Annotated in this window: 56 protein-coding genes and 1 riboswitch (2 of these 57 running past the window's edge); of the genes, 21 read left to right on the top strand and 35 right to left on the bottom strand. The window is 67.5% G+C overall.

Going from position 1 to position 53,849, the window contains the following annotated elements:
• Together AC5P8C_RS14450 and AC5P8C_RS14445 are read left to right on the top strand one after the other, a co-directional pair.
• Positions 1 to 200 carry the 3' end of a GAF domain-containing protein gene (locus AC5P8C_RS14450; RefSeq protein ID WP_005407940.1) on the top strand. The gene continues 283 nt to the left of window position 1, outside the view, so 200 of the gene's 483 nt are visible here — the last part of the coding sequence; its start codon lies off the left edge, out of view; its stop codon occupies positions 198 to 200.
• On the top strand, positions 197 to 556 hold the full coding sequence (locus AC5P8C_RS14445; RefSeq protein WP_019660936.1) for a TfoX/Sxy family protein: 360 nt from the start codon (positions 197 to 199) through the stop codon (positions 554 to 556). Before AC5P8C_RS14450 ends, AC5P8C_RS14445 begins: the two co-directional genes overlap by 4 nt.
• Before the next feature lie 89 nt (positions 557 to 645).
• Here the strand turns inward: AC5P8C_RS14445 and AC5P8C_RS14440 are convergent, their stop codons facing one another.
• Positions 646 to 1,224 (bottom strand): histidine phosphatase family protein, encoded by a 579-nt coding sequence (locus AC5P8C_RS14440; protein ID WP_019660935.1) that lies wholly within the window; start codon positions 1,222 to 1,224, stop codon positions 646 to 648.
• A gap of 142 nt (positions 1,225 to 1,366) precedes the next feature.
• A riboswitch (cobalamin riboswitch) is annotated at positions 1,367 to 1,589 on the top strand.
• 115 nt (positions 1,590 to 1,704) lie between these two features.
• Here AC5P8C_RS14440 and btuB point away from each other — a divergent pair.
• Complete coding sequence (gene btuB / locus AC5P8C_RS14435; RefSeq protein WP_233653272.1) at positions 1,705 to 3,549, top strand: TonB-dependent vitamin B12 receptor; 1,845 nt, start codon at positions 1,705 to 1,707, stop codon at positions 3,547 to 3,549.
• 119 nt (positions 3,550 to 3,668) lie between these two features.
• Here btuB and gph read toward each other — a convergent pair whose 3' ends face one another.
• The 3 genes from gph to AC5P8C_RS14420 form a co-directional block, all read right to left on the bottom strand.
• The gene (gene gph / locus AC5P8C_RS14430) at positions 3,669 to 4,337 is read right to left on the bottom strand and encodes a phosphoglycolate phosphatase (protein ID WP_019660933.1); all 669 of its coding nucleotides are present in this window, start codon (positions 4,335 to 4,337) and stop codon (positions 3,669 to 3,671) included.
• Between the two features lie 63 nt (positions 4,338 to 4,400).
• The gene (locus AC5P8C_RS14425; RefSeq protein ID WP_019660932.1) at positions 4,401 to 5,192 is read right to left on the bottom strand and encodes a class I SAM-dependent methyltransferase; all 792 of its coding nucleotides are present in this window, start codon (positions 5,190 to 5,192) and stop codon (positions 4,401 to 4,403) included.
• Positions 5,189 to 6,118, bottom strand: coding sequence for a LysR family transcriptional regulator (locus tag AC5P8C_RS14420; RefSeq protein WP_019660931.1), 930 nt, complete (start codon positions 6,116 to 6,118; stop codon positions 5,189 to 5,191). The genes AC5P8C_RS14425 and AC5P8C_RS14420 overlap by 4 nt, the downstream gene beginning before the upstream one ends.
• Positions 6,119 to 6,223: 105 nt before the next feature.
• Between AC5P8C_RS14420 and AC5P8C_RS14415 the strand changes: the two genes are divergently transcribed.
• Positions 6,224 to 6,862, top strand: coding sequence for an NAD(P)-dependent oxidoreductase (locus tag AC5P8C_RS14415; RefSeq protein WP_233653273.1), 639 nt, complete (start codon positions 6,224 to 6,226; stop codon positions 6,860 to 6,862).
• Positions 6,863 to 7,049: 187 nt separating this feature from the next.
• On the top strand, positions 7,050 to 7,961 hold the full coding sequence (locus AC5P8C_RS14410) for an MBL fold metallo-hydrolase (protein WP_019660929.1): 912 nt from the start codon (positions 7,050 to 7,052) through the stop codon (positions 7,959 to 7,961).
• 269 nt (positions 7,962 to 8,230) lie between these two features.
• Here AC5P8C_RS14410 and dinB read toward each other — a convergent pair whose 3' ends face one another.
• On the bottom strand, positions 8,231 to 9,301 hold the full coding sequence (gene dinB / locus AC5P8C_RS14405; protein WP_019660928.1) for a DNA polymerase IV: 1,071 nt from the start codon (positions 9,299 to 9,301) through the stop codon (positions 8,231 to 8,233).
• A 1-nt stretch (position 9,302) separates the two neighbouring features.
• Entirely contained in the window at positions 9,303 to 9,494 is a 192-nt protein-coding gene (locus AC5P8C_RS14400; protein ID WP_140223365.1) for a hypothetical protein, read from the bottom strand.
• Between AC5P8C_RS14400 and fabA the strand changes: the two genes are divergently transcribed.
• Both fabA and fabB read left to right on the top strand, forming a co-directional pair.
• Positions 9,493 to 10,008, top strand: a complete 516-nt coding sequence (gene fabA / locus AC5P8C_RS14395) for a 3-hydroxyacyl-[acyl-carrier-protein] dehydratase FabA (RefSeq protein WP_014035851.1) — start codon at positions 9,493 to 9,495, stop codon at positions 10,006 to 10,008. The genes AC5P8C_RS14400 and fabA overlap by 2 nt on opposite strands.
• Positions 10,008 to 11,216: a beta-ketoacyl-ACP synthase I gene (gene fabB / locus AC5P8C_RS14390; protein ID WP_019660927.1), complete on the top strand. Its 1,209-nt coding sequence runs from the start codon at positions 10,008 to 10,010 to the stop codon at positions 11,214 to 11,216. The genes fabA and fabB overlap by 1 nt, the downstream gene beginning before the upstream one ends.
• Positions 11,217 to 11,277: 61 nt before the next feature.
• Here fabB and AC5P8C_RS14385 read toward each other — a convergent pair whose 3' ends face one another.
• From AC5P8C_RS14385 to AC5P8C_RS14375, 3 genes are read right to left on the bottom strand one after another with little or no spacing between them, the layout of a single operon-like run.
• Positions 11,278 to 11,961: an HAD family hydrolase gene (locus AC5P8C_RS14385; RefSeq protein WP_495218990.1), complete on the bottom strand. Its 684-nt coding sequence runs from the start codon at positions 11,959 to 11,961 to the stop codon at positions 11,278 to 11,280.
• Positions 11,958 to 12,659: a pseudouridine synthase gene (locus AC5P8C_RS14380; protein ID WP_019660925.1), complete on the bottom strand. Its 702-nt coding sequence runs from the start codon at positions 12,657 to 12,659 to the stop codon at positions 11,958 to 11,960. The genes AC5P8C_RS14385 and AC5P8C_RS14380 overlap by 4 nt, the downstream gene beginning before the upstream one ends.
• Complete coding sequence (locus AC5P8C_RS14375) at positions 12,656 to 13,720, bottom strand: class I SAM-dependent methyltransferase (RefSeq protein ID WP_019660924.1); 1,065 nt, start codon at positions 13,718 to 13,720, stop codon at positions 12,656 to 12,658. The genes AC5P8C_RS14380 and AC5P8C_RS14375 overlap by 4 nt, the downstream gene beginning before the upstream one ends.
• 156 nt (positions 13,721 to 13,876) lie before the next feature.
• Here AC5P8C_RS14375 and AC5P8C_RS14370 point away from each other — a divergent pair, with 156 nt between their 5' ends.
• Positions 13,877 to 14,140, top strand: coding sequence for a hypothetical protein (locus AC5P8C_RS14370; RefSeq protein WP_005407925.1), 264 nt, complete (start codon positions 13,877 to 13,879; stop codon positions 14,138 to 14,140).
• A gap of 70 nt (positions 14,141 to 14,210) precedes the next feature.
• Here AC5P8C_RS14370 and AC5P8C_RS14365 read toward each other — a convergent pair whose 3' ends face one another.
• Together AC5P8C_RS14365 and AC5P8C_RS14360 are read right to left on the bottom strand one after the other, a co-directional pair.
• Positions 14,211 to 14,504, bottom strand: coding sequence for a DUF3247 family protein (locus tag AC5P8C_RS14365; protein WP_019660923.1), 294 nt, complete (start codon positions 14,502 to 14,504; stop codon positions 14,211 to 14,213).
• Between the two features lie 43 nt (positions 14,505 to 14,547).
• Complete coding sequence (locus tag AC5P8C_RS14360; protein ID WP_026347121.1) at positions 14,548 to 16,536, bottom strand: hybrid sensor histidine kinase/response regulator; 1,989 nt, start codon at positions 16,534 to 16,536, stop codon at positions 14,548 to 14,550.
• A 245-nt stretch (positions 16,537 to 16,781) separates the two neighbouring features.
• Here AC5P8C_RS14360 and AC5P8C_RS14355 point away from each other — a divergent pair, with 245 nt between their 5' ends.
• A complete protein-coding gene (locus AC5P8C_RS14355; protein ID WP_019660921.1) occupies positions 16,782 to 17,345 on the top strand; it encodes a DUF3016 domain-containing protein in 564 nt (187 codons plus the stop codon).
• Between the two features lie 88 nt (positions 17,346 to 17,433).
• Here AC5P8C_RS14355 and alr read toward each other — a convergent pair whose 3' ends face one another.
• Both alr and AC5P8C_RS14345 read right to left on the bottom strand, forming a co-directional pair.
• The gene (gene alr, locus AC5P8C_RS14350; protein ID WP_019660920.1) at positions 17,434 to 18,501 is read right to left on the bottom strand and encodes an alanine racemase; all 1,068 of its coding nucleotides are present in this window, start codon (positions 18,499 to 18,501) and stop codon (positions 17,434 to 17,436) included.
• Positions 18,480 to 19,784 carry a D-amino acid dehydrogenase gene (locus AC5P8C_RS14345; protein WP_019660919.1) on the bottom strand — a complete coding sequence of 435 codons (1,305 nt, stop codon included), beginning with the start codon at positions 19,782 to 19,784 and terminating at the stop codon, positions 18,480 to 18,482. The genes alr and AC5P8C_RS14345 overlap by 22 nt, the downstream gene beginning before the upstream one ends.
• Before the next feature lie 149 nt (positions 19,785 to 19,933).
• Between AC5P8C_RS14345 and AC5P8C_RS14340 the strand changes: the two genes are divergently transcribed.
• A complete protein-coding gene (locus AC5P8C_RS14340) occupies positions 19,934 to 20,413 on the top strand; it encodes an Lrp/AsnC ligand binding domain-containing protein (RefSeq protein ID WP_019660918.1) in 480 nt (159 codons plus the stop codon).
• A 61-nt stretch (positions 20,414 to 20,474) separates the two neighbouring features.
• Here AC5P8C_RS14340 and AC5P8C_RS14335 read toward each other — a convergent pair whose 3' ends face one another.
• Together AC5P8C_RS14335 and AC5P8C_RS14330 are read right to left on the bottom strand one after the other, a co-directional pair.
• On the bottom strand, positions 20,475 to 20,654 hold the full coding sequence (locus tag AC5P8C_RS14335; RefSeq protein WP_019660917.1) for a hypothetical protein: 180 nt from the start codon (positions 20,652 to 20,654) through the stop codon (positions 20,475 to 20,477).
• Positions 20,655 to 20,797: 143 nt separating this feature from the next.
• Positions 20,798 to 21,172 carry a classical arabinogalactan protein 4 gene (locus AC5P8C_RS14330; protein ID WP_233653274.1) on the bottom strand — a complete coding sequence of 125 codons (375 nt, stop codon included), beginning with the start codon at positions 21,170 to 21,172 and terminating at the stop codon, positions 20,798 to 20,800.
• Positions 21,173 to 21,311: 139 nt separating this feature from the next.
• Between AC5P8C_RS14330 and msrB the strand changes: the two genes are divergently transcribed.
• From msrB to AC5P8C_RS14305, 5 genes are all read left to right on the top strand, one after another.
• On the top strand, positions 21,312 to 21,779 hold the full coding sequence (gene msrB, locus AC5P8C_RS14325) for a peptide-methionine (R)-S-oxide reductase MsrB (protein ID WP_019660915.1): 468 nt from the start codon (positions 21,312 to 21,314) through the stop codon (positions 21,777 to 21,779).
• Positions 21,780 to 21,870: 91 nt separating this feature from the next.
• The gene (motA, locus tag AC5P8C_RS14320; RefSeq protein WP_019660914.1) at positions 21,871 to 22,725 is read left to right on the top strand and encodes a flagellar motor stator protein MotA; all 855 of its coding nucleotides are present in this window, start codon (positions 21,871 to 21,873) and stop codon (positions 22,723 to 22,725) included.
• Between the two features lie 3 nt (positions 22,726 to 22,728).
• Positions 22,729 to 23,667: a flagellar motor protein MotB gene (gene motB, locus AC5P8C_RS14315; RefSeq protein ID WP_019660913.1), complete on the top strand. Its 939-nt coding sequence runs from the start codon at positions 22,729 to 22,731 to the stop codon at positions 23,665 to 23,667.
• A gap of 108 nt (positions 23,668 to 23,775) precedes the next feature.
• Positions 23,776 to 24,264 (top strand): hypothetical protein, encoded by a 489-nt coding sequence (locus tag AC5P8C_RS14310; protein ID WP_019660912.1) that lies wholly within the window; start codon positions 23,776 to 23,778, stop codon positions 24,262 to 24,264.
• Positions 24,265 to 24,277: 13 nt separating this feature from the next.
• On the top strand, positions 24,278 to 24,553 hold the full coding sequence (locus AC5P8C_RS14305) for a DUF4031 domain-containing protein (protein ID WP_019660911.1): 276 nt from the start codon (positions 24,278 to 24,280) through the stop codon (positions 24,551 to 24,553).
• 94 nt (positions 24,554 to 24,647) lie between these two features.
• On the opposite strand, the gene AC5P8C_RS14300 is transcribed toward AC5P8C_RS14305, so the two are convergent.
• Positions 24,648 to 25,190: a DUF6630 family protein gene (locus tag AC5P8C_RS14300; RefSeq protein WP_019660910.1), complete on the bottom strand. Its 543-nt coding sequence runs from the start codon at positions 25,188 to 25,190 to the stop codon at positions 24,648 to 24,650.
• 90 nt (positions 25,191 to 25,280) lie between these two features.
• Between AC5P8C_RS14300 and AC5P8C_RS14295 the strand changes: the two genes are divergently transcribed.
• The gene (locus AC5P8C_RS14295; RefSeq protein ID WP_026347120.1) at positions 25,281 to 25,529 is read left to right on the top strand and encodes a DUF3297 family protein; all 249 of its coding nucleotides are present in this window, start codon (positions 25,281 to 25,283) and stop codon (positions 25,527 to 25,529) included.
• A gap of 148 nt (positions 25,530 to 25,677) precedes the next feature.
• Here the strand turns inward: AC5P8C_RS14295 and AC5P8C_RS14290 are convergent, their stop codons facing one another.
• From AC5P8C_RS14290 to AC5P8C_RS14280, 3 genes are all read right to left on the bottom strand, one after another.
• On the bottom strand, positions 25,678 to 27,327 hold the full coding sequence (locus tag AC5P8C_RS14290) for a Na+/H+ antiporter (protein WP_019660908.1): 1,650 nt from the start codon (positions 27,325 to 27,327) through the stop codon (positions 25,678 to 25,680).
• A 117-nt stretch (positions 27,328 to 27,444) separates the two neighbouring features.
• A complete protein-coding gene (locus tag AC5P8C_RS14285) occupies positions 27,445 to 28,233 on the bottom strand; it encodes a dioxygenase family protein (protein WP_019660907.1) in 789 nt (262 codons plus the stop codon).
• Between the two features lie 31 nt (positions 28,234 to 28,264).
• Positions 28,265 to 28,675: a DoxX family protein gene (locus AC5P8C_RS14280; protein WP_019660906.1), complete on the bottom strand. Its 411-nt coding sequence runs from the start codon at positions 28,673 to 28,675 to the stop codon at positions 28,265 to 28,267.
• 96 nt (positions 28,676 to 28,771) lie between these two features.
• Between AC5P8C_RS14280 and AC5P8C_RS14275 the strand changes: the two genes are divergently transcribed.
• On the top strand, positions 28,772 to 29,653 hold the full coding sequence (locus AC5P8C_RS14275) for a LysR family transcriptional regulator (protein WP_019660905.1): 882 nt from the start codon (positions 28,772 to 28,774) through the stop codon (positions 29,651 to 29,653).
• 90 nt (positions 29,654 to 29,743) lie between these two features.
• On the opposite strand, the gene AC5P8C_RS14270 is transcribed toward AC5P8C_RS14275, so the two are convergent.
• On the bottom strand, positions 29,744 to 32,806 hold the full coding sequence (locus AC5P8C_RS14270; RefSeq protein WP_495219061.1) for a bifunctional diguanylate cyclase/phosphodiesterase: 3,063 nt from the start codon (positions 32,804 to 32,806) through the stop codon (positions 29,744 to 29,746).
• 176 nt (positions 32,807 to 32,982) lie between these two features.
• Here AC5P8C_RS14270 and AC5P8C_RS14265 point away from each other — a divergent pair, with 176 nt between their 5' ends.
• On the top strand, positions 32,983 to 35,094 hold the full coding sequence (locus tag AC5P8C_RS14265) for a M13 family metallopeptidase (RefSeq protein WP_019660903.1): 2,112 nt from the start codon (positions 32,983 to 32,985) through the stop codon (positions 35,092 to 35,094).
• Positions 35,095 to 35,202: 108 nt separating this feature from the next.
• On the opposite strand, the gene AC5P8C_RS14260 is transcribed toward AC5P8C_RS14265, so the two are convergent.
• Entirely contained in the window at positions 35,203 to 36,132 is a 930-nt protein-coding gene (locus tag AC5P8C_RS14260) for an oxygenase MpaB family protein (RefSeq protein ID WP_495218989.1), read from the bottom strand.
• 309 nt (positions 36,133 to 36,441) lie between these two features.
• On the opposite strand from AC5P8C_RS14260, the gene AC5P8C_RS14255 reads away from it, so the two are divergent.
• A complete protein-coding gene (locus tag AC5P8C_RS14255) occupies positions 36,442 to 37,056 on the top strand; it encodes a hypothetical protein (RefSeq protein ID WP_495218988.1) in 615 nt (204 codons plus the stop codon).
• A 39-nt stretch (positions 37,057 to 37,095) separates the two neighbouring features.
• Here the strand turns inward: AC5P8C_RS14255 and AC5P8C_RS14250 are convergent, their stop codons facing one another.
• From AC5P8C_RS14250 to AC5P8C_RS14190, 13 genes are all read right to left on the bottom strand, one after another.
• Positions 37,096 to 37,440, bottom strand: coding sequence for a hypothetical protein (locus AC5P8C_RS14250; RefSeq protein ID WP_495218987.1), 345 nt, complete (start codon positions 37,438 to 37,440; stop codon positions 37,096 to 37,098).
• Positions 37,441 to 37,458: 18 nt separating this feature from the next.
• Positions 37,459 to 38,229, bottom strand: a complete 771-nt coding sequence (locus AC5P8C_RS14245) for a LytR/AlgR family response regulator transcription factor (protein ID WP_495218986.1) — start codon at positions 38,227 to 38,229, stop codon at positions 37,459 to 37,461.
• Complete coding sequence (locus AC5P8C_RS14240; RefSeq protein WP_495218985.1) at positions 38,219 to 39,478, bottom strand: sensor histidine kinase; 1,260 nt, start codon at positions 39,476 to 39,478, stop codon at positions 38,219 to 38,221. Before AC5P8C_RS14240 ends, AC5P8C_RS14245 begins: the two co-directional genes overlap by 11 nt.
• A gap of 176 nt (positions 39,479 to 39,654) precedes the next feature.
• On the bottom strand, positions 39,655 to 41,304 hold the full coding sequence (locus AC5P8C_RS14235) for a M28 family metallopeptidase (protein WP_495218983.1): 1,650 nt from the start codon (positions 41,302 to 41,304) through the stop codon (positions 39,655 to 39,657).
• 468 nt (positions 41,305 to 41,772) lie between these two features.
• Positions 41,773 to 43,419, bottom strand: a complete 1,647-nt coding sequence (locus AC5P8C_RS14230) for a CsgG/HfaB family protein (RefSeq protein ID WP_495218982.1) — start codon at positions 43,417 to 43,419, stop codon at positions 41,773 to 41,775.
• 16 nt (positions 43,420 to 43,435) lie between these two features.
• Positions 43,436 to 44,113, bottom strand: coding sequence for a hypothetical protein (locus tag AC5P8C_RS14225; protein WP_019660899.1), 678 nt, complete (start codon positions 44,111 to 44,113; stop codon positions 43,436 to 43,438).
• A gap of 97 nt (positions 44,114 to 44,210) precedes the next feature.
• Positions 44,211 to 45,311: a hypothetical protein gene (locus AC5P8C_RS14220; RefSeq protein ID WP_495218980.1), complete on the bottom strand. Its 1,101-nt coding sequence runs from the start codon at positions 45,309 to 45,311 to the stop codon at positions 44,211 to 44,213.
• Complete coding sequence (locus AC5P8C_RS14215; RefSeq protein ID WP_019660897.1) at positions 45,302 to 46,498, bottom strand: hypothetical protein; 1,197 nt, start codon at positions 46,496 to 46,498, stop codon at positions 45,302 to 45,304. The genes AC5P8C_RS14220 and AC5P8C_RS14215 overlap by 10 nt, the downstream gene beginning before the upstream one ends.
• Positions 46,499 to 46,605: 107 nt before the next feature.
• Positions 46,606 to 47,868 (bottom strand): RNA polymerase sigma factor, encoded by a 1,263-nt coding sequence (locus AC5P8C_RS14210; RefSeq protein ID WP_010484144.1) that lies wholly within the window; start codon positions 47,866 to 47,868, stop codon positions 46,606 to 46,608.
• 45 nt (positions 47,869 to 47,913) lie between these two features.
• Positions 47,914 to 48,270: a DUF1428 domain-containing protein gene (locus tag AC5P8C_RS14205; protein WP_019660895.1), complete on the bottom strand. Its 357-nt coding sequence runs from the start codon at positions 48,268 to 48,270 to the stop codon at positions 47,914 to 47,916.
• Between the two features lie 24 nt (positions 48,271 to 48,294).
• Positions 48,295 to 48,705, bottom strand: a complete 411-nt coding sequence (locus tag AC5P8C_RS14200; protein WP_043403339.1) for a VOC family protein — start codon at positions 48,703 to 48,705, stop codon at positions 48,295 to 48,297.
• 40 nt (positions 48,706 to 48,745) lie between these two features.
• Positions 48,746 to 49,168 (bottom strand): VOC family protein, encoded by a 423-nt coding sequence (locus AC5P8C_RS14195; protein WP_005407887.1) that lies wholly within the window; start codon positions 49,166 to 49,168, stop codon positions 48,746 to 48,748.
• A gap of 67 nt (positions 49,169 to 49,235) precedes the next feature.
• Positions 49,236 to 49,649 (bottom strand): YciI family protein, encoded by a 414-nt coding sequence (locus AC5P8C_RS14190; protein WP_049480833.1) that lies wholly within the window; start codon positions 49,647 to 49,649, stop codon positions 49,236 to 49,238.
• A gap of 803 nt (positions 49,650 to 50,452) precedes the next feature.
• Between AC5P8C_RS14190 and AC5P8C_RS14185 the strand changes: the two genes are divergently transcribed.
• Positions 50,453 to 50,860: a YciI family protein gene (locus AC5P8C_RS14185; protein WP_495218978.1), complete on the top strand. Its 408-nt coding sequence runs from the start codon at positions 50,453 to 50,455 to the stop codon at positions 50,858 to 50,860.
• Here the strand turns inward: AC5P8C_RS14185 and AC5P8C_RS14180 are convergent.
• On the bottom strand, positions 50,838 to 52,919 hold the full coding sequence (locus AC5P8C_RS14180) for an NHL repeat-containing protein (RefSeq protein WP_495218977.1): 2,082 nt from the start codon (positions 52,917 to 52,919) through the stop codon (positions 50,838 to 50,840). The two genes, AC5P8C_RS14185 and AC5P8C_RS14180, sit on opposite strands and share 23 nt — an antisense overlap.
• Before the next feature lie 165 nt (positions 52,920 to 53,084).
• Here AC5P8C_RS14180 and AC5P8C_RS14175 point away from each other — a divergent pair, with 165 nt between their 5' ends.
• Positions 53,085 to 53,849: the 5' portion of a tetratricopeptide repeat protein gene (locus tag AC5P8C_RS14175; RefSeq protein WP_495218976.1), read on the top strand. It continues 756 nt past the right edge of the window; 765 of the gene's 1,521 nt are visible here — the first part of the coding sequence; it begins with the start codon at positions 53,085 to 53,087; its stop codon lies beyond the right edge, outside the window.

Below are 53,849 nucleotides of genomic sequence, written 5' to 3'. Positions count from 1 at the left end.
GCGTGGAGGATGTCGACGCCTTCCCCGGCCACATCGCCTGTGATTCGGCCTCGCGTTCGGAGCTGGTGGTGCCGCTGCTGCGCGGCGATGAACTGATCGGCGTGTTCGACATCGACAGCCCGAAGGTGGGCCGCTTCGATGCCGACGACCAGGCCGGCCTGGAAGCCATTGCGCGCGTGTTCGTCGAGGCGCTGGGATGAACGCACCCAAGCTGCGCAACATCGGCCCCAAGAGCGCGGCCTGGCTGCGCCAGGTCGGCCTGCGCAGCCGCGACGACCTGGTCGCGATCGGAGCGGTCGGTGCCTTCGTCAAGGTCAAGCGTGCCGGCTTCAAGCCCAGCCTGAACCTGCTGTACTCGCTGGAAGGTGCGTTGCTGGACTGCCACTGGCAGGAACTGAGCGAGCCGCAGCGCGATGCGCTGGTACAGGACTATGAAGCGCGCATCGCCGCGCATCCGCTGAAGGCGGCCGGCCCGGCGTCGGGCCCGGTGCATGAGCAGCGCTTCGATGCCGACGATGACGCTGACAGCGTTGCCGAGGGCGCGGACGAGGATTGAGCCGCGCCCTTCTGTAGAGCCGAGCCCACGCTCGGCTGGCTTTTCTGATCGAAGTGCAGCCGAGCATGGCTCGGCTCTACAAGAGCAGATCAGGGCTGCTGCAGCTCCAGCAATTCGCCCACCAGCCCGACCTCACCGCGCTCCAGCCACACACGCAGGCGCGTGCCATGGTCGATGCGCAGCGCCCAGCACAGCGACATCGGCAGGCCGCAGACCTTCGACAGCACCATGCGCAGCGGGCCGCCATGGCTGACCACCAGCGTCGGCACCGGATCGTCATCATCGAGCAGGCGATCCAGCGCGCGCGCGATGCGCCGCTCGAAGTGGCCCCAGCTTTCGCCGTTCGGCGGCGGGAACGCATGCGGGTCAGCATGGAAGGCAGCCAGTGCATCCTCCGGCAGGTCGAACAGCGACTGCCCGTCCCAATCGCCGAAATCCAGTTCTTCCCATTCCTCGTCCGCTTCCACGTCCAGCCCACGCGGCGTGGCCAGCGCCATTGCCGTGTGCAGCGCGCGCAGCCGCGGCGAACTGATCACCCGCTCCCAGGGCTGCGCGGCGTAGGCGTCGACCAGTTCCTGCGGCAGGCGGGCCAGCTGCGGCGGGTCGCTGCGGCCATCGAGGAACTCATCGCGACCGTTGCCGGCATGGCGGACCAGGTCGAGGATCATGCGTGCGTTCCGTACAGGCAACGCGGGGACAGCGGAAAACGGGCGGACATCGGCAACGGCACCACGGGATCGAGGGACCATTCTAAGTGACAGCAAAGGCAGTCGAGCAGGCGCGACGCAACGGGACTGCCTGCGATGCCGTAGACTGCGCGCACTTCCAGGTGACCTGCGGCCACGGCCGGCAGGTTGAAACGGGAAGCCGGTGACGCGTGATTCCACGCCAGGCCGGCGCTGCCCCCGCAACGGTAAGCACGTCAGTTCCGGGCAACACTGCCACTGTGCCTCAGGCATGGGAAGGCGCCTGGACGGTGGCCTCGCGCCGCCCGGCGGCAAGCCCGGAGACCGGCCCGGAAGCCTCAAGTCGCGATGCGGTGGGCATGGCGCTGGATGACCGTGGCGTGCGCTGCGGCATCGGCGCGCGCCTGCCTTCGCGGCTCCTCCCCTTCGCCACGCGGGCGTGCGTGGCACCTGGAGTCCCCCATGAAGCTGCAGTCCCGAATGTTGTCCCTGGCCGTGCTGGCCGCCCTGCCCGCGCTGGCCCAGGCCGCCAATGACACCACCGCGCTCGACCAGATCCTGGTCACTGCGACCCGCACCCCGATCGCCCTGCAGGACAGCATCGCGCCGGCCCAGGTGATCGACCGCGCGCAGATCGAATCCAGCCAGGCCACCTCGCTGCAGGAACTGCTGCGCGGCCGCGCCGGCATCAACCTGACCAATGCCGGCGGCTTGGGCAAGCAGAGCTCGCTGTTCCTGCGCGGCACCAACTCCGGCCACACCGTGGTGCTGGTCGATGGCGTGCGCATCAACAGCGCCGACCTCGGCCTGGCGATGTACCAGGACCTGCCGCTGGCACAGATCGAGCGCGTGGAGATCGTGCGTGGCCCGCAGTCCAGCCTGTACGGCGCGGACGCCATCGGTGGCGTGATCCAGATCTTCACCCGCCGCAGCCAGGGTGACTTCGCCCCGCATTTCCAGCTCGGTGGCGGCAGCAATGGACTGCGCGAGGCCAGTGGCGGCATCGGCGGCGGCACCGAACGCGGCTGGTTCGGCGCTGACATCGCCTACCAGCATTCCGATGGCATCGATGCCTGCCGCGGCTCCTCCTCGGTGTTCACCGCGGGCTGCTTTGCCGACGAGCATGACCGCGACGGCTACCGCAACCTGTCCAAGAGCCTGCGCGGTGGCTACACCTTCAACGACCAATGGAACGTGGAAGGCAGTGCATTGCGTGCCGACGGAAAGAACCATTACGACGGCTACTACAACTATTCGGAAACCCGCCAGCAGGTGCTGTCCGGCAAGCTGCGCTACACCCCGTCCGAACGCCTGGCGTTCACCGCCAATGTCGGCCGCAGTGACAACGAGTCGGACAACTTCGGCGACTTCGATGCCCGTGGCAGCGCCCAGACCCATCGTGACAGTGCCTCGCTGCAGGGCGACTTCGGCATGGCCGAAGGCCAGCTGCTGAGCACCGGCGTGGACTGGAGCGAAGACAACCTGGATGGCAGCAGCGCCGGGTACCTCGTCGACAGCCGTCGCAACACCGGCGTGTTCGTGCAGTACCAGGGCCGCTTCGGCCGCCACCAGCTGCAGGTCAGCGCACGCAACGACGACAACCAGCAGTTCGGCAACCACGCCACCGGCAGCGCCGGCTGGGCGATGGAACTGGGCCACGGCCTGCGCCTCAACGCCAGCTATGGCACCGCGTTCAAGGCGCCGACCTTCAGCGATCTGTACGACCCGTGGAGCGGCGTGCCGACGTTGAACCCGGAGAAGTCCAAGAGCGCCAACCTGGGCGTTTCGCAGCAGGGACAGGGCTGGCACTGGGGCCTGGACGTATATGAAACCCGCATCGATGATCTGATTACCTACGATGCGGCGACCTTCAGGATGCAGCAAGTGGAGAAGGCCCGCATCCGCGGCGCCGAACTGACCGGTGGCGTGTTGCTGGCCGGCTTCGACATCAACGCACAGCTCAGCTACACCGACCCGCGCAACCGTACCCATGGCAGCAGCCAGTTCGACAACTGGCTGCCGCGCCGCGCGCAGCAGACCGCACGCCTGGACATCGACCGCCGCTTCGGCGACTTCCGCGCCGGCCTGACGGTTCAGGGTTCAGGCAAGCGTTATGACAATGCGGCCAACACGATAAAGGTCGGCGGTTACGGTACGCTGGACCTGCGCGCCGAGTACGCGCTGACGCCGTCGTGGACGCTGCTGGCGCGTGCCGCCAATGTGTTCGATCGCCGCTACGAGACCGTGGCGTGGTTCAACCAGCCCGGCCGCGAGTACCAGCTGAGCGTGCGTTACCAGCCGAAATGAAGGCGCGCGCCGGGCATCGCCCGGCGCCTCCTGATGCCATCGACGCATGGCGTCGATCTACTGTAGAGCCGAGCCCATGCTCGGCTCACGCAATGAAGCAGCCGAGCGTGGGCTCGGCTCTACGCCCGAACGCCCGCGGCCAACCCCGGCAACTCACGCAGGTCGTCGATCACTGCCACCGCGTGCGCGCTGCCCAGGTCCAGGCCGCGCGGATAGCCGTAGCGCACCAGCGCGATCGGCATGCCCGCATCTTCGGCGGCGCGGTAGTCGGTCAACGAATCTCCCACCATCAGGCACGCCTCCACCGGCAGCGCGAAATGCGCGGCGATGTGCCGCAGCGGTTCGCCACTGGGCTTGCGCTGCGGCAGCGAATCACCGCCCAGTATCAGCGCGAACGCATCACCAATGCCCAGGTGCTGCAGCAGCGGCGGCACCAGTGCTTCGGGCTTGTTGGTGCAGATCGCCAGTGGCACGTCGCGCGCGCGCAGCTGCGCCAGTGCGTCGGCCACGCCATCGAACAGGCGCGGGCTGCGCAGCAGGCATTCACGGTAGTGAACCATGAACACCGGCATCACTTCGGCCAGGTCGACCTCGCGGCCTGCCGCATGCACGGCCTGTTCGACCAGGCGGCGCACACCGTCGCCGATCCAGCCGAGCACGGTGGCTTCCGGCACGCGTGCCATGCCTATGTCCTCCAGCGTGCGGTTCAGCGCTTCGGCGATATCAGCTGCGCTGTCGACCAGCGTGCCATCAAGGTCGAACACGACCAGTGGATAGGGATACGACAAGGAACGGCACCTGCACGACGTGGGCCCCCCATTGTACGCCGCTGGTTTCCGCGCCGATTCGCCTCAACCGATCCGGCGCGCTCGGGTGGCCAGGAAGGTGGGAAGATAACGGTCGATCAGGAAGCGCGGCCGCGGCTGCCAGTCTTCCATGAAGCGATCGATGACGAAGCCGGCATCCAGCTGGCCACCAATCAGCTCGGTCAGGCTGTGGCCAAAGGTCAATGCGTCGCCACGGGCCAGCTTCGCCTCGCGTTCGGCTTGCGGCAGGTCTTCCAGGTCCGAATAGGGAATGGCGTACTGCGGACGGATCAGGCCCTGTGCATCCAGCTGCGGATCGCGCGCACCCACGAACAGCACCGGATTGTAGAAACTGGCCATCAGCATGCCATCGCGCGCCAGCACGCGGCGGCATTCAGTCCATACCGGGCGCACGTCAGGGACGTAGAGGTTCGAGATCGGGTGGAACACCACATCGAAACTGTCATTGGCAAACACGTGCAGGTCGCGCATGTCACCCTGCACGGTGCGCAGCTGCAGGCCATCGCGCGCGGCGACCGCGCGGTCCTGTTCAAGCTGCCCGTCGGAGAGGTCGAACACGGTGACATCGGCGCCAGCGGCAGCAAGCACCGGTGCCTGTTGGCCACCACCCGAGGCCAGGCACAGGATGCGACGGCCGCGCACGTCGCCCATCCAGTCCAGCGGCAACGCGCGCGGCGTCAAGTGCACCTGCCAGCGGCCTGCGCGCGCGGCAGCAATCGTTGAGCTTTCCACCGGGCGCGACCATTCGCGCGCTTCACTGGCCTGGCGGTCCCAGGCAGCACGGTTGTGGTCGATCAAGGCCTGTCCATGGTTCATGTGTCCTCCGTGCCCGGCGGGCGCCAATCCAGATCCTGGAAGGCCGGGCCGGCGAAGCACTCGCCCAGGAAGTCCAGGAATCGCCGCATGATAGCGGGCTGCTGTCGCCGTGATGCGTACACGGCATGAATGCCGAGCTCGTCCAGACTGAATTCGGGCAGCAGTTCGACCAGTTCGCCACTGCGCAGCATCGGCGCCACCTGGTAGGTCGGCAGCATGGCGATACCGGCACCGGCCCGCACCGCCTCCAGCAGCAGCGATGCCTCGTTGGCACTGATGTTGCCGCCCACAGCCACCGACAGCGAACGGCCATCGCGGTGCAGCTGCCACAGGCTCTTGCCGACGTAGTGGTGGGTCAGGCAGTTGTGCGCGGCCAGGTGTTCGGGAGCGGTTGGCGTACCGCGCGCCTCCAGGTAGGACGGCGTCGCGCACAGCACCGAGCGGCAGGTCGCCAGCCGCCGTGCGATCAGGCTGGGATCGATCTGGCGCGCGATGCGCACGGCCAGGTCCACCCGTTCTTCCACCAGGTTCACGGTGCGGTCGACCAGCAGCAGTTCGATGCGCGCGGCAGGATGGCGCGCGACGAAACCGGCCACCGCTCGTGCCAGGTGGCTCTGCCCGAACGACACGCTGGCGGTCACCCGCAGCGTGCCGTGCGGTTCGGGATCATCGCTGGCCAGCTCGCCCTGCAGTTCCTCACTTATCGCCAGCATCTGCCGGAAGCGCGCCAGCGCCGCTTCGCCGGGGCCGGTCAGGCTGACCCGCCGTGTGGTCCGGTGCAGCAGGCGCGCGCCCAGCCAACCCTCGACCTCGGCCAGGTAACGGCTGACCATCGCCCGTGACATGTCCAGCACCTCTGCCGCTGCGGTCAGGCTGCCGCGCTCGGCCACCTCGACGAACACGGTCATGGCGGTCAATCGGTCCATATGCTCGCTCCATGCAACAAACAAGCGCGTTATACGCTGTTTTTCGAGCGACTGCAGCGGCCTACAGTGGCCGCGTCCCCCCACACCGCCCCACGGAGTCCTGCCATGAAGATCGCCCTCGTCGGTTCCACCGGCAACATCGGCCGCCAGATCGCCCGCCACGCGCTGGCGAACGGCCACGAACTCACTGTCATCGTGCGCAGCGCGCAGGATCTTCCGGCCGAACTGGCCGGCGCCCATCCGGTGGTCGCCTCGCTGAATGACCAGGACGCGCTGGTCGCCGCCATCGCCGGCCACGACGTGCTGGCCAGCGCCTACGGCCCACGCCCGGGCGATGACATCGGCCGCGTCGGCGAGGTGGCCGCACAGCTGGCCGCGGCCGCGCGCAAGGCAGGTGTACCGCGCCTGGTGGTGGTCGGCGGTGCCGGCAGCCTGGAAGTCGCACCCGGCGTGCAGCTGGTCGATACCCCCACCTTCCCGGAGGCCTACAAGCCATACGCGCTGGCCCATCGAGAAGCCTTCAATCGACTGCAGGTGGTGGACGACCTGGACTGGACCTTCTTCTCGCCGGCCGCCGAAATCGGCCCGGGCGAAGAGCGTGGCCATTACCGCGTGCAGCCCAGGGCCTTCCTGGCCGACGCCAGCGGCCACAGCCGCATCAGTTATGCCGACTACGGCGCCGCGTTCGTCGCCGAGCTGGAAGCGCACAAGTACCCGAAGCAGATCATCACGGCAGCGTATTGATCATGCCGTCCGCCGGGCATGGCCCGGCGCTACCTCCCTGTAGAGCCGAAGGCAACGGCAGGAGCCGTTGCCAACATCGCTTGCGACGGCCCGTAGGGGGCCGGGCAAGGACGCCCGGCATAGCCCGCGCTCGGCTCTACGCGAACATGCAGCCGGGCATTGGCCCGGCTCTAGACAAGGAATTCCCATGCGTACCGCTGCCCTGCTGCTTCCCCTCGCCCTGGCCGCCACTTTCACCAGTGCGCCGCTGCTGGCCGCACCGGCCACCGCGGCGCCGACCACCGCGACGAAATCCCAACTGCACCTGCAGACCTTCCATCCCGGCCCGCAGGCAATGTTCCCGGTGTCCTCGGTGCTGATCGAAGGCCGCCACGACGCGATCCTGGTCAATGCGCAGTTCGGTGCCAGCGACGCGCGCAAACTGGTCGAGCTGATCCGCGCCAGCGGCAAGCAGTTGACCACGATCTATATCAGCCACGGCGATCCGGACTACTACTTCGGCCTGGCCACGCTGCAGGATGCGTTCCCGCAGGCGCGCATCGTCGCTACCGCGCAGACCGTTGCCCACATCCAGCAGACACAGGCCGGCAAGCTGGCCTACTGGGGCCCGAAGATGGCTGCCGACGTGCCCGCGCGCATCGTGCTGCCGCAGGTGCTGGAGGGCGATGCCCTGCAACTGGAAGGCCAGCGCCTGCCGCTGATCGGCCTGGACGGACCGACCCCGGACCGCACCGTGCTGTGGGTGCCGTCGCTGCGCGCGATCGTCGGTGGCATTCCGGTGGTGGCGGGCGAGCACGTGTGGATGGCCGACACGCAGACGCCGAAGTCACATGCCGACTGGCTGCAGACCCTGCAGCAGCTGCAGGCGCTGAAGCCGAAGGTGGTGGTGCCGGGGCACTACGCGCCAGGTGCGGCGCTGGATGCCAGTGCACTGCGCTTCACTGCGGACTACATCCGCACGTTCGATATCGAAGCGGCAAAGGCGAAGGACAGTGCGGCGCTGGTGCAGGCAATGCAGTCGCGCTACCCGAAGCTGGATGGCGTCGCATCGCTGGAGCTGAGCGCGAAGGTGGCCAAGGGCGAGATGCAGTGGCCATGAGGTAGGGAGTTTTCTTTTGCAGGGCTGCGCCCTGCACCTGCTCAATGCAACGGCAACAGCCGAAGCAACAGCAACAGCTGGCTATCCGTGGGATGGCGAGGTGGGTCCGGTTGCGGGGGACGCTGCAAGTACGTCCATGTAAGCTCGGTCGCCGCATCCATGCGGCTCACGCCCCCGCAACCGGCCCCACCCCGCCTTCGACAGTTTCCTGCTGCTGATGGAACCTGCTGCTGTTGGTGGGTGCCGACCGTTGGTCGGCACGGCAATGATCAGTGCTCGAACAATTCCCCCTGCACCACCGGTTCCTTTTCGCGGAAGCCACCCAAGCCGACGCCGACCAGGCGGTAACGGGTCTCCGCCGGCAGGTCGACGCGGGCGCGCAGGGCCAGCGCGATGTCGCGCAGTTCTTCCATCGATTCCGGCGGGCGCTCCGGGGTGAAGCTGCGGGTGAGGATGCGGAACTGCGCGGTCTTCAGCTTCAGCACCACGGTGTGGCCGACGCGCTCGGTCTTGCGCGTGGCATTCCAGGTCTTCTCCGCCAGTTGCACGATCGCCTCGCCCAGGTCTTCCAGCAGCAGGTCCTCGGCAAAGGTGTCCTCCGAGGAGATCGACTGTACCTGCTGGTCCGGTTCCACCGGCCGCTCGTCGACGCCGCGTGCACGGTTGTACAGGCTGCGGCCGAAACTGCCGAACGCCTCTTCCAGGTCGACCAGGGACCACTGCCGCAGGTCGCCGCAGGTGACAATGCCACGCGCGGCAAGTTTGCCTTCCATCACCTTGCCGACGCCGGGCACCCGGTTCACCGGCAGCGGCAGCAGGAACGCGTCCACCCGCTGCGGTGGAATCACGAACTGGCCATCGGGCTTGCGCCAGTCCGAAGCGATCTTGGCCAGGAACTTGTTCGGCGCGATCCCGGCTGAAGCGGTCAGGTTCGTCTCCTCACGGATCTGCGCACGGATGGTGCGGGCGATGTCGGTGGCCAGTTCGATGCCGCTCTTCGGCTCGGTCACGTCCAGGTAGGCCTCGTCCAGCGACAACGGCTCGACCAGGTCGGTGTGGCGCAGGAAGATCTCGCGCACCTGGCGTGACACCGCCTTGTAACGTGCAAAGTCAGGCGGCACGAAGATCGCGTCCGGACACAGGCGTTCGGCGCGCAGCGCCGGCATCGCCGAACGCACGCCGAACACGCGTGCCTCGTAGGACGCCGCACACACCACCGAGCGCGCGCCGCGCCATGCCACAACCACCGGCTTGCCGCGCAGTGACGGATCGTCGCGCTGCTCCACCGACGCGTAGAACGCGTCCATGTCGACGTGGATGATCTTGCGCAGTCCGGTCATGTCAGGCGGAAAGGGCGGGGGCGTGCCGAACGGGCCACACGCCGAAGTATGGTCGTTGCACATCAACAGGATGCGCGTATTCCATTGAAAACACTACGGTTGCGTACGGTTGAAATGTTTGATCGGCGCAGTTTCCACGGGCATCCTCGAACGCTTGTTTCCCTGTTTCCCCGCTTCCAGGATTGTGCTTCATGACCCGTCTCCACGCGTTCAACCGCGAACAGCTGCTGGCCAGCGCACGCGGTGAACTGTTCGGCACCGCCGCCGGCCGTTTGCCCAACGATCCGATGCTGATGTTCGACCGCATCACCGACATCCACGAGGACGGCGGACCGCACGGCAAGGGCATGGTACGCGCCGAGCTGGATATCCGCCCGGACCTGTGGTTCTTCGGCTGCCACTTCATCGGCGACCCGGTGATGCCCGGCTGCCTGGGCCTGGATGCCATGTGGCAGCTGACCGGCTTCTTCCTGACCTGGCTGGGCGCCCCCGGCAAGGGCCGCGCGCTGGGCTGTGGCGAGGTGAAGTTCACCGGCCAGGTACTGCCGGACGCCAAGCTCGTACGCTACGAGATCGACATCAGCCGGGTCATCAACCGCAAGCTGGTGATGGCCCAGTCCGATGCCCGCATGTACGTGGATGATCGCGAAATCTACAGCGCCCGCGACCTGCGCGTCGGCCTGTTCACCGAAACCGGGAGCTTCTGATGCGTCGCGTCGTCATCACCGGCATGGGCATCACCTCCTGCCTCGGCAATGATCTGGATACCGTTTCGGCCGCGCTGCGCGAAGGGCGCTCGGGCATCACCGCCCTGGCCGACCACGCCGAAGCGGGCCTGCGCAGCCAGGTCGGCGGTCGTGTCGACCTCGATCTGGAGGCGCTGATCGACCGCAAGCAGAAGCGCTTCATGAGCGACGCGGCGGCCTTCGCCTACCTGGCCATGCGCGATGCCATCGCCGATGCCGGGCTCAGCGCCGAGCAGGTCAGCAGCCTGCGCACCGGCCTGATCGCCGGTTCCGGTGGCGGCTCCAGCGAATGGCAGATCGGCGCGGTCGACCTGCTGCGCGAACGTGGTGTGCGCAAGGTCGGCCCGTACATGGTGCCGCGCACGATGTGCTCGACGGTCTCGGCCTGCCTGGCCACCGCCTACCAGATCAAGGGCGTCAGCTATTCGTTGTCGGCCGCCTGCGCGACCTCGGCGCACTGCATCGGCGCCGCCGCGGACATGATCCGCCATGGCGCGCAGGACATCATGTTCGCCGGTGGCGGCGAAGACCTGCACTGGTCGATGAGCGTGATGTTCGATGCGATGGGCGCGCTGTCGACCAGCTTCAACGAGACCCCGGCCAGCGCCTCGCGCCCGTACGACAAGGACCGCGACGGCTTCGTCATCGCCGGCGGTGGTGGCATGCTGGTGCTGGAGGACTACGACCACGCCGTTGCGCGCGGCGCGCGCATCCATGCCGAACTGATCGGCTATGGCGTGACCTCCGACGGCGCCGACATGGTCGCCCCGTCCGGTGAAGGCGCGGTGCGCTGCATGAAGATGGCACTGCAGGGCGTCGATCGCCCGCTGGATTACCTCAACACCCACGGCACCTCCACGCCGCTGGGCGACGTCACCGAGCTCAACGCCATCCGCGAAGTGTTCGGCGATGCGGTGCCGCCGCTGTCCTCGACCAAGGCGCTGTCCGGCCATTCGCTGGGTGCGGCCAGCGTGCACGAGGCGATCTACTGCCTGCTGATGATGCGCGATGGCTTCGTTGCCGGTTCGGCCAACATCGGCGAACTGGACCCGAAGGTGGAGAGCTTCCCGATCCTGCGCGAAAGCCGCGCGCAGACGCTGGACACGGTGATGTCCAACAGCTTCGGCTTCGGTGGCACCAACGCCGCGCTGGTGTTCGGGCGGGTGTGATGGGGGCAGGCGTGCCGACCAACGGTCGGCACCCACCGTCAGGGGCGGTCGGCACCCACCGCTACTTCGGCAGCAGCGGCAGCAGCAACGCGTGCGCATCCACCAGCGAACCGACAATGCGATGGCCAAGCGCGCGCAGCTCTTCGTCAGGATGCACCAGGTCCGGTACCTGGATCACGGTCATGCCAGCGGCCAATGCCGCGCGCGTGCCAGCGGGTGAGTCTTCCAGCGCCAGGCAGCGCCCAGGCACCTGGCCCAGTCGCTGCGCGGCCAGCAGGTAGATGTCCGGCGCCGGTTTCGGCCGCGCCACGTCGCCACTGGTGATCACCGCGTCGAAATACGGCAGCAGTCCGGCCGCCGCCAGCTTGCGGTTGGCACGCGGCTGCCGCGTGGTGGTGGCCACCGCGCGCGGTACCGCGTGCGCCTTCAGCAGCTCCAGCAGTTCCAGGATGCCCGGACGCAACGGCAGGCCGGTCTGTGTGCGTCCTTCGTACAGTTCGTGGCAGCGTGCAGCGACCGCCTCGATCACGCTGTCCTCGATACCCTGCGTACGCAGCAGCGCGTGCGAATCCCGGTCGCCGAGGCCGACCATGCGCAGGAACACTGCCTCGTCCAGGCCCAGTGCGAATTCGTCGGCGGCCACGCTCCAGCAGGCCAGCGAGACGCGCTCGCTGTCGATCATCAGGCCGTCCATGTCGAAGATGACGGCGTCGGGGAGGAACGGCAGCGCAGCAATGGTGGTCATGGAGCGAACAGCGTATCCAGGTCGGTGGAAGTGAGCTGCCGCCATTGCCCCTCGTCCAGTCCCTGCAGGTCCAGCCCGCCAACACGACTGCGGTGCAGGGCCTGCACGTGGTTGCCGGTGGCGGCGAACATGCGGCGTACCTGATGGTAGCGGCCTTCGTGCAGCACCAGGCGCGCGCGACGCGCATCCAGCACTTCCAGTTCAGCCGGCAGCAGGGGCGTCTTCTCGGACTCCAGCATCAGCGTGCCGCTGGCGAACAGCGCCACCTCGTCGCCGCGCAGGTCCTCGCTCAATTCGACCTCATAGACTTTCGGCAGCTTCGACTTCGGCGAGATGATCCGGTGCAGCAGGCTGCCATCGTCGGTCAGCAGCAGCAGGCCGCTGGTCTCGCGGTCGAGGCGGCCCACCGTGGACAGCACCGGATCGCGGTCGCGGAAGCGCGGCGGCAACAGGTCGTAGATCAGGCGGCCGGTATCCTTGGTCGAACAGGTGTAGCCAGCCGGCTTGTGCAGCGCGATCGACAGGCCCACCGGCGGGTCCAGCGGCTCGCCATCAACCCGGATCACCTCGTGCGGCACCTGGTCGTCGGCGTACAGTACCTCGCCGTCGGCGTCGGTGATGCGGCCTTCGCGGAACATCCACTGCACCTGCTTGCGGCTGCCATAGCCCAGATTGGCAATGTGCTTGACCAGTTTCACTTGCCTTTCCCCTTCACCGCTTCAACCAGCTTGAAGCCGTCGCGCTCGGCGACCACGCGCACCGCGCCGAAGCTGTCGTTGAGGGTGTGCTCGTACGGCAGGTGGCGATTGGCCACCACGTACAGGCGCCCGCCCGGGCGCAGCGCCTGCGCAGCCACGGCAATGAAGCGCTGGCCGATGTCCGGGCGGTCGGCACGCGATGGGGTGTGGAACGGCGGGTTGCTGATGATGACGTCGTAGCCCGGCTCGATGCCGGCGGTGACGTCGCGCCACAGGAAGCGCAGCGGCAGCGGGCGCGGCGGCGGCGCCAGGTTCAGCTCGGCCAGCGCCAGTGCGCGCTGCTCGGCTTCGTACAGGTCCAGCGCGGTGATCTTCGGGCAACGCTCCAGCAGTTCGCGTGACAGGTAACCGTAGCCAGCGCCCAGGTCGGCAGCACGCCCGGCCAGCTCGGCCGGCAGGTGCTCGGCCAACAGTGCCGAGGCCGGGTCGATGCGATCCCAGGCGAACACGCCCGGACGACTGAGGAAACGGCCGCCGACGATCGGGCGCACCGCGTCCAGTGCCGACCAGCGCTTGGCCAGGTCAGCGTCGTGCTGGCCCTGCAGTGGGGCGGTCCAGTACACGCGGCAATGGTTCTTGGTCAGGCTGCCGCCGAGGCCGGCCAACTGCTTGAGGTCGCCTTCGCCGGAGCGCGCGCCTTCGTTGTTGGACTGGCAGGCGACGATGCGGCCACCGTCGGCGACCAGCGCCAGCGCGCGCGCAAACAACGCACGAGCCTCTTCGCGCTGGCGCGGCGGCAGCACCAGCACCAACGGGTAGCGGCCCTTGCCGGCCACATCATCCAGCTGGCCGCTGACGGTCCAGCCGGCGGCCTGCTGCAGCGGCTGCGCGAACGGGGCGAAGCTCTGTTCACAGTGCACCTCGCGGTTGCCGGCCGCTTCGCGCAGCGGCCAGCCGTCGCGGGCCCGCAGGAAGGCCACCGGACCTTCCGGCCAGCGCAGGGCACCTTGTGAAAACGGCAGGAACAGGGTCTGCAGGGGGGCGTCGTCGCTGGAGGCCATCGGCGCGGGTACTTCAAGCGTGAGGGCCGTCCATTGTACCGGCTTGACCGGGCCGGCCCCGGCAGCCGCTTTGCGAAACCCGAACGGGGCTTTGATCTGCCAGCAACATTGAAACGTTCAGGGTAGAGGCTCCCCCGGAAACCCAGGAGAACCTGCATGCGAGCCTTGTTCGTCGGTGGCGTGGTCGACAACAGTGAAATGGACCTGGAAGGCAGCCATCCGCCCGTGCATTACCCCGAGGACACCGGCGGCGGCCACTCGCGCTACCGGCTCCACCAGGTCGGTCATGGCGCCGACGGCAGCGTTGCCTACGCCGTCTATGGGGCACCGGACCTGGCCGATGACGAGGTGGCGAGGGTTGCAGAGGAGCGGGCGTACGCACGCCGGTTCGAGGCGACGCCGACCCTGTTCGAGCACTGACACATCTGTAGCGCCCGAGCCCACGCTCGGGCGGCGGCAGAGCCGAGCGTGGGCTCGGCTCTACATCGGATCAAGGCGCCTTGGGTGGCAGGCGGTTGATACTGGCGATCTCATCCAGCCACACATGGTGCTGCTGCACCGGCGTGTCGTAGTCATCCAGGCGCAACTGGCCGTTGCTGCCTTCATCACCCGCGGCGTTGCGGTATTGCTGCACAGTTGGCCTCACGGCCACCGTGCCGAGCAGGCGGCGGCCATCGTGCAGAATCAGTTCCACCTGCGTTTCGCCATCCAGCTGCGGCAGCAGGGCTTCCAGGCGCGCGATCTGCGCCGGATCGGTGTGGATACGTGGAGCTATGCGGGACATCGGCGACCTCCTGACTGCAGGGTCGCCGATCGGCCGTGAATGCTCAGTGCAGCGCGCTGTCCGCGCGCGCCACCTGCACCTTGCGCACGGCAGCCACCAGCTGCGCCACCGAGTACGGCTTGGCGACGTGCTCCTGGAAGCCCGAGGCCAGCGCGCGGCGGCGGTCGTCGGCACGCGCCAGTGCAGTCACCGCCACCGCAGGCAAGGTCGCCGCGTCCACGCCCATGTCCTCGCGCAAGGTGCGCACCAGCCCATAGCCATCCATGCCCGGCATGCCGATGTCGGTCAGCAGCACGTGGTACTGCAGGTGGCCGGTGTCGGCCAGCAGTGCCAGCGCTTCGCCGGCCGAGCTGGCCGCCGATACGGTGGCGCCCTGCTCTTCCAGCATGCGGCGCAGGTATTCCAGCACTTCCGGCTGATCCTCCACCGCCAGCACGTGCATGCCGCGCAGCGGATAGGGTTCGACGACCACCGGCTCCAGGATCGGCCCACTGATCACTTCGCGCAGCGGTCGGCGCTCTGCATCCGGCAGGTGCTGGGGCAGGCGCACGGTGAAGGTGGCGCCGTGGCCATGCCCTTCGCTGGCGGCAGTGACCGTGCCGCCATGCAGTTCGACCAGCTGTTGCACGATCGCCAGGCCCAGGCCGAGACCGCCATGACGGCGCGTGGTGGTGCCATCAGCCTGCCGGAAGCGGCTGAACAGATGGTTGAGGAATTCGGGCGCGATGCCGTCGCCGGTGTCGCGCACGGTGATCACCCAGTGGTTGCCATCGGCCTGCAGCTGCAGGTCGACGCGGCCTTCGGCCGGGGTGAACTTGATCGCATTCGACAGCAGGTTCCACAACACCTGCTGCAGGCGGGTGGCGTCGCCCAGCACCAGGCACGGCTGTTCCGGCAGCAGCAGGCTCACATCCAGCGCCTTGCCTTCGGCGACCAGCTCCTGCGCGCCGATGGCTTCGCTCAGCAGGTCGCGCAGGTCCAGTATCTCCACCTCCAGCTGCACCTTGCCCAGCAGCATGCTGCTCAGGTCGAGCATGTCCGAGATCAGCCGCTTCTGCGCACCGGCGCTGTTGGCGATCACGTTCAGGCCCTTGTACAGCGGACTGGTGTTGTCCACGCGCTGCAGCAGCAGTTCGCTCCAGCCCAGGATGGTGGTCAGCGGCGTACGCAGTTCATGCGACAGCGTGGCCAGGAACTCGTCCTTCAGCCGCGCCATGTTCTCCGCAGCGCTGCGCGCGGCACGCTCGGACTGCAGCAGCTCCTCGCGGGCCAGTTCAATTTCGCGTCGTTCGGTGACATCCGGACTGCTGCCGGCCAGGCCGATGAAGCGGCCCATCCGCGAAAAACGCGGGCGGGCGTTCATCTCCAGCCAGCGCCACTGGCCATCCGCGCGCCGCGCACGCACCAGCGCGTGCATCGAACGCTGCGCCTTCAGCGCTTCCTGCAGTTCGTATTCGAACACGGACGCGTCATCCGGATGCACGAGACCGCGCCAGACATCTTCCGGCACACGCGTTTCATCACCACCGAAGAACTCGCTGAAGGCACTGTTGACGAAACGCGCATGGCCGCGCTCATCGAGCACCCACACCGGCATCGGCAGGCCGTCTGCCAGCGCGCTGAAACGGGCTTCGCTTTCGCCCAGCTCCACTTCCATCTGCTTGCGCGCGGTGATGTCGAAGAACAGGATGCCGACCTTGTCTTCTCCCGGCCGCCCCACCCGCACCGCGTCGACCGCGAACGAGCGGCCCAGCGCACGGGCTTCCATCTCGAACTGAGCGGGGCGGCCGCTGCGTGCGACTTCGCCATAGATACGGAACCAGTCCTGCTCGTGGTTGGGTTCCAGCGCAGTCATGCACTTGCCACGCGCGTCCTTCAGCCCAGTGTGGCGCTCGAACGCGTCGTTGACTTCGATGAAACAATAGTCGACCGCACGATCACCCTCGAACAGCACCTGGATCACGCAGAAGCCGGCGTTGATGCGCTCAAGCACGCCACGATGCAGGTCGGGTTCTGGCGCCGGCACCAGCATCGGTGGGCGCTCCACGAGGGGCGGCAGTGTGGACAAGGGGGTCTTTGCAGGCCAGGTTGGGAGCACAGCATCTTCCAAAGGGCGTATTCACAGCGTCAAGCGCCGTCAGTCATGGTTGACGTCGATGAATTGGCGGCAACCGCTCTTGCCCACGACGCAATCGGCCATTGCGGTCGTCCGGCAGCAGGCTCACACTCGATCCGTGATCAACACCCCCCCCCAGCGCGGGGACGCAGGAGACCGTCATGAAACGCTCACTCGCGATTGCCCTGCTGGCAGGCGCCCTGGCGGCCGGTGGCGCCAATGCTGCGCCACGCACCGTGACCGACGCAGACGCGCCGCGTGCGTTGCAGGCCGATGGACCGGTCAGCGTGAAATGGGAAGATCCGGCCAAGTTCACCGAAATACGCCAGAGCAGCAACCGCTTCGAGGCCGAACGCGGTGACTGGGTGCAGCAGCTGGCCCGCTACCTGCAGACCACCGCAGCCAAGCCGCTGCAGCCTGGACAGACCCTCGATGTGACCCTCGTCGACATCAAGCGTGCCGGTGACTACGAGCCTTGGCACGGTCCGCGTGGCCGCGACATCCGGATCATGCGCGACATCTACCCGCCACGGATCACCCTGCAGTACACGCTGAAGGATGCCAGCGGCCGTATTGTCAGCGAGGGCGATGCGCGTCTCAGCGATACCGGCTACCTGCACAACGTGGGACTGAAGAGCGACAGCGATCCACTGCGCTACGAGAAGCGCCTGATCGATGACTGGGTGAAGCGCCAGCTGGCCAGTCAGGCGACCGCCGCGCGTTAGGTCCCCCGGCAGGTGTCGACCTTGGTCGACACGCATTCACGGCGCCGATCGAGGTCGGCCGCTACCGGTGCCGAGCGCGGGCTCGGCGCTACACGTACACCTTCGCCACGCGCTTGACCGCGCACGGCAGCTGGTAGGCGCTCACGCCACAGCGCGGCGCCAGCTCCGACAGGGTCGGCGCAGAACCCCACAGTTCCACCACGCTGCCGATGCCGGCCTGCGCATGCGCGGTCAGGTCCACCGTCAGCATGTCCATCGACACGCGCCCGATCAGCGCACCGGGCTGGCCGTCGATCAGCACCGGAGTGCCGTTTGGAGCGAACTGCGGATAACCGTCGGCATAGCCGAGTGCAACCACACCCACGCGGGTGCGCGCCTTGGCCACGAAACGCGCGCCATACCCCACCGGTTCACCGGCTTCGATCCAGCGCTCGGCAATCACCTTCGACTGCATCGTCATCACCGGGCGCAGCCGCTCGGTCAACACGGTGTTGTCCGGCAGCGGGTTGGCGCCGTACAGCATCAGGCCCGGGCGCACCCAATCACTGCGCACATCCGGCCAGCCCAGCAGCGCAGGCGAGTTGCACACGCTGGTCTCGCCTGCCAGTCCATCAATGGCGCGGGCGAAGGTCGCCGCCTGTTCGTGGGTGCGTTCGCTGTCCAGCTCGTCGGCACGCGCCAGGTGGGTCATCAGCACGACGCGTTCGACGTGCGGCAGCGCCGACAGGCGCGCGTGCGCCGCGCGGAAGCTGTCCACGTCCAGGCCGAGGCGGTGCATGCCGCTGTCCAGCTTCAGCCACACCGTCAACGGGCGCGGGCTGTCGAACGCCGCCAGTGCCTCCACTTGCCACGGTGAACCGACGGCGAACCAGAAGTCATGCTCGGCCACCAGCGTCATGTCGCTCGGCTCGAAGATGCCTTCCAGCAGCAGGATCGGCGCACGGATGCCGGCCTGGCGCAGCTCCAATGCCTCTTCGATGGTGGCCACGCCGAAGCCATCGGCCTCGCCTTCCAGCGCCTGCGCACAGCGCACCGCGCCATGCCCATAGGCATCGGCCTTGATGATCGCCAGCGCCTTGCCACCGCCCAGTTCACGGGCGAGGCGGTAGTTGCTGCGCAGGGCGCCCAGATCGATCAGCGCGCGGGCAGGACGCATGTGCGGTTCTCGTGTTGCGGCGCGTGACCGTACTGGCCGTAGCGGAAAATATCCAGCCCTTCGGTGCTGATCTGCGGCTGTCGCGCGCTCATCAGGTCGGCCAGGTAGCGGCCCGAGCCGCAGGCCATGGTCCAGCCCAGCGTGCCGTGTCCGGTGTTGAGGTACAGGTTGCGGAACGGCGTGGCGCCGATCACCGGCGTACCGTCCGGCGTAGCCGGGCGCAGGCCGGTCCAGAACTGCGCGCGCGACAGGTCGCCGCCCTTCGGATAGAGATCCCTGACCACAAGTTCCAGGGTCTCGCGGCGGCGCTGCGACAGCGACAGGTCGAAGCCGGCCACTTCGGCCATGCCACCGACACGGATGCGGTCGTCGAAGCGGGTCACCGCCACCTTGTAGCTCTCATCGAGGATGGTCGAGGTCGGTGCCATCGCCGGGTCGGTGATCGGCAGGGTCAGCGAATAGCCCTTCAGCGGGTACACCGGCAGGCGCATCCCCAGCGGTGCGACCAGCGCTGGCGAGTGGCTGCCAAGCGCGACCACGAAGCGGTCGGCGGTTTCCAGCTTGCCGTCGATGCGCACGCCGGTGATGCGGTCGCCATCGAACTCCAGGCCGGTGATGTCCTGGTCGAAACGGAATTCAACGCCGGCATCCATGCACAACTGCGACAGCCGGCGGGTGAACAACTGGCAGTCGCCGGTCTGGTCACGCGGCAGGCGCAGCGCGCCGACCAGGCCATCGACATGGGCCAGGGCCGGTTCGGCCTGGATGATGCCGGCGCGGTCCAGCACCTCGTACGGCACGCCGTACTGGGCCAGGATCTCGATGTCCTGCGCCGAAGCATCCAGCTGCTGCTGGGTGCGGAACAGCTGGGTGGTGCCAAGGTCGCGGCCTTCGAATTCGATGCCGATCTGCGCGCGCAGCTCGTTCAGGCAGTCGCGGCTGTACTCGGACATGCGCACCATGCGCGCCTTGTTGATCGCATAACGCTCGTGGGTGCAGTTGCGCAGCATCTGCCACAGCCAGCGGTACTGGGCCAGGTCCATGCCCGGGCGGATCGCCAGCGGCGCGTGCTTCTCGAACAGCCAGCCGATGGCCTTCTTCGGCACGCCCGGGGCCGCCCACGGCGAGGTGTAGCCGAACGACAGCTGGCCGGCATTGGCGAAGCTGGTTTCCAGCGCCGGGCCGGGTTGGCGGTCGATGACCGTGACTTCAAACCCGGCCTGTCGCAGGTACCAGGCACTGGTGGTACCGATCACGCCGCTGCCGAGAACTAGGACTCGCATGGGACTTCTCCAACCCGATCATTCCCTGCACTGGAGCGCACAGGGACCATAATTGGGGAAGTATAGACAGCCATTTCCAGTTGATTTGCCTGTTTTGAAATCAACCGGCAGGATGTTCCACTTCAATTCACTCCCGAAGGTTGACGGTCATGGCCACCCGGATCCGCGAACTGGACAAGATCGACCGCAAGATCCTGCGCATCCTGCAGGCCGAGGGCCGCATCTCCTTCACCGAACTGGGCGAGCGGGTGGGCCTGTCGACCACCCCGTGCACAGAGCGCGTGCGCCGGCTGGAGCGCGAAGGGGTGATCACCGGCTACCACGCCCACCTCGACCCGGCCGCAGTTAAAGCGAGCCTGCTGGTGTTCGTGGAGATCAGCCTGGCGTACAAATCCGGCGACATCTTCGAGGAGTTCCGGCGCGCCGCGCTGAAGCTGCCCAACGTACTGGAATGCCATCTTGTATCGGGCGACTTCGATTACCTGCTGAAGGCGCGGATCAGCGAGATGGCCTCCTACCGCAAGCTGCTCGGCAGCACGCTGCTGACACTGCCGCATGTACGTGAGTCGAAGAGCTACATCGTGATGGAAGAAGTGAAGGAAACACTGAGCCTGCCGATTCCGGACTGAGGCTGCTGCAGGGTGGGGCCAGATCCCGTACAGCGGGGTCTGACCCCGATCATGGCGACAGTCAGCGCTGCTGCGGATGCTTCTGCGGGCGCTGTTCCTGCTGCCTGCCGCCCTTGTGCTGCTGCGGCTCCATCTGCTGTTGCTGCTGCTGTTGCTGCTGCGGGTTGCGGCCCTGCGGTTCCTTGCCGGGATGACGGTTCTGCTGGTTTTTCATGGTCGCGATCCAGTGGACGAAGGACATGCGGCGGCGGGATGCCGGCGCAGGGCCACGGTGGCCCCGGAACGGTTAATCGCAGGCGAAAAAGCAGTGATCGGCTGGACGCTGTTTTCGCGCGTTCAGCCCGCTCAGCGCCAGCCAGCAGCCAACCTTGGTGGCACCAGGGTTCAGCGCTTGATCTGCTGGCCATCGCCGGCCGGCACGCTGTCGTAGTAGCGGCCGGTGCGCGAGTCGAACACGCGGTTCGGGCCGGCCGGTCGCACGCCGGGTACGATGCGGCCATTGCGGTCATAGACCTTGTCGGCCGGCCTCGGTGCTGACGGCGGCGCGACCTGGGCCGGACCGGTGGACTTGATTGGTTGCGCCGGTTGCGGCGTAGGCAGCAACTGCGGCTGCGGCCGGGCCGCCTGTGGCGGTGGCGCCACCGGCTGCGGCGCCACGGTGGTCCCGCTGCGGGTGGCCGTGGGGTCGGGGGTGGGCACCTGGGCCAGCGCCAGTGCCGGCAACAGGGCGATCAACAGCAGGGGAAGGGTCGGCTTCATGGCACGCTCCGGCGTCTATGACACCCACCTTGCTCCCGCACCCGTGTGCCACCCATGAACGGCCATCACACTTGCAAGCGCGCGCCGGCACCCCCACGTTTTCCGGCATCCCCAGGCCATCGACCCACGGAGCGCCGCCATGACCGCCTTCGATCTGACGCCCCCCACTGCCACCCAGACCGAGGCGCTGGTCGCCGGCCTCAGCAGCGAGGAACGCCGCGTGCTGTTGCAGCACGGCACCGAAGCGCCGTTCTGCGGCGTGTTCCTCGACAACAAGCGCGAGGGCGTCTACTGCTGCCGGCTGTGCGCGCTGCCGCTGTTCCGCTCCAGCACCAAGTTCGATTCCGGCACCGGCTGGCCCAGCTTCTTCGCCCCGTTCGACCCGGCGCACGTGCGCGAGATCCGCGACACCAGCCACGGCATGGTCCGCACCGAGATCACCTGCGCGCGCTGCGGCAGCCATCTGGGCCACGTGTTCCCCGACGGTCCGCCGCCCACCTACGAGCGCCACTGCCTGAACTCCGTCTCACTTTCCTTCGTCGGCAATGGCGAGCCCTGGCCCGATCCGTTGCAGCGTGGCGGCGCGGAAAGCGGCGTGGCCGGCTGAAACACCCCGCTGACCGATTTCACAGAATTCCCTCTTCAGAAACCCGGGCGACGGGCCGACAAGGAGATATCCCCTCTCCCTGCGTCGCCCCATGCTCATCATCGTTGGATTCCTGGTCGTCATCATCAGCGTGATCGGGGGCTACCTCGGTGCCCACGGCCGCCTGGGTGCCCTCTGGCAGCCCTACGAGCTGGTCATCATCGGCGGCGCCGCGCTCGGCGCGTTCCTGGTCGGTACCCCGGCCAAGACGGTCAAGCAGACCCTGCAGGCCATGGTCGGCGTGTTCAAGGGCCCGCGCTACAAGCAGCAGGATTACATCGATGTCCTCAGCCTGCTCTATGAACTGCTCAACAAGGCGCGCCGCGAAGGCTTCATGGCACTGGAAGACCATGTCGAACGCCCGGCCGAGAGCGCCTTGTTCAGCAATTACCCCAAGGTGCAGGCCGACCACCACCTGATCGACTTCATCACCGACTGCCTGCGCCTGATGATCGGCAGCAACATCGAGCCGCACGAGCTGGAACCGCTGCTGGAACTGGAGCTGGAAAAGCACCACGCTGAAGCCATGGCGCCGTCGCAGGTGCTGACCAAGGTCGCCGACGGACTGCCCGGTTTCGGCATCGTGGCTGCGGTGCTGGGCATCGTCATCACCATGGGTTCGATCGGCGGCGACATCGTCGAGGTCGGTGGCCACGTGGCCGGTGCGCTGGTCGGCACCTTCCTCGGCATCCTGCTGGGCTATGGCTTCGTCGGCCCGATGGCCGCCGCCATGGAAGCGCGCGCCGAGCAGGACAGCCGTATCTACGAATCGGTCAAGACCGCCCTGCTGGCCTGCCTGCGCGGCTACAACCCGAAGATCGCGCTGGAATTTGCCCGCAAGACGCTGCCGTCGAACGTGCGCCCGGCCTTCTCCGATTTCGAGCAGCACCTGAAGACGGTCAAGTAAGCCATGGCCGAGAACAAGCCCACCGTCATCGTCCGCCGGGTCAGGAAGGCCGGCCACGCCGCTCACCACGGAGGGTCGTGGAAGGTGGCCTATGCCGACTTCGTGACCGCGATGATGGCCTTCTTCCTGGTGCTGTGGCTGATGGCCACCACCAACAAGAACGACCGTGCGGCCATTTCCGAGTACTTCCGCAACCCGAGCCCGCTGAGCGGGCAGAGTGCCACGCCGGCACCCGGCATGGCCGGCCCGGGCGGCGCCAGCACATCGATGATCAAGCTGGGCGGCGCCACCGACATCTCGCGGGGCAGCAGCAACGATCCCTTCCAGAACCAGAAGGAAGCAGTGCCGCAACCGGTGGACCAACAGCAGCGCGACAAGCAGCAGCTGGAAGCACTGATGAAGGAGCTGCAGGAAGCGATCAGCCGGAGCCAGGCACTGGAACCCTTCAAGGACCAGCTGCTGCTGGACCTGACTCCGGAAGGCCTGCGCATCCAGATCGTGGACAAGCAGAACCGGCCGATGTTCGACCTCGGCAGCGCTACGCTGAAGCCGTACACGCAACAGATCCTGCACGAGCTGGCCAACTACCTGAACCACGTGCCGAACCGGATCAGCCTGACCGGCCACACCGACATCACCGCCTATTCGGCCGCACGCGGCTACGGCAACTGGGAACTGAGCGCCGACCGCGCCAACGCTGCACGCCGTGCACTGGTGGACGGCGGCCTGGAGGACAGCAAGATCACCCGCGTGGTCGGCCTGTCTTCATCGGTGCTGTTCGATAAAGCCGACCCGCAGAACCCGATCAACCGCCGCATCAGCATCGTGGTGATGACCAAGGCCGCCGAGGAGGCAGCGCTGGCGGGTGCCGGCCCCCAGGTGGGGCTGTCGGCGCCCACCGCCGACCCGGACGTGCAGGCCGCGCAGGGGCAAGCGGAATAAGCTGTGGGTGCGCGCCTTGGTCCGAATCCACAGGGCCATGCCGGGCGAGCGCACCACGCCGCACCCGCTACAATGGCGGTCTTTCCGTTTCCAGGTGATTTCACCCCCATGTCCCAGAACTCCAAGGCCAAGCGCGACAAGCGCAAGAAGCAGCAGGGCAAGCGCCCGTTCCTCCGCCTGAACGCGCAGCAGCAGGTGCAGAACCATGCCGTGCTGACCAACGAAGACGGCCAGGTGGTGGCGGCAATCGGCCTGCAGGGCCGTGAGTGGCTGCTGGCCATCGGCGGCCAGACCATGGGCAACGCCGAGAACCCGGTGCCGATGCTGGCCATGCTCAAGCACCTGGCCAACGTGCAGGAGAAGGAAGGCCGCAAGGTCAACCTGGAGTACTCCGAACTGCTGCAGAAGCTGCTGGACACCCTGGCGGCCGAATCCGAGCAGACCGCCGACGAATACCTGGACAAGCTGGTGTCCGAGTTCGAAGGCGTCGACGCTGCTGAAGGCGAAGAAGGCGAAGCCGTCGAGGGCGACGCGGCCGAAGAAGCCGCTGCCGAGGCCGCCCCGGCCGCTGACAGCGACAGCAAGCCGCAGGCCTGAACCGGCCGCGGCGGTGACGGTCTACGTCGATGACGCGGTGCATCCCTGGCGCGGACAGCGCTGGGCGCACCTGATGGCCGACACCCTGGCCGAGCTGCACGCAATGGCCGCGCAGCTCGGCATCCCACCGCGCGCCTTCCAGAACAAGGCCAGCGGCGCCCACTACGATGTCACTGCCGGGCTGCGCGCACAGGCCATCGCGCTCGGCGCCCGGGCGATCTCACGGCACACCGACCGCGAGCTGGTCAAGGCGGTGATTGCCAACGCCCGGGCGCAGTACCGGCCGTAGGCTCGGCTGCCGTGTGCCTCCTGTAGTGCCGAGCCGATGCTCGGCTGCTCTACGCGAAATGCAGCCAAGCGTGGGCTCGGCTCTACAGGCCCGATCAGAACGGGTCGCTGCCCAGCCGGATTTCCACGTTCAGCAGCGAGCACAGCGCAAGCATCGCGTCATCGTCGCGGGTCAGCGCCATCACCCCGGTAAAGCCATCACTGCCGGCATCCACGCTCCACAGCGTGTAGTTGTGCTCGCGCAGGCGGTCGAAGGCGGTGGCCATCAGCTGCACGCCGTCCAGGCCTTCGGCAAAGTCCTCGTCGTCCAGGTCGCCACCCCAGTCCAGCTGCAGGTTGAAGCGCGCCGAAAGCTCGTTCACCGCCGACTGCAGCGACTCCAGGTCCTCACGCTCCACATCGAAACCGGACTGCCAGGCGATGGCGGTGAACAGCGCCGGCAGCCAGTCGCTGTCCGCTTCCAGCGGCTGACCGTCCTCGGCCAGGTGCTCGCGCCAGCGGTTGAACTGCTGCAGGGCCAACTCTTCGTCACCCGGGTTGATCAGCACCAGCAGGTTCCAGACCCGCGCCTCGAAGCCCTCCTCGTCGAAGTCGTGGATGTCTTCCTCGAAGTCGAAATAGTCGCTGTTGTCGGGCATGGCGGAACGTCCTCTGGGGCAGGTCGGCATTCTACGGTTTATCCTGTGCCGCTGAAGCCGGCCTTGGTGGCCGTCACTGTGAATGAAGCGATGAGCGATACCCCTCCCGACCACCTGGCGATCAACCCGGCCAGCCCCTTCCATGATGCGCAGGCGCTGGAGCGCGGCGTTGGCGTGCGTTTCAACGACATCGAGCGCGACAACGTCGAGGAATACTCGGTCAGCGAAGGCTGGATCCGCGTGCAGGCCGGCAAGGCCCGTGACCGCCGCGGCAACCCGATGACGATCAAGGTCAAGGGCAAGGTCGAGGTGTATTTCCTGGACCAGAAACCGGAATAACCGGCACCGGCATGTAGAGCCGAGCCTGTGCTCGGCTGCTTTTCGTTCCGGGTTCATGACGCCTGAAGCAAGCGTAGCCGAGCATGGGCTCGGCTCTACATGCCAGGGCGGAATCCGCGTCAGCGTCAGCAACGCCCGGTCCCAGGCATCATTCGCGCTTGCGCGATTCCAGCAGGTCCAGGTTGCGGATCAGGCGCCGCGAGATCTCATCGGAGATCACCCCGCGCCGGGTCAGCCGGAACAGTTCCTCGCGCTCGGCGTTGAGGCCGGCGCTGCGCAGCTGGCGGTAGCCCAGCTCCATGCGCCGCACCTTCTCCGGGTCTACGTCGGGCCCGTCGTTGTCCTTCTCCAGGTGCCGCTGGTACAGCAGGCTCACCCGCGAGGCGGCATCGTTGTACAGCTGCACGTTCTCGGTGTTCTGGTTCATCACCAGCTGCTGGCGCATGCGCTCGACCCCGGCCAGCGCCGCCTTCGACGACAGCCGGCGCGCCAGGTCCTCTTCCTTGCGTTCACCCGAATCGGCCGGCAGCTGCAGGCCCTTCAGCAGCTGCGGCAGCGCGATGCTGGCGCCGAGCAGCGAGAACAGGATCACCGAGGCGGCCAGGAAGATCACCAGGTCACGTGCCGGGAACGCACTGCCATCAGGCAGGAACAGCGGCAGGGTCAACACGCCGGCCAGGGTGATCGCACCACGCACGCCGGCCACCGAGGTCGCCACCACGATGCGCCAGTTCGGCGCTTCGCCCCGCTCCAGTCCGCGGCGACGCGCGCGCAGCAGGTTCCAGCGCAGCGACAGCCACACCCACAGCAGGCGCAGCACGACCAGCGCCAGGTTGATCACCACTACGTACACCAGCAGCCACCACGCGCTCTGGTGGCCGGTCTCGTTCATGGTGGTGGTGGCACGTTCGACAATACCGGGCAGCTGCTCGCCCAGCAGCACGAACATGATGCCGTTGAAGCTGAACTGCAGCATGTTCCAGACCCCGGCACGCTGCACGCGCATGCTGCCGGAGACGCGGCCGGTCAGCTCGACGTAGCTCATCGCGATACCGGCGGCGACCGCGGCGAGGATGCCGGAGGCGTGGATCTCTTCGGCCAGCAGGTAGGCCGCGAACGGAATGAGCAGGTTGACCAGCATCGCCGCGCCCGGCTCCTCGCCGAAGCGGCGCCACAGCCAGCGCTGGAAGGTCGACACACCAAGGGTGACCGCCACGCCCACCGCAAGGCCGGCCACGGCCACCCACACGAAGGTCAGCGAGGCCGTGGCCAGCGAGAACGTGCCGGTCATCACCGCAGCCACCGCGAAGCGGAAGCAGACCAGGCCCGATGCATCGTTGAGCAGCGACTCGCCTTCCAGGATGTGCATCAGGCGCTTGGGAATCGGCGCCTTGGAGGCGATCGCCCCCACTGCCACAGGATCGGTCGGCGACACGATCGCCGCCAGCGCGAAGCACACCGCCAGCGGCATCACCGGAATCAGCCAGTGGATCAGGAAGCCTGCGCCGATGACGGTGAACACCACCAGGCCGAACGCCAGTTCGAGGATCGCGCCCTTGTCGCGGAACAGGCCCTGCTTGGGGATGCGCCAGCCATCAAGGAACAGCAGCGGCGGCAGGAACAGCAGGAAGAACACTTCCGGCTCCAGCGCGTGGCCGCGGTTGAACACCCCGGCGATGACCGCGCCCAGGCCGATCTGCACCAGCGGCAGCGGCAACGAGAACGGCAGGACGCGAACCAGGTAGCCGCTGGCGACAACGGCCACCAGCATCGCCAGGACGACTTCAATGGTATGCATGCTTCTTCCAGGAAGCGGCGCGCGGGGAGGCTCGAAGGCCAGCGCCGGAAACCCGGAAAAAACTACCACATGCGGCCATGAGCGCGACGGCCGGGGCGGTCGCGCGTCAGCCCCGGCTCATGCCCCGTCGAAGCGGTACAGGTCCATGGCGAGGAAGCCGGCGTCGATGCCGGCATCGATGCGCCGCGCACCGAAGCTGTCCTCGCCGGCTGCGCCCATCGCGAAGAACAGCGGCAGCAGGTGCTCGTCGGTCGGGTGCGCGCGTTCGGCGAACGGCGCCTGCCGGCGGTAGTCGAACAGGGCCTGGCGATCATCGGCGGCCAGGCGCTGCTCCACCCACTCGATGAAGGGCCGCACGTATGGCGCTTCCTTGCCGTCCTGGTAGTCGCCCCAGTCGTGCAGGTTGTGGGTGATGCTGCCCGAGCCGACCAGCAGCACGCCTTGTTCGCGCAGTGGTGCCAGCGCGCGGCCCAGCGCGAACTGATGCTCGGGGCCGAGCAGCGGCTGGATCGACACCGGCACCACCGGGATGTCGGCCTGCGGGCGCAACAGCCGCAGCGGTACCCACGCGCCGTGGTCGAGGCCACGCTGCGGGTCGATGGCCACTGGCAGTCCTGCGGCGGCGATGCGGCCGGCCACTTCTTCGGCCAGTGCCGGGTCACCCGGCGCCGGGTACTGCAGTTCGAACAGCGCGCGCGGGAAGCCGCCGAAATCGTGGATGGTTGGCGGCTGCGGATGCGCCCCGACCAGCGGCTGCCGGCCCAGCCAGTGCGCCGAGGCCATCACGATGGCGCGCGGCGTGGGCAGGTCGCGCGCCAGCTCGGCCAGGCGCACACCAACCTGGCCCGGATGCAGGGCAGTCATCGGCGAACCATGGGAGATGTACAGCGAAGGCAGGCGGGACATGGAATTCTCCAGTTGCAGGATCAGGCGGCGATCAGCGCGAACGCAGGGTCCACTTGCCATCGCCGACCAGGAACAGCACCACCAGCGCCAGCGCCCAGAACGCCGGGTATTCCCAGCCGCCGCCGGCATTGGCGAAACCGAAGCCGTTGGCGCCGTGCACGGTGACGATGGTGCCCAGCAGCAGCGGCACGCCGACCAGGCCCACCCAGCGCGCATAGATGCCCAGCAGCAGCGCGACAGTGATCACCAGCTCGACGCCGATGGTGAGGTAGCCGAGCACGCCGGGCAGGCCCAGCGACTCGAAGAACGCTGCCGTGCCGGCCGGGGTGAATACCAGCAGCTTGGTCAGCGCATGGACCAGGAACAGCACGCCCAGGGCCAGGCGCAGCAGGGCGGCGCCATACGGGGCCAGCGGCGAATCAGGAGCGGTCGTGGCGTGCATCGGAAAGCACCTTGAAGGGAGTGGGCTCAGGTTATTGCGCCTTCACGGGCCGATAAATACGATCGATTGACCGTATTTATTTCAGAAGGCGCAACAATGGACACCCTCGAGGCGATGCGCGTGTTCGTGGCGGTGGTCGAGCGCAACGGCTTCAGCGCCGCCGCCCAGGCCCTGGACATGTCCACCGCCGGCGTTACCCGCCAGGTCGCCGCGCTGGAAAAGCGCTTGTCCACCCGCCTGCTCCATCGCACCACGCGGCGGGTCAGCCCCACCAGCACCGGCGCCGCCTACTACGCCCAATGCGTGCGCCTGCTGGCCGAGTTCGACGCGCTGGAGGCCAGCATCGGCGCGCAGGCGCTGGAGCCCTCCGGCACGCTGCGCATCAACGCGCCGGTCAGCTGGGGCATTGCCCGCCTCGGTCCGTTGCTGGCCAGCTACCGCGAACGCTTCCCGCAGGTGGAACTGGACCTGGCCCTGTCCGACCGCCTGGTGGACATGGTCGAGGAAGGCTACGACGTGGCCATCCGCATCACCCGCGAGCCGGGCCCCACCCTGATCGCCCGCCGCCTGGGCGAATCGCGGGTGAGCCTGTGCGCCGCGCCGGCCTACCTGGCCGCACGCGGCGCCCCGCAGACCCCGCAGGACCTGCAGGCGCACGCGTGCCTGGGCTACAGCTACTGGGCCGCTGGCGACCACTGGCCGTTGCAGGGGCCCGCAGGCGAAGTAAAGGTCGCGGTGAACAGCCTGCTGCACGCCAACAACGGCGACGTGCTGCGCGAAGCGGCGATTGCCGGCATGGGCGTGATCCTGCAGCCGGATTTCCTGCTGGAAGACGCGTTGGCCGATGGCCGGCTGGTGCGCGTGCTGCCCGAATGGGAGGCCGCCCCGATCGGCATCTTCGCGGTCTATACCAGCCGCAGCCACCTGGCACCGAAGGTGCGCAGTTTCATCGACCATCTGGTCGAAGCCGGGGTGTAGCCGAACCTGGTGCTTGCCGGCCTGCGGCCGGCACTACCGTCATGCTTCGGCCGGGTAGTGCCGGCCGCTGGCCGGCCAATACGAACCCGATCAGGCGGGGACTTCATCCAACGCGTCGATGATCCGCTCCAGCGGTGCCGGCCGCCCCAGCAGGTAACCCTGCACCTGGTCACAGCCGTGCGCGGCCAGCCAGTCCAGCTGCCCCGGTGTTTCCACGCCTTCGGCAATGATGGTCAGGCCCATGCTGTGGCCCAGCGACAGCAGCGCGCGACAGATCGAGGCGTTGCGTGGATTGGTTTCCACGTCCGCCACGAAGCTGCGGTCGATCTTCAGGATGTCCAGCGGCAGGTGCTGCAGGTAGGACATGCTGGAATAGCCGGTGCCGAAATCATCCAGCGACACGCTGATGCCCTGCTCATGCAGGCGCTGCATGGTCTGCATCGCCTGCGCCGGCTTGCGCATCAGGCTGCTCTCGGTCAGCTCCACGTGCAGCGCACCGCGGGCCAGGCCGAATTCCTGCTGGGCGCGGGTGAACTCGGCCACCAGGTCGCTGTTGAAGAACTGCACCGCAGACACGTTGACCGCGATCGGCAGCTCGCCCCACCCGGCGTCGACCAGACGGCGCTGCGCCTTCGCCGCGGCGCGGATCACCCAGCGGCCCAGCGCCAGGATCAACCCGGTGTCCTCGCACAGCTGGATGAACTCGTTGGGCGGGATGAAGCTGCCATCGGCCTGCGGCCAGCGCAGCAGGGCCTCCAGCGCGGCCGGGCTGCCATCACCGGCATGCCGGATCGGCTGGAAGTACAGCTGGAACTCGTTGTCGATGGCGGCATGGATGCGCCCGGCCAGGCGCAACCGATCGGCCAGCCGCGTGGTCACCGCCGCATCGAACCAGACCACCACGTTGCCCTCGGCACGCGCCGCGTGCGCGGCCTGCGCAGCCATGCCGATCACCTGTTCGGCGCCATGGCCGTCACCGGCGACATGCACGGCCACGCCGATACGCGGCTCGAACTGGTGCAGCGAGTCCTTGCCGCGCATCGGCGCCGACACGATCTGCAGCAGGTCGTCCAGCACGCGCTGGGTATCGTGCCCGGCACCAATGGCCAAGACGAAATCTTCGGCCGGCTGGAACGCCAGCGTGCCATAGCGCGCGCCCAGGCCCCCGAGCCGGGTCGCCATCGACTGCAGTACCGCATCGCCGATCTCGCGGCCAAGCGTATCGGCCACCAGCTGCAGGCCGCGCAGCTGCACGAAGGCGATGGTGTAACCCTGTTCCTGCTCATCCAGCTGTTCGGTCAACGCACGCACGTTGAGCAGGCCCGTGGCCGGGTTGTGCCGCGCCTGGTAGGCCAGGTCGCGCTCGTAGGCCAGCCGTTCGCTCACATCCTCGGCCAGCACCAGGCAGGCCGGCTGTCCGTCGAAATCGAGTTTGGACAGGTGTGCGCGCACCTCGAACACGCTGCCGTCCTTGCGCCGGTGCAGGCGCACGGTCGCGTCCGGAGGATCGCCCACCTGTGCGCGCTGGATGGCACCACGCACCTCGTCCCAGCCCTCGCGCGGGCGGATGTCGAGGATGCTCATCGCCAGGAACTCGTCGCGGCTGTAGCCGTACTGGCGCACCGCAGCGTCGTTGACCTCGATGAAGCGCAGCGTATCCGGGTCGAACACCCAGAACGGTGCAGGATTGCGGTCGAACAGCAGCCGGAAGCGCCGTTCCACTTCGCTCACCTGCTCGCGCGCCTGGTAACGCTCGCTCAGGTCGGTCAGCGCGCCGATCATGCGCCGCTCGCTGTCGGCCACTTCCACCCGCTGCCCACGCGCGCCCACCCAGCGCACCTCGCCCCCGGGCAATACCAGGCGGAACACCTGGTCGAGCACGGCGCCGCCGGCGAATGCCTGGTCAAAGGCATGCTGCAGGCGCGCGGCATCGTCGCGGTGCACGCGTGCGAAGAAATCGGCCACCGGCAGCGCATCGGTCTGCACGCCAAAGATCTCGCGCGCCAGCGGCGACCAGCGCAGCAATGCGGCGTCCTCATCCACGTACCAGGTACAGACACGACCGACCTGGTGCGCAAGACGCAGCTCGGCGTGGCCTGTTTTCAGCTCCTCGGCCATCGCCTGCTGGCTGCGGGTGCTGCGCCGCACGGCGTACAGCAGCACCAGCAGCACCACGATGTAGGCCAGTACGATTGCCACCGATGCCTGCAGGTAGGGCCACCACGGCGCCAGTACGTCTTCGTCGGCCAGGCCGACCTGCACCGCCAGCGGGCTGTGTTCCAGCGTGCTGATGGTCATGATGCGCGGTACGCCGTCGACCACACCCGGCACGCTGCCCAGCTCGACCACCGCCTGCGTGCCGAGCAGGTCACGGCGCGGCAGGCCGTAGCGGCGGCCCACCGTGCCGTGCGGATCAGGCACGCGGGCCAGCATGTAACCCTCGGCATCGCTGATCGAGACCAGTCCGTTGGGGCCGACATCGAGGCCGCCGACGATGCGTTGCAGTTCGCCGCAGCGCAGCCGTGCCAGCAGCCAGCGTTCGCCGGCCATCGGCAGCGCCAGCGGGACCACCCAACCGCCATCGCTGGCCCGCTGCGGCGGGCCGATGTACAGGGCGCTGCCCTGGCCACGACGCTGCGGGTCGGTCCACAGCGGCAGCTGCAGGTCGCCCTCGCCGGCCGTCAGCGGTCGGCCATGGCGGTCGAGCACGGCGATGCTGTGCAGTTCGGCATGCCGGCCCAGCACCCCGCCGATGGATGCATCCAGCAGGGCCGGCGCCTGCGCCGGCACGCTGCGGAACAGCTCGGCGGCGTCGGCGGCGATGCCGGACATGGCCCGCTCCAGGTTGCGCAGTTCCAGCGCCAGCAGGCGCTCGCTGCCCACCGCCAGCGCGCGGCTCTGGCGCTGCGCCGCTTCCAGGCGGCGGTGGTAGTCATTGACCAGCATGAGGGTCAGCCCGGTGACCAGCAGCACGCCCAGCAGCACTCCGCCCCAGGTAATGGCGCGCAGCGGCCGGGCCAACGCGCGTTTCAGCGCGGGCATCGGCGGGTGTTCCTTGTGCAGTCGGCTGGCTTCATGCGCGAACGAATCCTCCACGTCCCCGACCTCAACGGCCGGTGGACGCCATTCTTGACGCCTGACCCGCCCCCGCATGGCCACCTCCCCGTGTCCGCGCAGGGTTCCAGGGTCCAGCATGCACCACGTCGCTCACGGCGTGAAGGTCGGTTCCACGTGTTCAGCCAGATCCTGCACAGCACAGGACGCAGCACAGGGCCGCCAGGCGGGCCGGCGCAGATTAGACTTGGCGTTTTCCGCCGCAAGAGAAGTCCATGTCCAAGCTGCGCCGTCCCACCCTGGCGCTGGCCATCGTTGCCAGCCTGTCCCTGGCCGCCTGTGACCGCCCGGCCGAGCCGGCCGCCACGGCCACCGCGCCGGCCGATGCCACCCCCGCTGCGGCCAAGCCGATGCTGGGCAGCTTCGGCTTCGATGCCAGCGGTATGGACCGTAGCATTGCCGCCGGCGATGACTTCTTTGGCTTCGCCAACGGCACCTGGGTCAAGAACACCGAGATTCCGGCCGACCGGTCGCGCTTCGGCAGCTTCAACGTCATTGCCGAGAAGACCCTGGCCGACACCCGCGCCATTCTCGAAGGGGCCGCCGGCAACACCCAGGCCAGCGGTGACGACAAGCTGATCGGCGATTACTACGCCGCTTACATGGACGAGGCCGGCATCGAGCAGCGCGGCGTTGCACCCGTGGAACCGCAGCTGAAGGCGATCGATGCCATCACCGACAAGGCCGGCCTGGCACGTGCCCTGGGCGGCGATGTGCGCGCCGACGTCGACCTGCTCAATGCGACCAACTTCTACACCGACCGCCTGTTCGGCCTGTGGGTGTCGGTGGACCTGCTGCAGCCCGACCGCAATGCGCCGTACCTGGTGCAGGGCGGCCTGGGCATGCCCGACCGCGATTTCTACCTGGGCGGCGGCCGCATGGCCGAACTGCGCAAGCAGTACCAGGCCTACATCGCACAGATGCTGCAGCTGGCCGGCGTCGCCGATCCGGCCGGCAAGGCACAACGCATTCTCGCGCTGGAGACGAAGATCGCGCAGGCACATGCCACCCAGGAAGAAACCAATGATGTGACCAAGGGTGCCAATCCCTGGACCCAGGCCGACTTCAATGCCAAGGCGCCCGGCATGGACTGGAACGCCTTCCTCGACGCGGCCGCGCTGGGCAAGCAGCAGGACTTCATCGTCTGGCAGCCCAAGGCCGTGGCCGGCCTGTCCAGGCTGGTCGCCACCGAGCCACTGGAGGTGTGGAAGGACTACCTGGCCTTCCACGCGCTGGACCGTGCCGCCGCCTACCTGCCGAAGAAATTCGCCGATGCCCGCTTCGCCTTCCACGGCACCGCGCTGAGCGGCACCCCGCAGCAGAGCGATCGCTGGAAGCGCGCGGTGGACGACGCCAACCACGCAGTGGGCGAAGCGATCGGCAAGCGTTACGTCGAAAAGCACTTCGACGCGAAGACCAAGGAACGCGCGGACGAGATGGCCAAGAACATCATTGCCGCCTTCGCCAAGCGCATCGACGCGCTGGCGTGGATGTCGCCGCAGACCAAGGCGAGCGCCAAGGCGAAGGTGGCCGGCCTGACCGTGGGCATGGGCTATCCGGAAAAGTGGCGCGACTACACCGGCCTGGAGATCCGCCGTGATGACGCGCTGGGCAATGCACAGCGCGCCGAGCTGTTCGAGTACCAGCGCAACATCGCCAAGCTGGGCAAGCCGGTCGACCACGGCGAGTGGGCGATGCTGCCGCAGACCATCAACGCGATGAATGTGCCGCTGGAAAACCGCCTGGTGTTCCCGGCCGCGATCCTGCAGCCGCCGTTCTTCGACGGCGCCGCCGACGACGCGGTGAACTATGGTGCGATCGGCGCCGTGATCGGCCACGAGATCAGCCACGGTTTCGACAACGCGGGCGCACTGTTCGATGAAACCGGCAAGCTGCACAACTGGTGGACCGCCGAGGACCTGAAGCAGTTCAACGCCGCCGGCGATGCGCTGGCCGCGCAGTTCAGCAGCTACGAGCCGTTCCCGGGCGTGCATGTGAACGGCAAGCTGACCCTGGGCGAGAACATCGCCGACGTGGCCGGCCTGGGTACCGCCTACGACGCCTACCAGCTGTCGCTGCAGGGCAAGCCGGGCCAGACCCTGGAGGGCTTCACCCCGGACCAGCGCTTCTTCCTCGGCTTCGCCCAGGCGTGGCGCAGCAAGAGCCGCGAACAGGCGCTGCGCAACTCGCTGCTGACCGATGTGCATGCACCGGGCCAGTTCCGCGCACTGACCGTGCGCAACATCGACGCCTGGTACCCGGCGTTCGAGGTGAAGGAAGGCCAGAAGCTGTACCTGGCGCCGGACAAGCGGGTCAAGGTGTGGTGATGTAACCGGAACGGGCGCCGCAAGGCGCCCGTTTCACTTGCGGGTAGCTGCCAACCTTGGTTGGCGCTTCCGCGGCACCGCGAAAAGCGTGCCAACCAAGGTTGGCACCTACCAGGCAACCACGGGCCACTCGCGCAGGATCTCCACCGGCACGCCCATCCGCGCGCAGGCGCGGCTGGCCAGGCCATCGGGCAGCGCGCGGCGGAACAGCGGCGCCATGCCCTGCATCAACTTCGCTGAAGCTGCCGCCTGCGCACGCTGGCGTCCACTGCGCTCGAGCATGCCCTCGGCCCAGTCCGGCAGCAGCGCCGCGCCTGCACCCAGGAACACCTCGCGCGACAGCCCCGGCACCGGTACCGGCAGGCGCACGCCGGACAACACCTCCAGCACTTCACGCGAGCGCTCGTCCACACGCAGCTCCGGTTGCCGCGCGCAGAAGTACGCCGCCACCTCGGCTTCGCTGCACGGCACATCCACTGCACCCAGCGCCTCGGCCACACGGCGGTACTCATCGTAGTAGCGGTCGGCGATGTCCCCCGTCACCTCGCGCCCGTAGCGGCGGAAACCCTGCAGGAACCCGAAGGCTTCGGTCACGTGCACCCAGGTCAGCAACTGCGGATCGTCGGCGGCGTAGGGCTCGCCCTGCGCGGTCTGGCCGCGGATCCGTGCATGAATACGGCGCACCTTGGCCACCAGCGCCTCCACTTCGCCAGTGGGCGCGTAGCTGGTGCCGGCAACGAAGGCGGTGGTGCGGCGCAGGCGTCCCACCAGGTCCTGGCGGAAATTGGAGTGGTCATAGACCCCGGCCAGCGCGCGTGGGTGCAGGGTCTGCAGCATCAGCGCGCACAGGCCACCGGCGAGCATCGAGGGAAATTCGGCGTGCAGCCGCCAGGTGACGCTGTCCGGGCCGAACCAGCCCGGATCGCCCTGCGGATGGTCGTAGTCGATACCACTCTGGCCGCGCGGGAAGGCGTCCAGTACCCAGCGTCGGATCGGCGCCGTGACGGGGCGGGAGAGTCGCTGCAGCAAAGCCGGCATCACAGGTCCAGGAGAGGCGGAAGAACAGTCGCGTCTTGCGCGGTTGGCTCCGATTCTCGGCGATCACGCCTCCGGCGGCGAGCCTCCCCGCTCAGCGACGGTTTCATGTGCGGTCGCAGCACGTTTCACCCTGCGACATCCTGTCGCAGGCCGTGACTGCCATGCTGCATCGCATCAATTTTCACTCCCACCGGTCAAACCCTTGCGCCGCTTGGCATTGCCCCCATTGCACGGCTCGCTGGAAGTGCTAGAACTGGATCCGCCACACCGTCCAATGCTGATCGACGCACGTTCCACAAGGAGCCAGCCATGATTGCCTTGTTCAAGGGTTTGGGAATTCTGCTTCGCGACAACGAGCTCTACAGCAGCCCGTTCGACAAACAGGTGGCGCACTGGCGCAACCTCAGCGAGCAGCAGATCCGCGATGAAGTGGCTGTGCTGGCCCAGGCCAAGTGCCAGTGGCTGATCGCCTCGATCGTCGGCTGGCAGGCGGCCTCGCTGCTCATCCTGGGCCTGATCGCCAACTACCTGTGGCGCGACGACTTCCATATCACCTTCACCCGCGTGGTAATCGTGTTCGGCTCGTGGGTGTCGATCCTGTTCGTGATCTGGTTCATGGCCAACATGTTCGATCAGCAGGCCGGCTTCGAGCGCTGGATGAAGGCGTTCAACAGCCGCGCCCGCATCAGTTCCAAGGCCGACAGCGTGGAGCACGTGGCCGAGGCGCTGGACCTGGCCGAGCACTACCCGGAAGTGCTGGACTACAAGCAGGCGGTCACCACCAAGCGCGAGCTGCGCCACGAGGACATCCGCATCATGACCGAGATCGGGCGCATGAAGCAGCACTCCGAACTGGTCGGCCGCCTGAACCATGTGGGCGAGAACGAGCACCACCACGACCTGACACTGCAGCCTGCCTACTGACCCTTCAGGGAAGCGGGGGGACCCACACTGCCACCGTGATCACTCACGGTGGCAGTGTTCTATCCGGTCCTGGCTGACGCACTGGTGGAAGCCCTTGGGCAGGTCACGCATCGCCTCGGTCTTCCCCACCGCCACGGCAAACCGGCGCAATGGTGGCGTCGCACACGCGGCGTCGGTACTGCACGCTGGGTCCAGCACCAGGTAGTGGCATTGGCCACTACTGCTGGCGATGCACTGGAACCGTGCCTCGCCGTCGACCACGCTGCCCTTGCTGTAAAGCGTGTCCACGCCGTTGGCACTGGTGCGGGTGATCGAAGTATTGCTGGATTTCTCACAGCCAGCCAACGACAACGCAGCGATGCAGGCAAACAGGAACAGGCGCATGGTGCCTCCAGGATGCGGCTACATGCCGCGGAACAGGCTCATGAACGGCTGGCTGACCACCAGCGTCTCCGTGCGCCCACGCAGGCGCAGCACGCCGCGCCCGGTATCGTCGCGGTTGACCGCCGCCACCGCCTTCATGTTGACGATGGTCGAGCGATGGATCTGGCGGAAATGCTGCGGGTCGAGCACTTCCAGCAGTTCGCGCAGCGGCGTGCGCAACAGGCTCTCGCCGGCAGCGGTCACCACGGTGGTGTACTTGTTGTCGGCACGGAAGTAGGCCACGTCTTCCAGCATGATCAGCTGCGTCTCGCGGCCGTTGCTGGCGGTGATCCAGGCCAATGGCGGGCGCTCTGCCGCACCCTGCGATGGCCCCAGGCGCCGCAGCAGGCGCTCGAGTACGGCATCGTCCTGGCGCGTTGATGGCAGCCGCGACAGGATGCGTTCACGGGTGGCCAGCAGGCGCTCGTCGCTGACCGGCTTCAGCAGGTAATCCATCGCGCCCTGCTCGAACGCGTCGATGGCGTACTGGTCGTAGGCGGTGACGAACACCACCTGGGTGCGCGGGCTCAGCTCGGACAGCGAACGGGCTACTTCAATGCCACTGATGCCGGGCATGCGAATATCGAGGAAGGCGATGTCCGGCTGCTTCTCGGCCAGCTGCTCCAGTGCACTGGCGCCATCCTCGCACTCGGCCACCAGCTTCAGGTCCGGCCACAACCGGCCCAGCTGCTCGACCAGCGACTGCCGCAGCAGTTCCTCGTCTTCGGCAATGAGCGCCTCAAGCGGCATGGCTGCGCTCCTTGCTCGACTGCGGCAGGGTCATGGTTGCGGCCACGCCGCTGGGGAAGTTGGCGACGATCGCCACGCCGGCCTGCTCACCGCAGGTCAGGCGCAGGCGCTCGCGCAGGTTCTTCAGGCCGATGCCGGTACCGCTGGTGCCCTGGCCGAAGCCGAGGCCATCATCGGCCACCGTCACCGTCACATGGTCATCGAAGCCACGCGCCAGGATCCAGATCGTGCCACCGCCGGGCTTGGGTTCCAGGCCATGCTTGATCGCGTTCTCCACCAGCGTCTGCAGCGCCATCGCCGGCAGCTGCACGCCATGCAGCTCGTTCGGCACCTGCACCTCCACCCCCAGCCGTGCGCCCATGCGGATACGCAGGATCTCCAGGTAGGCACGGGTGCGCTCCAGCTCCACGCCCAGCGTGGACAGCGATTCGTCCACCTGTGGCAACGAGCTGCGCAGGTACTGGATCAGGTGGCCCAGCATCTGGTCGGCACGTGCCGGGTCGGTGCGGGTCAGCACCTGCGCGTTGGCCAGCGTGTTGTAGAGGAAGTGCGGTTCCACCTGCGCATGCAGCAGATTCAACCGGGCCACCGACAGTTCCTTTTCCACCTGGGTCTGCTCGGCCGCGGCCTGCTCGTCGCGACGTTGGTCGGCAACACGGCGGCTGATCGCGCGGGTGACCGCTTCGGCGTTCTCGAAGTTGCTGCCCTCATCCAGCGCCAGCAGGTCGGCCCACCAGCCGGCATCCGGTTCAAACAGCAGGGTGACGGTACTGGTGCCCTGCCCCGGCGTGACCGTCGCCAGCACGCTGTTGCGCTTGATCGCCAGCCGAGCCGGCAGATTCCAGCGCGACGGCTGGCGGCCGTTCCAGGCATCCACGCGGCGCACGTAGGCCCGTACCTGCAGGCTGCCGGCCGAACTTTCCACGTCTTCAACGCGCGGCAGTTCGGCGATGGCCGCTTCCACCACCGAGAATGCCTGGCCGGCATCCATCGGCAGTTCCACCTGGCGGCGCTGGCGGCCGGAGAGCGTGGTCGAATCCAGCCGGCCGGCGACCAGCCAGACGCGGCGTACATGGGTAATCGCGCTGCCCAGCGCGGAAATCATCAGGAACATCGCCAGCAGGCCGAAGATCCAGCCCGGGCCATCGTTCATGCCACTGAAGATGCCGCTCCAGACCATGCCGGCGACGAACAGCGCCGCAGCCCAGGCCAGCAGGTGACGAAGCAGGAGAGAGAGGCTGACGAACACGGCGGCGCCTTGGAGGAAGGGGGTGAGCCGAGCATAGGGCGGCCCGCCGGGCAAACAAGCGGGCTGCGACGAAGGGCCGGAATCCGGGGATGGAAGCCGTTACTGAAACGCCGGGCATGGCCCGGCGTTTCCGGGCGGGGGCAATGCCGGCCAGCGGCCGGCACTACCGAACGCCGTTATTTGCGCTGGTCGGCGCTGGCGTCACGCACGGCGCGGAACGACTCGTCCCTGCTCCAGTTCGGCCAGCTGCGCGAATTGGCCAGCTGGTTGCCCAGCGTGTACAGCACTTCCAGGTCGCGGGCGGCACCGGCGAACACCCAGTCCGGCTGCCATTCGTCGCCCTGCTGGTGGTAGCGCTTGGCGGTGTAGTCTTCCGAGGCCTTCTTGCCCGCAGCCACGCCACCGTCCACCCAGTCCTGGCCGGCCGACCACGACAGTGCCGGCACGCCACGCTTGGCGAACGGGAAGTGATCGGAGCGGAAGAACAGGCCCGCTTCCGGCTTCGGGTCCGGCGTGTAGCGGATATCCCAGCCCTTGGCCACGTCCTTCAGCTGGTCCAGCAGCTCGAAGCGCGCGGCGCCGTAGATGCCGAAATCGCGCGACGGACCGAACGGCGCCATGCCATCCATGTTGATCACCGCCACGGTCTTTTCCAGCGGGTACAGCGGATGGGTGGCGTAGTACTCCGAACCCAGCAGGCCCTTTTCCTCGGCGGTGACTGCCAGGAACAGCACTGACCTCTCCGGGCGCTTGGCCTTGGCGAAACCACGGGCCAGCTCGATCAGCGAGGCAGTACCGCTGGCATTGTCCAGCGCACCGTTGAAGATGCGATCACCGCGCGCGTCCGGCTCGCCCACGCCGATGTGGTCCCAGTGCGCGCTGTAGACGATGGTCTCGTCCGGGTGGCGGCTGCCTTCCAGGCGTGCGGCCATGTTGTGCGAGGTGATCACTTCGGTCTTCACCGCGTACTTCGCGTCCAGACTGGCGCCGGTCAGCGGCACCGGGGTGAAGTCGCGCTGCTGCGCCTTCTTCTTCAGCGCTTCGAAGTCCTGCCCGGCCGAGCGGAACAGCTCCACGGCAAGGTCGCGCTGGATCCAGCCTTCCAGCAGCGGGTGGCTTTCCGCCGGGTTGTCGCGCACCACATCGAACATAGTGTTGGTGTTGGAGCCGGCCACGGTGGCCCAGCCGTACGACGCCGGTGCGGTCTCGTGCACGATCAGCACGCCCAGCGCGCCCTGGCGGGCACCTTCTTCGTACTTGTAGGTCCAACGGCCGTAGTAGGTCATGCCCTTGCCGTCGAAGTCGCCCTGGCCGGTCTCGAAGTCCGGATCGTTGATCAGCACGACGGCGATCTTGCCCTTCAGGTCCACGCCCTTGAAGTCGTCCCAGTTGCGCTCCGGGGCCTTCACGCCGTAGCCGAGGAACACCAGCGGCGCCTTGCTGATATCGACGTTGCTGGCGCCGTTCATGGCGGCGCGCACGGCGATCTGCTTGCCCTGCTCCAGCGCAACGGTCTTGCCGCCCTGGTGCAGCGCCAGCTGCGGTGCGCCGACGATGTCGCCCTTGCGCAGCGGCACGGCCTGGGTCCACAGGCGCTTGCCATCCTTGAGGTCACCGCCCGGCTGCAGGCCGGCATCGGCGAACTGCTTGCTGAGGAAGGCGATGGTCTTCTCTTCGCCGGCGGTGGCCGGGGAGCGGCCTTCGTAGGCGTCGGAGGCCAGTTCCTTGACGTCGGCGGAGATCCGCGCGCCGTCGAATTTCGGGGTGGCGGCCATCAGTGCGCTCGACACTGACAGGGCCAGCACGCCCAGTGCTACTCGCTTCATTGCTCTCTCCAGCAGGGAAATCTCTCTGGAGTGTAATGGGATTCGGCAGGGCTGCGCCCTGCACCTGCCGAAGCCAGGGCAGCAGCAACAGCTGGAGCAACAGCAACAGCAGAAGCAGGCATTCGGTGGGATGGCGGGGTGGGTCCGGTTGCGGGGGACGCCGTAAACCCCCAGACCGGCCCAGCCGCTGGCGGCTGTGCGTTCAGGCGCTTGCGAAGCAGTGCTTCGCAAGCAAAGCGCCCTCACCCCTGGGGGCTTGGCCGCGGCATCCATGCCGCGGACACCCCCGCAACCGGACCCACCCCGCCTTCGACACATTTCTGCTGCTGTTGGTGGGCGTCAACCTTGGTCGACACGCCGCTGTTGGTAGGTGTCGACCTTGGTCGACACGGACGGAAACAAGAAGGGGTCAGAGTCCTTTCCCTGCGGGAAAGGGCTCTGACCCCATCTGTGTGTTGCTTGAGCCTGTTACCAGTTCGGGTCTTCGGCCGGGGCCGCCGCGGCCTTGGGCTTCGGCTTGGCGGCCGGGCGTGCGGCAGCTGCGGGAGCGGCCGAGGCGGTCGCGCCTGCGGCGGCCGTTGCCGGCTTGCTGCCCAGCTTCTGGCGCAGTTCGATCTGGCCCGGGCGGAAGCCGCCGCGCATCGCGTCTACGCCGTCTTCGATGGTGCCGTAGGACGTCTGTGCAGCCACGCGATCGATGCGGATGGTGCAGCACGGGTGTTCGCTGCGGCCCAGCGAGCGGCCGGTCTGCGGGTCCTTCAGTTCTTCGCCCAGGCGCACGGCCTGCCAGCGCTGGCCAGCCTGCAGCGTTTCGCCGCCCTGACTCAGTACCACCTGGTCGCCGTCCACCGAGACCACCGACACCGGGAACAGCGTGGTGACGATGGTGGTGCCGATCTGGCCGGACAGCGACTCCATCATCGCCGCCGCCATGTTGCGACCGTTGACCACGCGCGGCAGGGTGCTGGGGCCGGTCGAGGCCAGCTGGTGGTCGAAGCTGTCGGACATCACCACCTGGCCGGTGGTGGCGTTGATCAGGCGCAGCGTGATGCGCCCGCCACCGGAGTACGAGGTCACCTGGCGGTCGGACATGCGCAGGTTGCGCACGCTGCGCGGGTACTCGAAACGCTCGATGGTCGGGATCAGGATCAGGTCGGTCGCCAGCTGCTGGCCCACGCGTGCGGTGTCCTGCAGGCGCACGTTGCCGCTGTTGATGTGGTCGATCTCGGCCTGCAGCTCGTCACCAAACTCGCGGTCCAGCACGATGAAGCGCTGGGTCTGGGTCAGCGTGTCGGACAGGCGTGCGCGGATCGCGTCGGCCACTTCGTCCGCGTCCACGCGGCCGTCGCCCACGGCGTAGCTGCCGGCCTTGGTGCGCGGCAGTGCAACCACGATCTTCGGCTTGCCCTGCTCGTCCGGTGCACGGTACTGGGCGATCTGTGCGCGCACGCGCACCTTCCAGTAGCTGCGCATGCTGCGATGGGTCACATCGGAATCGTAGGAGCTGGCGCCACGCTTGGCATCAACACTCACCTTCTCGTCGTAGCTTTGCTTGACACTGGCCGAGGCCGAACCGCCCTTGGCCGAGGCTTCGCCGGACGCACTGGCCGACGCCGAGCCCTTGAAGCTCCAGCCTTCGTCGCTGGCGCGCACACGGGCGATCGTCTCCTCGTCCAGCTGCCGCACTTCGTCCTGCGACAGGATTTCATAGCCCAGCACCGCGCCCTGCGAGCCGGCGATCATCTGCTGGGTGAACGCGTCGGCGCGGATATCGCCGACGTGTTCGTCATCCACATCCACATGCAGGCCTGCACGCAGGCTCTGCATCTGGCTGGCCACGCGTACGCCGTTGACCTGCGCCACCGCCGACTGCAATGCCGCCAGCACCGCCAGTTCCGGGGTGCTGCCGATGCCGTCGGCTTCGCGCGCGACCTGGGTGGTGCCGCCGAAATCCGGCGTGCCACGCAGGGGCGCTGCTTCCACGGGCGCATTGCTGGCCAGTGCACTGGTTGCCTTGTCCTTGGCGGGCGCGGCGGCCGGGGTGTCCTGCTTGCCACAGGCTGCAAGCAGCGTGGCAGCCAGGCCCAGGCCGATCAAACGGTAGGTCATACGCATGGAGATTCGCCTCGGATCAGAGCTTGTCGAGCATCGAATCGGCGTTGGACGGCACCTTCACCTTGCTCTTCCTGGCGAAGGTCACGGCCGACTTGGTCGAGCCGTACAGGCCCTGGATGAAGCCCGGCGATTCCTTGGCCACCCATGCACCTGCCGCCAGCTTGCGGCCGACGGTGGCCAGCTGGGTCGCGCCCAGGTTCTTCATGCCGGCGGTGAAGTTGCTGGCTTCGCCGCCCAGCTTCTGTGCTTCGGCCGCCGAGGACAGCAGCGAGACCAGGCCTTCGGCGTAGTGCTGCTTGGATTCAGCGTTCAGTTCCGGCTGTGCGGCCTGGCGCTCGTTGATCGCCGCCTGCGCCGCTTCGCTGACCGACACCGACTTCTTCATCGCATCGACGCTGACCGAACCCGACGACAGCGCCTGGCGCTCGGCTTCCAGCAGCTGCACCTGCTCGGCCAGGCCGAAGGCGCGGGCGAACGAGGTCTGGGCCTGCAGCGAGTGCGACTGCGAGGTAACGAAACGACGCACCAGCGCTTCCTGCGCGGCTTCGTCCGGAGCGGCGGCGCTGGAGGCGCTGCTGCTGGAGGTGCCGGTGGCGGCACCGGCCAGGTCCTTCAGCTTGCCCAGGCCAGCGTGGGCCGGCATCGACAGGGTGGCGGCAGCGATGGCCACGACAAGAGCGGTATTGCGGATCATATGAGTGTCCTTTGGGAGAGACGGCCGCGAAGCGGCACGTGGGAATCGGTAATCCAGGGTGATGCCGAGCGGGCTCGGCACCCACCGGGGTGGCGGATCAGCGGACCGCCTTGACGTTCAGTTCGTTGATCATCTGCTGGGCAGCCTTTTCAGCCGCCAGCTGCAGCGCATTGGTACGGGCGACGGTTTCGTTCGGACCGGTACCGGAGAACTGCACCGGGCCCACCGACGACACGGTGCGCGGGAAACGACCGGTCACGTCCAGCACCTTGCCGGTGACCGTGACGAACACGCGGGTGTTGCCGCTGGCCGAATCGCGGTCGCGCATGCCGACGTCGAGGGTGCCGACGGCGATGTACGGAATGTTGGCCGCACGAATGCCGTTGGCGGTATCACGCAGGGTGGCCGGAGCCAGGTCGTTGCCGGTGCTGAAGTCCTTGCGGATGCGCTCGATGCTGAGCAGGCCGCGCGACTCGCCTTCCACGTATTCGGCTTCGACCACTTCGTAGCCGGCGGCGCTGAAGGCGCCGGTCATCGCGGTGTTCACTTCGGCCGCGTTGGCCACCTTCCAGCTGATGTTGTCGCTGCGCTGGGTGGTGCTGCCACCGCTGGTGACCGACATCGAACCGTTCTGGTTGATGCTGCCGTTGGTGCTGACCGAGTTGCCGCGGAAGCTGTCGCCCTCGCGGGTGTTCTCGTTGTAGCTGCTGCTGGCGTCGACGCGGCGGTATTCCTTGTCCTGGAACGACTGCACGGTGTCCTGCGAGCGCGCCATGAACAGGAAGGTCAGCAGCGAACGCTGGGCGGCGGTGGCACCGGCCACGGCCGAACCTGCATCCAGCTTGGTCTGCAGCAGGGTGGTGTTGATCTCGGCGCGGACGGTGACGGTGTAGGTCTTGGCCTTCTTGTCTTCGGTGTCCGACAGCTGCACGGCACTGAGCACGTAGCGGTCGATCTCGCCGATGAACTCGGCGCGGCGCGCTTCGAACAGGCGCAGCTTGGCCGCACCGGTTTCGGCGATGTACGCCTCCAGTGCATTGACCTTGGCCTTGTTCAGGGCCTGGGCACGGGTGTCGGCACTCAGGCGCAGGCCGTAGCTGGCCGAACCAGTACCGCGCGAACTGGCGGTCTGCGCAGCGACCGGCGAGGCCACCACCAGGGCGATGAGGATGAGCAGGATGGTACGCATCAACGACATGACTTGATCAACTCCTGGAGGGCTTGGGTCTGCTGCTGCAACGGGCGGCCGCCCGGCTTCTGTTCGTCCAGCCAGCCGCGCGAATCGGCGCGCTTGGCGGCGGCGCCGGCGAAGGCATCGAGGCCCGCCAGCAGGGTTTCGTAGCTGGCCGACCACTGGTCGACCTGCCACTGCGTGACCGGCACCACCTTGGTGGCCCCCTTGCGCAGCGGCTGTTCGAAATAGACCTTGCCGGAGAACGGCTCGGTCACCTTGGCGGTGAAGAACGCGCCGAACAGCATCGTCTTCATCGCCGGGGTTTCTTCGATCACGCCGTTCTTCAACGCATCCACCTGCAGGTTGATGACGTAGTCCGGCTCGGGAATCTTCAGCTGGTAGACCTTGCCGTCGGCAAAGCGCGCCGCCATCGCACCACCGATCGCCTGGCCCGAGGCCGGCGGCAGCAGGCCGACGCCGGTATTGGACGACAGCGTCTTGGACAGTTCGTGGGCCAGCGTGGCACGCAGCGGGGCGTCCCACTTCGGGTCGGGCAGCTTGGCGCGGACCGCGTCGGACAGGGTTACGCCACCGACCTGCAGGCGACGCACGGCGGCATCGGGCAGCTTGGCCTGGGCGAGGCTGGCGGCCAGCACCTGCGACAGGCTGGTATCGGCACTGCCGTACAGGAGATCGGCAACGATCGCGTCGATATCGTCGTTGTCCGGCCGGTAATCCTGCACATCGATGCGCTGCAGGGTCAGCGGATAGGACGCGATCACCTGGCGCTCGCGGAAGTCGAAGAACAGCGCCTGCAGCGCCACTTCCACCAGCACCTTGTACTGGTCACCGATCGGCTCGACCGAGACCAGTTCGCGGTCCAGTGCCGCGGCCAGCACGGTCGCGCTGGTCGTGCCGTCGAGCATCGCCACCGGCTGGTCAATCAGCTGCAGGTGGGCCGGGGCGCGGCGCTTGAGCGACTGTGCCAGCGCCTGGTTCAACGGAATCAGGCCGCGCTGTTCCAGCACCGCATGCGCATGCGGCGTGGTCGCCTGCACGGCGGCGGCATCAGCGGTGTAGGCAAAACCGGCCCAATAGGCCTGCTGTGATTTGTCTGCCGCCTGCACGGCCATCGGCCATACGGCCAGGCACAGGGCACAGGCAAGCAGGCGCGCAAAAGCGCGCGATGCGCTCTTCGTCCTTGAATACATCCAACCGCTCCTCGGTCAATACGCATGGAAAGTGGACGCTGACGCGTCCGCTGGGCGCGAAACATAACGGCTCGCGGGGCTGCCGACAAGTGCTGCCTTCGTCGGGGTCACTCCGCGGGAGGCAGACCAGCCCGTTGCCGCAGCAGGCCGCGCTCTGCCTGGTTCTGGCTGAGTCTGGCGGCTTCCGCAAAAGCGTGACGTGCGTCCAAGTCGCGTCCCAACGCCTGTAGTAGTTCCCCGTGCACCACCTGCAGCGGCGCGTACTCGCGCAGTCGCGCGTCCACCAGCAACGGCTGCAGCTGCGCCCAGGCCGCGAAGGCACCGTCGCTGCGCAGTATCGCCACCACGCGGTTCAATGCGACAACTGGCGAGGGCTGCACCTGCAACAGCTGCGTATAGAGCGTTGCGATGCGCGGCCAGTCGGTATCTTCGGGACGCCGCGCCGCCGCATGGCACGCTGCGATGCGCGCCTGCAGCACATAGGGATCGTCGCCGCCACCGGCGGCCAGCGCGCGCGCCAGCACCTGCTGCCCGCGTTCAATCTGCAGCCAGTCCCAGCGCGCGCGGTTCTGTTGGTCCAGCAGCACCGGCACGCCCTGTGCATCGGTCCGTGCTGCGGCACGCGAGGCCTGCAGCTCCATCAGCGCCAGCAGGCCCAGCACCGGCGGCACCGGCAGCCGGTGCGCCAGAATGCGCGCGAGTCGCAGTGCCTCGTCGCACAGCGCCGGACGCATCCAGTCGTCACCGGCACTGGCCGCATAGCCTTCGTTGAAGACCAGGTAGATCGCCTCCAGCACTGAAGCCAGCCGCTCGGGCATCGCCTCCGCGCGCGGCACTTCATAGGGCACCTGCTTCTGCGCCAGGGTGCGTTTGGCGCGCACGATGCGTTGGGCGATGGTCGGCTCGGGCTGCAGGAAGGCGCGGGCGATCTCGGTCGTGGTCAGGCCACCGAGCAGGCGCAGGGTCAGTGCCACCCGCGCATCGGCCGGCAACACCGGGTGGCAGGCCACGAACATCAGGCGCAGCAGGTCGTCCCCCAGGTCATCTTCCAGCGCCTGGCTGTCATCCGGCGCTGGCAGGGGTGCCGGATGCAGTTCCTCACCCCATTGCGCATGCTGCTGCGCCACGCGCTGGTGCTGGCGCAGCACATCGATGGCACGGTTGCGCGCAGTGGTCATCAGCCAGGCTCCGGGATTGTCCGGGATGCCCTGCTCCGGCCAGCGCTCCAGCGCGGCCAGCCAGGTGTCCTGGGCCAGCTCCTCGGCACGGCCGACATCGCCCCCGAGCAGCCGCGCCAGGCGCGCGATCAACACCGGCGACTCCATCCGCCAGAGGGTTTCCAGACGCTGCGTCAGTGCGGGATCGAGCATGCGCCGATCACAGCACGCACGCCCGGCCCGCACAAGCGCCATGGCTCACGCTTCGACGATGGGCTTGAAGCCGCCCCAGAACATGCGCTTGGTATCGAACGGCATGTCCTTCGGGCCCAGCGACGCCAGCCGCGGGTCGGCCATCACTCTGGCGTTGATGCGGTCGCGTGCCGCACGCGAGCGGAACACCACGAAGGCGACGATCACCGTTTCACCGGGCCTGGCTTTCACCGCGCGCGGGAATGACGTGCTTTTGCCCGGTTCCACGTCGTCGGCCACGCACTCCATGTACTGCAGCGCGCCATGGTCCTTCCACACCGCGCCGGCCTTGCGGGCAAGGCGGCGGTAGGCCGCCACCTTGTCCTGCGGGCACGGCAGCACGTAAGCATCCACGTAAGCCATGAGGGTTCTCCCTTGCGGCGGCCGTCAGCCCGGCTCGCCGTCCATGTGTGCGATTTCCCAGAGATGGCCATCCAGGTCCTGGAAGGCACGCTGGTACATGAAGCCCAGGTCGCGCGCCGGCTGCGGCTCGCTGGCGCCGGCGGCCAGTGCCTTGTCCACCAGCACATCAACGGCCTCGCGACTGGGCGCCGAGAGCGCATTGATCACTTCCGTGTGGGTGCGCGCATCGGCAATCGGCTTGTTGGTGAACTGCTGGAAAAAAGGTTGGGTCAGCAGCATCACGTAGATGCTCTCGCTGATGACCATGCCAGCCGCATCGTCATTGGTATAGGTTGGATTGAAGCTGTAGCCCAGCGCGGTGAAGAACGCCTTGGACTTCTCCAGATCCTGCACGGGCAGGTTGACGAAGATCATCTGCGGTTGTGGTGCACTCATTGGTAACGCTCCTTGTGGATGAAGAGGAAAGAGGGAGGGATCAGGGCTGCTTCATGCAATTGACCATCCACGGCTTGCCGTAGCGATCAATCAGCATGCCCCAGCGGTGCGCCCAGAACGTTTCGGCGATCGGCATCTGCACCTGGCCACCTTCGGCCAGCGCCGCGAACACGCGTTCGGCTTCTTCGATGCTGTCGACATCGACATTGATGGTGGTCGAGCCGCCCTCGCCACCGCCGGGGCCATCGGCCGCCATCACGATGGCGCTGCCGATTTCCAGCTGGCTGTGCGCGACGTGGTCGAGGGTTTCCGGCGGCATCTCGTTGCAGCCTGGCGAGCCATCGGAGGGCGGCATGTCGCGGTACTTCATTTCCGACGTGACCTGGCCACCGAGTGCCTTGGCGTAGAACGCCATCGCCTCATGGGCCTGGCCGCTGAAGCCGAGGAAGGGAATCAGTTTCATGGCAATACTCCGTTGTGCGGTTCAGGGCAGTAGTGCCGGGTCCTGCCCGGCAGGGAGATGAATCGGGTCAACCTTCCAGCTGTGCACGCAGACGCTGTTCCTGCTGCTGTAATTCGGGGGTGAAGGCTTCACCAAAGTCTTCTGCGGAGATCAGGGGACGCAGTTCCAGCGTGCCGCCACTGCCGAACGGCGCACGGCTGGCCCACTCGACGGCCTCGTCCAGCGACCGCACGTCCCACAGCCAGAAGCCGGCGATCTGTTCGCTGGCAGGACCGAACGGACCGGCCTCGACCTTGGGTGTGCCGCTGCCGAAGTGAATGCGTCTGCCGCGCTGGGTGGCGTGCAGGCCTTCACCGGCCAGCATGATGCCGGCGGCCACGAGTTGTTCGTTGAAGGCGCCCATTTCGGACAATTCCTGTTCGCTGGGCATGCGGCCGGCTTCGGAGTCGGCGTTGGCCTTCACGATCACCATCACTTTCATTGCGGTCTCCCGTGGGGACGCGTGGTGCGTGCCCTTCACTGGGTACAACGAACCAGGGGCCTGGGAATCGACACGTCTGTTGGAAATTTTTTTCTTGCGCGGAAAGCGCGCCTTCGGCGAGGGTCGGCGAACGGCGGAGCCCCTCCGTGGTGGGTCGGGTTGGTCGCTGAAAGCTGGGTTCATGGGCTTGGCCGGGTGGGTAGACGGGTCGGGGGACGCCGTAAACCCGTCCCTGGGGGCTTGACCGCGGCTTGCTCGTGTGCGCTGTCCTGCGCACACGGCAAGACCGGGGTTGGGCATCGTGCCCAACCCGCCCGAGGCTTGCCTCGGGCCCATGCCGCGGACACCCCCGCCCCGCCTACCCACCCGGCCTTTGACAGTTTCCTGTCACCGTCGCACACCACGGGAAGATCAAGAGAAAAGGCAGAAGCAAAGGCAACAGCAACGGCGGTTGGCTGGCGGCCTCGGCTTTGCGAGCGAAGCGACCCGCTTTTGCTCTTGCTTGTGATTTCCCGTGGTGGATCGGCAACCGGAATCTGTCTGGGGCCGGGCGGGTGGGGTTGGCGGGGTATCCGCGCCATGGATGGCGCGGCTAAGCCTCCAGGGATGGATTCACGGCGTCCCCGCCAATCCCACCCGCCCGGCCCACCCGCAGGAAGCCAGCTTTCAGCGACCAACCCAACCCACCACGGAGGGGCTCCGCCGTTCGCCGATCCCCGCCGAAGGCGCGCCTCCCGCGCTGCAACATGCCCACGCGCAGACCTGCGCCATCATGGGCACCCCGCCCCCGCCAGGACCGCGCCATGCAGCAGTACCTGCTTCTGATCTACATCGAGCCTGCCCTGCTGCAGGCCCTGCCCATCGAAGAATTCAACGCGCTGATGCGCGACTGCCTGGCCCATGCCGACAAGCTGCAGGCCGAAGGCACGCTGCTGGCCGCGCGGAAGCTGCAGCCGGTCGACACCGCGCAGACCCTGCGCGTGCGTGATGGCCACAGCCGCGTACTGGATGGCCCGTTCGCCGAAACCCGTGAACTGCTGGCCGGCTTCAACCTGATCGTCGCCCGCGACCGCGACGAAGCCATGCGCATCGCCCGCGACTTCCCTTGGGCACGCTTCGGCAGCATCGAAGTGCGGCCGCTGGAAGACATGGACGCCGAGCGCGAACGCTGCGGCGCCCCGGCTGCCGCTATGGCAGCAGCCGTACCCTGACCTCGCGCAGGCCGATGCCGTCGTTGCCGCTGTAGTCGCGCACGCTGGCGCGTACGATGTACTCACCCGTTGGCAGCGCCGATGGCTGCCAACGCCCGGTTTCCATCAGGCCGTCACGCACGGTGTTGGTGGCCAGATAACGGAAACGGGTCACCGCGCTGCCATGCACGGTGATCCCACTGTCGGGGGCGTAGGCCACGCGCACCGCTTCCTTCTGCGGCGGCATGCGGTTGAACACGATGTTCCAGCGCGGCTGCTCGTAACCCTGCAGCGGCTGCCCAGCCGCATCGAGGATCTGGTAGCCCACCTGGTACATGCCCAGGCGTCGACGCGGCAGGTTGTTGTCGACCTGGTCCCAGGCCTCGATCACGATCTGCACGCCACGCCCCTGCCGCGCCACCATCACCACGCCGTCGCTGCCGGCGGCCATGGGCTGGTCGGTGTCGTCCAGCAGCGCCACATCGGTGATGCGCGGTGCGAAGTGGTCGGCGTAGTTCTGGAAGCCCAGCGCCACGGCATTGGTCTCGAAGCCACCAGTACCCACGGCCAGGTGCACATGCGCCTGGTTGTTGATGCTGCCCAGGCGATCGCCGACGTGGATGCGCATGCCGCGCCGCACGCGCATCCGCTCCAGCTTGCCCTGCTCGTCGTACAGCGCCTGCCAGCGCGCATCGAACGGTTCATTGCGTGGGGTGCGGCCCACCCGCATGTGGATGTACTTGAGGCGATCCACGGCCAGGCCCTCGGCCTGCTCGCCCAGGCTCCAGGCCGCCATCGGGCTGCTGATCTTGCCATCGGCGATCGCCAGCACGGTCTGGCCCACATCACCGCGCACGTCGAAGCCCCCATGCAGGTGATGGCGGCTCTCGCCGCTGAAGTTGCCGCGCACCTCTCCCAGCGTGCCGACCACTTCGTGCCAACCGTCCTGCGGCGCCAGCGGCCACCGGCCGCCCGTCTTCGGCAGCGCCGCGTCGGCGGCCGGGCCGACCAGTGCCGGCGCAGGCAGTTCGCCCACCGGCAGCGGCCGCAGACGATGCAGACGGTAGCCTGCGGCGTCGGCCACCAGCACGTTGCCGTCGGCGTCCATCGCCAAGCCACTGGGGCGGGCCAGGCGTGGCAGTCGACCGTTGCCGACCAGCGCGATCTGGTGGCCCTGCGGCGTCACCTGCACGATGCGGCCATCCATATCGCCCACGTACAGCACGCCATCGTGGGTGGTGGCCAGCGACAGCGGCCCATTGATCACGCCACCGGCGGCGACCACGGTGCTGACCGTGCCATCAGCGCCTATGCGGCGTACCGCGTTGTTGAACAGATCGGCCACCAGCAGCGCGCCCTGCGCATCGAAGGCCAGTGCCACCGGCGTATCGAAGCGCGCCGCAGCGCCCACGCCATCGGCCATTCCCGGGCGCTCACCGCCGGCAAGGGTGCGCACGTTGCCATCAGTACCGATCACCCGGATGCGGTCGTTGTAGGTATCGGCCACGTAGACCTGGCCCTGCGCGTCCACCGCGATGCCCATCGGCGCATCGAAGCGTGCCTGCGCGGCAGGTCCATCAACGTGGCCCTGTTCGCCACCCGCCAGCGTGGTCACCTGGCCATCGGTGCCGATACGGCGGATCGCATGGTTGCCGGTGTCGGCCACATACAGGTTGCCCTGCGCGTCGGCGGCAATGCCCGAGGGCGTATTGAAACTGGCCTGCAGTGCCGGGCCTTCAACGCGCCCCTCGCCCTGCCCGGCCACCGTTTCGACGCGGCCATCGGGCAGGCGGCGACGGATCCGGTTGTTATCACCGGCATCAGTGAAATAGACACTGCCATCGGCACTGCGCAGCAACGCATAGGGATCGGCGAAGCGTGCCTGCGCGGACGCGCCGTCGCGGTCACCGGGGTGGCCATCGCCGGCCAGCGGCTCGATCTGTGCGGTCCACGCCAGTGGCGTTGGAGCCGGGCCCGCCGGTTCAGCCAACGTGTGCAGCGGTGTCTCCCACCAGGTCGCGGCCAGTGCCACTGCCGTTGCCAACGCCACACCTGCCGCCATCCATTGCCACCGTGCCATCGCGCTGCGCTGCCTGCCTGCTGCCTGAAGAGGCACCGACAATAGACGCTGGGCACCGCATGCGCCAAGGCCAATCGTACTGCCGGATACCAGAGTTCCATGCACCACGCTTGTTCTCACCAGCCCCAGCAGGTTCAATGCGGTTCCCACGGATGGAGATCCTCCATGCCCCGCATCCTCCCCCTTGCTGCCCTGCTGGCCGCCGCATTGGCCAGCACATCCGCCACCGCTTCGATCACGGTGGCGCCGCAGAAGCCGTCAATCACCGCCGATGTGATGCACATGGCCTATGCCACGCGCTGGGATGAGGCCATCCAGCAGTCACGCAGTGGCAACACGCTGGGCGCGCTGATCGCGATGGAACGGCTGATGGAAGATCCGATGCTGGATGACTTCGATGCCGAACATCGCGGCCGCGCCGCGCAGGTGGCCGGCTGGACCGCGATGGTGCAGAAGAAGCCCGACCAGGCCCGCCGCTACCTGCAGCGCGCTCAGGAAGCACTGCCGGACGATGCGCAGATCCTGCTGACCCTGGTCTCGGTGGAACTGTCCGAGAACCAACCAGCGCCCGCCACGAAGCACCTGGTGCAGGCACTGAAGCATGCCGACGCGCCGTTGCCGGTGGACCACCACGCGATCAACTACCTGCAGTTCCGCCTGCGGGACCAGCCCCAGCAGCGCATGGAACTGCTGCAGGCGCTGTTTGACAACGGCTGGAAGAGCGGCGGCCTGGAACCCACCGGACTGTGGCTGGCACTGGCAACACTGCAGGCCGACAATGGCCGGGGCGACGACATCCCGGCCACGTTGGCGCGCATCACCGGCCCCGCCGAGATCATCCGCCTGCGCAGTGACAAGCGGTTTGATCGCTATGTCGACCGCGACGATGCCCGCTTCGACCCAGTGCAGGCTGCACAGAAGCACCTCGAC

Source organism: Stenotrophomonas sp. YJH_SMC_46, from assembly GCF_059370315.1.
This window is presented reverse-complemented; position numbering and strand designations above follow the sequence as displayed.

Excerpts from the sequence above, each read along its gene's own strand:
- AC5P8C_RS14275 (WP_019660905.1), top strand. The coding sequence starts at position 28,772 with ATGGACACCCTCGAGGCGATGCGCGTGTTCGTGGCGGTGGTCGAGCGC.
- AC5P8C_RS14230 (WP_495218982.1), bottom strand. The coding sequence starts at position 43,419 with ATGCGTATGACCTACCGTTTGATCGGCCTGGGCCTGGCTGCCACGCTG.
- alr (WP_019660920.1), bottom strand. The coding sequence starts at position 18,501 with ATGCGTCCTGCCCGCGCGCTGATCGATCTGGGCGCCCTGCGCAGCAAC.
- AC5P8C_RS14385 (WP_495218990.1), bottom strand. The coding sequence starts at position 11,961 with ATGACCACCATTGCTGCGCTGCCGTTCCTCCCCGACGCCGTCATCTTC.
- AC5P8C_RS14280 (WP_019660906.1), bottom strand. The coding sequence starts at position 28,675 with ATGCACGCCACGACCGCTCCTGATTCGCCGCTGGCCCCGTATGGCGCC.
- AC5P8C_RS14340 (WP_019660918.1), top strand. The coding sequence starts at position 19,934 with ATGGCCACCCGGATCCGCGAACTGGACAAGATCGACCGCAAGATCCTG.
- AC5P8C_RS14205 (WP_019660895.1), bottom strand. The coding sequence starts at position 48,270 with ATGGCTTACGTGGATGCTTACGTGCTGCCGTGCCCGCAGGACAAGGTG.
- AC5P8C_RS14360 (WP_026347121.1), bottom strand. The coding sequence starts at position 16,536 with ATGCTGGTGCCGGCGCCAGAACCCGACCTGCATCGTGGCGTGCTTGAG.
- AC5P8C_RS14270 (WP_495219061.1), bottom strand. The coding sequence starts at position 32,806 with ATGCGGGGGCGGGTCAGGCGTCAAGAATGGCGTCCACCGGCCGTTGAG.
- AC5P8C_RS14425 (WP_019660932.1), bottom strand. The coding sequence starts at position 5,192 with ATGAACCATGGACAGGCCTTGATCGACCACAACCGTGCTGCCTGGGAC.
- AC5P8C_RS14440 (WP_019660935.1), bottom strand. The coding sequence starts at position 1,224 with ATGATCCTCGACCTGGTCCGCCATGCCGGCAACGGTCGCGATGAGTTC.
- AC5P8C_RS14250 (WP_495218987.1), bottom strand. The coding sequence starts at position 37,440 with ATGCGCCTGTTCCTGTTTGCCTGCATCGCTGCGTTGTCGTTGGCTGGC.
- AC5P8C_RS14410 (WP_019660929.1), top strand. The coding sequence starts at position 7,050 with ATGCGTACCGCTGCCCTGCTGCTTCCCCTCGCCCTGGCCGCCACTTTC.
- AC5P8C_RS14370 (WP_005407925.1), top strand. The coding sequence starts at position 13,877 with ATGCGAGCCTTGTTCGTCGGTGGCGTGGTCGACAACAGTGAAATGGAC.
- AC5P8C_RS14355 (WP_019660921.1), top strand. The coding sequence starts at position 16,782 with ATGAAACGCTCACTCGCGATTGCCCTGCTGGCAGGCGCCCTGGCGGCC.
- motB (WP_019660913.1), top strand. The coding sequence starts at position 22,729 with ATGGCCGAGAACAAGCCCACCGTCATCGTCCGCCGGGTCAGGAAGGCC.
- AC5P8C_RS14445 (WP_019660936.1), top strand. The coding sequence starts at position 197 with ATGAACGCACCCAAGCTGCGCAACATCGGCCCCAAGAGCGCGGCCTGG.
- btuB (WP_233653272.1), top strand. The coding sequence starts at position 1,705 with ATGAAGCTGCAGTCCCGAATGTTGTCCCTGGCCGTGCTGGCCGCCCTG.
- AC5P8C_RS14295 (WP_026347120.1), top strand. The coding sequence starts at position 25,281 with ATGAGCGATACCCCTCCCGACCACCTGGCGATCAACCCGGCCAGCCCC.
- AC5P8C_RS14330 (WP_233653274.1), bottom strand. The coding sequence starts at position 21,172 with ATGAAGCCGACCCTTCCCCTGCTGTTGATCGCCCTGTTGCCGGCACTG.
- AC5P8C_RS14255 (WP_495218988.1), top strand. The coding sequence starts at position 36,442 with ATGATTGCCTTGTTCAAGGGTTTGGGAATTCTGCTTCGCGACAACGAG.
- AC5P8C_RS14375 (WP_019660924.1), bottom strand. The coding sequence starts at position 13,720 with ATGGCCTCCAGCGACGACGCCCCCCTGCAGACCCTGTTCCTGCCGTTT.
- AC5P8C_RS14260 (WP_495218989.1), bottom strand. The coding sequence starts at position 36,132 with ATGCCGGCTTTGCTGCAGCGACTCTCCCGCCCCGTCACGGCGCCGATC.
- AC5P8C_RS14290 (WP_019660908.1), bottom strand. The coding sequence starts at position 27,327 with ATGCATACCATTGAAGTCGTCCTGGCGATGCTGGTGGCCGTTGTCGCC.
- AC5P8C_RS14345 (WP_019660919.1), bottom strand. The coding sequence starts at position 19,784 with ATGCGAGTCCTAGTTCTCGGCAGCGGCGTGATCGGTACCACCAGTGCC.
- AC5P8C_RS14245 (WP_495218986.1), bottom strand. The coding sequence starts at position 38,229 with ATGCCGCTTGAGGCGCTCATTGCCGAAGACGAGGAACTGCTGCGGCAG.
- motA (WP_019660914.1), top strand. The coding sequence starts at position 21,871 with ATGCTCATCATCGTTGGATTCCTGGTCGTCATCATCAGCGTGATCGGG.
- fabB (WP_019660927.1), top strand. The coding sequence starts at position 10,008 with ATGCGTCGCGTCGTCATCACCGGCATGGGCATCACCTCCTGCCTCGGC.
- msrB (WP_019660915.1), top strand. The coding sequence starts at position 21,312 with ATGACCGCCTTCGATCTGACGCCCCCCACTGCCACCCAGACCGAGGCG.
- AC5P8C_RS14225 (WP_019660899.1), bottom strand. The coding sequence starts at position 44,113 with ATGATCCGCAATACCGCTCTTGTCGTGGCCATCGCTGCCGCCACCCTG.
- AC5P8C_RS14415 (WP_233653273.1), top strand. The coding sequence starts at position 6,224 with ATGAAGATCGCCCTCGTCGGTTCCACCGGCAACATCGGCCGCCAGATC.
- AC5P8C_RS14365 (WP_019660923.1), bottom strand. The coding sequence starts at position 14,504 with ATGTCCCGCATAGCTCCACGTATCCACACCGATCCGGCGCAGATCGCG.
- AC5P8C_RS14215 (WP_019660897.1), bottom strand. The coding sequence starts at position 46,498 with ATGTATTCAAGGACGAAGAGCGCATCGCGCGCTTTTGCGCGCCTGCTT.
- AC5P8C_RS14220 (WP_495218980.1), bottom strand. The coding sequence starts at position 45,311 with ATGTCGTTGATGCGTACCATCCTGCTCATCCTCATCGCCCTGGTGGTG.
- AC5P8C_RS14200 (WP_043403339.1), bottom strand. The coding sequence starts at position 48,705 with ATGAGTGCACCACAACCGCAGATGATCTTCGTCAACCTGCCCGTGCAG.
- AC5P8C_RS14420 (WP_019660931.1), bottom strand. The coding sequence starts at position 6,118 with ATGGACCGATTGACCGCCATGACCGTGTTCGTCGAGGTGGCCGAGCGC.
- fabA (WP_014035851.1), top strand. The coding sequence starts at position 9,493 with ATGACCCGTCTCCACGCGTTCAACCGCGAACAGCTGCTGGCCAGCGCA.
- AC5P8C_RS14265 (WP_019660903.1), top strand. The coding sequence starts at position 32,983 with ATGTCCAAGCTGCGCCGTCCCACCCTGGCGCTGGCCATCGTTGCCAGC.
- AC5P8C_RS14310 (WP_019660912.1), top strand. The coding sequence starts at position 23,776 with ATGTCCCAGAACTCCAAGGCCAAGCGCGACAAGCGCAAGAAGCAGCAG.
- AC5P8C_RS14235 (WP_495218983.1), bottom strand. The coding sequence starts at position 41,304 with ATGAAGCGAGTAGCACTGGGCGTGCTGGCCCTGTCAGTGTCGAGCGCA.
- AC5P8C_RS14180 (WP_495218977.1), bottom strand. The coding sequence starts at position 52,919 with ATGGCACGGTGGCAATGGATGGCGGCAGGTGTGGCGTTGGCAACGGCA.
- AC5P8C_RS14400 (WP_140223365.1), bottom strand. The coding sequence starts at position 9,494 with ATGAAGCACAATCCTGGAAGCGGGGAAACAGGGAAACAAGCGTTCGAG.
- AC5P8C_RS14300 (WP_019660910.1), bottom strand. The coding sequence starts at position 25,190 with ATGCCCGACAACAGCGACTATTTCGACTTCGAGGAAGACATCCACGAC.
- AC5P8C_RS14195 (WP_005407887.1), bottom strand. The coding sequence starts at position 49,168 with ATGAAACTGATTCCCTTCCTCGGCTTCAGCGGCCAGGCCCATGAGGCG.
- AC5P8C_RS14210 (WP_010484144.1), bottom strand. The coding sequence starts at position 47,868 with ATGCTCGATCCCGCACTGACGCAGCGTCTGGAAACCCTCTGGCGGATG.
- dinB (WP_019660928.1), bottom strand. The coding sequence starts at position 9,301 with ATGACCGGACTGCGCAAGATCATCCACGTCGACATGGACGCGTTCTAC.
- AC5P8C_RS14185 (WP_495218978.1), top strand. The coding sequence starts at position 50,453 with ATGCAGCAGTACCTGCTTCTGATCTACATCGAGCCTGCCCTGCTGCAG.
- AC5P8C_RS14285 (WP_019660907.1), bottom strand. The coding sequence starts at position 28,233 with ATGTCCCGCCTGCCTTCGCTGTACATCTCCCATGGTTCGCCGATGACT.
- AC5P8C_RS14335 (WP_019660917.1), bottom strand. The coding sequence starts at position 20,654 with ATGTCCTTCGTCCACTGGATCGCGACCATGAAAAACCAGCAGAACCGT.
- AC5P8C_RS14190 (WP_049480833.1), bottom strand. The coding sequence starts at position 49,649 with ATGAAAGTGATGGTGATCGTGAAGGCCAACGCCGACTCCGAAGCCGGC.